The organism is Halorutilus salinus, assembly GCF_026242195.1.
In the GTDB taxonomy this organism is placed as follows: Archaea; Halobacteriota; Halobacteria; order Halobacteriales; family Halorutilaceae; genus Halorutilus; species Halorutilus salinus.
Genome location: NZ_RKLV01000001.1, coordinates 1 through 57,671, shown reverse-complemented (window position 1 = coordinate 57,671; position 57,671 = coordinate 1). Strand labels below are relative to the sequence as shown.

The window sequence follows — 57,671 nt, the reverse complement described above, 5'->3', positions numbered from 1 at the left end:
CCATTCGGAGTGGTAGCCGTCGCCGCCCTCAGCACCTTCGCGATGGACGTTACGGATGTTCTCGACGGCTTCGTCGGGAAGTTCGTCGATACGTTGGGGTTCCTCGACGAGGAACTTGTCCCAGTGGGTACGCGCGGGGTGATCCTGTGGCATGAACAGGTGGTCGTTGATGTAGAACTCGGCGTCGACATGGGGACCCTCCATCTCCTGAAACCCCATGTCGGTCATGACCTCCTTTACGCGGTTCGCCATCTGACGGAGTATATGTTCGCGTCCGCCATGGGTCGTCTCGGCGTCCGCCTCGACGTTGTACTCGGCGAGGTCGGCGTCCTTCCAGTCGCCCGAAGCGAGAAGATCGTGCGTCAACGCGCCGACGGTCCCGCGGTCGTCACCCTCCGCGGATTCGCGTCCTTCGTCGGTTATACGTACGTTTACGGTGCGTTCCTCCTCACGCTCGACGAGTCCGCGATCGACGAGTGTTTCGGGTACACCGTCGACATTCTCACCCGACGCGAGGGCTTCGAGCGCCTCCTCGTCGTCGCCACGCGACGCTTCGTTGGGTTCGACTGTCGCGCCCATCTCAGCCCATCCCTTGCGCCGTAGATGACCGATACCGATCTCGAACCCCTCAACGTCGCGGAGTTCGTCGGTGGTCACGTCGTCGTTTTCCACAAGGTAGTCGTGTAGACGCCGCTCCGGCAGTCCGTCGTCGGCGTACCCGCGCCCCTCGTCTGTGAGCTTATACAGCGTCTCGGCTGTCTCGTCCACATTGACGTACCCCTTCTCGGCGAGGAGTTCGACCGCGCCTTCGACGGGTCCGCGCCCTAAGCCCGTCGTCCGTGCGAGCGCCTCTGCGTCCGTATCTCCATCGCCTTCGGCGAGAGCATCGAGGACGCGGCGCTCGTTGTTCGTGAGAGTCATCGCGTCGAAAAAGCGTCACGCGGGTAATAAACGGAACGGTGCCGTCGCGTGTCGGCGTCAGTCGACGCGTTGTGCAAAGGCGAGATTACCCGATATGTTGTTGATACGCGCCTGTACGACCTCACCTTCCTGCGCTCCGGGGACGAATATGGTGTAGCCGCCTTTCTTTGAGATGCCGTCGCCCTTGTTGCCTATGGCGGTAATCTTTAGCTCGTACGTCTTGCCCTCCTCAACCTCCTTCTTTGTCGTCTCCGCCTTCTTCGTCGAACCCTTTGAAACGGGACGGAACGCCCCGCAAGCGTCGCATCTCAGCATCAGCGTGCGATCCTCCTTCTTGAGACGCGTGTCGGGGCGTCCGCATTCGGAACAGAGGACGTACTCGCCGACGTAGGCGTCGAGGACGCGCGCGAACTCGTCGGGCGAGAACTCGCCCTTGAACTGCGCCCTGCCGCTTTCGTCGACGTGTCCTGCGGTGCCTATCTCGCGCAGGAGGTACTTCATCAGGTGATCCTCGTCGCGGTTGAGCGTGTCGAGTACGTCCTGAAAGTTCATCAGTATAGTCGAACTTCCTTCGACACGTACCTCGGGTTCGGGTACCTCGAAACGGTCGCCGTCGCCCTCGATTTCGGGCATCTCGTCGAAGGCTCTGTCGAGGTCGGATTCGTAGCTCATGTACGTGGTTCGACGGGGGAGCGCAAAAGGGTTGGCTTTCTTTACTCGGCGTCGGCGGGCGTGTCGAAGTCGTGGAAATGCTCGCCCTTCTCCTTGGTGAGTATGTTCAACGCCGCCGCCGCTCCGTCGCCCGCGGAGATGACCGCCTGCCACTCCTCGGCGCGTACCATAGCCCCCGTCGCGTATGCGTCTTCGACCGATGTCTCCATGGTTACGTCGACATCGACAACGTCCTCGTCGGTGAAGCCGCATCCGAGCGACTCGGCGAGGGATCGATCCGCGCCGGTTGCGAGTACGACGTAGTCGGCGTCGCGTTCGTCACCGTCAGTCTCTACGAGAAAGTCGTCGCCGTCGTGCGATACGTCCGTAACCTCAAGATCGAGTACGTCGACACCGAAGCCCTCGACCTGTTCGCGTGACTCCTCCATGAACTCGGTTCCGTCCATAGAGTCGATGCCGAGGTAGTTGAATAGATGCGCCTTGTGCATCCATGTCTCGTCGGTGTCGTAGACCGTCGTGCTCAGACCGTTCTTCTCCGTGAACAGTGCGGCGGAAAGCCCCGCAGGACCTCCGCCGATGACAGCGACTTGCGTCATAGATGTTTTATGAGACGGGAGGGACAAAAGCCTTTGCGCGGATGCGGATCAGGCGTCGCGGACGGAGTCGGCGATCTCGGCGAGTTCTTCGTCGTCGATCGACGGGGGCGATGGCTGTAACGCGTGTATAGGACCGCCGCCGTCGCCGTCGAAACGCGGCACTATATGCATATGCGCGTGCGGAACCTCCTGACCCGCCTCCTCGCCGTTGTTCAAGCCGAGGTTGTACGCGGGTGCGTCGACGGCGTCGGCGGTACGCGGCGCGAGCCGACGCGTCGTTTCGAAGACCGCCTTCCCACCGTCGTCGAGGTCACCGAGCGTCTCCGCGTGCGTCTTGGGTATGACGAGCGTATGTCCACGCGCGAGCGGGTTTGCGTCGAGGAAGGCGTACGTCTCGTCGTCCTCATAGACGCCGTACGACGGTATCTCGTCGTCGAGTATCGAGCAGAACACGCAGTCGGTCATGTTTGTGAAACATCCGCGCGCCACTACTACCTTTCGGTGGTCGTCGCGTGTGGGGTGTACACACGGTAGTTTGAAGGAGCGTAGAGACGTACAAAGACCGATGACAGACCAAGTAAGAGACGTCGTAATCGCGGGTTCGGGTATGGCGGGTCTCACAGCGGCGATATACGCCGCGCGCGCCGATCTCGAACCCCTCGTTCTCGAAGGCGACGAACCGGGCGGACAGCTGACGCTGACGACGGACGTGGAGAACTATCCGGGTTTCTCGGAGGGCGTCGACGCGTTCGAACTCGTCGAGGAGTCGAAGGAGCAGGCTGGACGTTTCGGCGCGGAGTACGATACAGCGTCGGTGGTGGACGCCGACCTCGACGAGCGCCCTTTCACGCTCGAACTCTCGACCGACGAGACGATCCGTACGCGCGCCTTCATCGTCGCAACCGGGGCTTCGGCACGGTGGGTAGGCGCGGAGAACGAGGACGAGATGATGGGTCACGGTCTTTCGACGTGCGCGACCTGCGACGGTGCTTTCCACCGCGGTGACGAGGTTCTCGTCATAGGCGGCGGTGACTCAGCGATGGAGGAGGCGCTGTTCCTAACCAAGTTCGCGGAACGCGTCTACGTCGTCCACCGCAGGGAGGAGCTACGTGCGTCGGAGATCATGAAGGAACGCGCGATGGACGACGACGACATAGAGTTTATGTGGAACACCGAGCTACTCGAAATCTACGGGGATCAGGACGAGGGCGTGACGGGCGCGAGGCTCGTCTCGAACGACGACGGACATCCGAAGGAGGCGCACGAGGAGGGCGGAAACGTCGATCTCTTCGACTTCGACTGCGGCGGCGTCTTCTACGCCATCGGACATACGCCCAACACGGGTTTCCTTGAAGACACGGACGTCCGTATGGACGACGATGGCTACGTACAGACGCTCGAAGGACGTACCTCCGAAACGGACGTCGAAGGCGTCTTCGTCGGCGGCGACGTTGCGGACAGACACTACCAGCAAGCCGTGACCGCCGCGGGAATGGGATGCATGTCGGCGATAGACGCCGAGGAGTGGCTCGACGGTATAGAGGCTGAGGAGAAGAAGGCGCAGAAGGCGGACTGAGCAGGTCGGTACGCGAACCCGAGTTACGCGATGTCGCGGCTGGTGTCGACGACGATCTCCTTGCCTATGTTGAGCTTGATAGTCTTAGGCGGCGGCGTGTGACCACGTAGCTTCGATATAGCGAGACGGTTCTCGACCTTCTCACCCTCGATACCCGTTAGCATCTTCATCACAACGTCGGACGAGTAAGGGACACGGCTCTCCTCGTACGTCATCGTCTCCTCGTCCTCCTTTATCATGTAGAGGTAGGTTGCGGAGCCTGTTTCGTGCGAGACACGGTAGGTCAGATCGAGTATCTCGTCCCCCCTGTCATGCCGGACTATGTCGGAGAACGTGTCGAAGATTATGTTCTCCTCGTTGTCGACGTCTTCGAGCGCCCCCATGGCGGTGTCGAATAGGTCGTCCGCCGAGTAGAGGTCGACGATATCGAAACCGTCGGCGGATCTACCCATCATCTCTATCGTCTTCCCAACAGAGTCGGCGGACCGCGCCGTCGTGAAGTAATGCGTATGCCGAACCTCCGCAAGATCGTACAGGAAAAGCTCCGCCGTAGCGATAGGGTTAGCGACGAGCGTTATGACGCTCCCCTTGGGAAACCCGCCGTCGAGGTACTCGGGGTTGTCGAGTATCTCTATGCCCGTGCTGAGCTTTTCGTCGTCCACCGAGTCGTCGCCTAATCTATCGTCATCGTCTCCGAGTGCACTCATTGTATAGGTTTCGGTCGTGGTAGAATTTAAACGTAGTCTTCTGCTTCACATGAACGTGAACACGGCTACGGCTATCAGTGTCATGACTATCCCGTACTTGAGACCGCTGAGGACATCGTTCTCACCCATCTGACCCGCCACGAGACCCGACGCAAACGCCTGTATGATGCCCGCGTGGAAGAATATCATTCTGTAGGCGTCGAGTGGGACGCTCTCCATGTTGAACGCCGCGCCTCCGGCACCGCCCGCACCTCCTCCACCCGCACCGCTACCCGAACCGCCACCGCCACCAGCCTCAGCCATCTGGCTCAGGAACTGGTTTTCGAGTATTATGATGACGAAGAGGAAGACGAGGAAGGAGACGATGATAATCACGGTGTAGATTATCATGTTCTGGAACCGCTCGCGGTCAAGCTTGTACGCTGTGTCGACATCGCGCGCCGCGACCTGTAGGACGCCCTGTATATTACCCGACGACTCGTTCGCCTTGGTTATGAGCTTAATAGTGCGCGACAGACGCGGTATCTTCATACGGTTGGCGAAGCTGATGAGCGCCTCGTTTAGGCTCGTATCCCACTGTATCTCGTTGTGAACCTTCTTGAGTTCACCGGAGAGAACCCCCGACGATGTCTGTGAGACGAGTAGCATGCTCTCGTTGAGCGTCATACCCGTCTCGTTGGCGCTTTCGAGCTTCTTGAGCGTCTCAGGTAGTTCACGTATGATCGCCGACTCGCGCCGTGACTTCAGTTCGTGGAAGACCGAGAGAGGCACCGTGACGATCATAAGCGGGAGGACGAACAGCGAGAGCGTGTTCCATATAGGGTTGGACTTCATCGCTCCGGGCATCGGACTCGCGGAGCCTGTCAGGACGAAGCCGGCGAATACGAGCACGGCGATAGGGACGGTGAATCCGAGCGACCAGAGCGGGTTTTCACGTACACCGCCGAGAGGGTTACGTACGAACTCCTTGACGCTCTGCATCTTCCTCGCCTGCACGAGGTCGTCCACCCTGCCGTCGTCGGACTCCTCGGCGAACTGTTCGAGCGCCTCTATATCGAACTCGTCGTGGTCAGCGTCAAGCTGTTCGGCACCTCCTTCGCCTCCGGTCGAGATTATGTCTATGACGAAGGCGAATCCGAGCGACGCGATAGGCAGAACGAGGTAGATGATCGCGTACAGCTGTATCATGTTAGCACCGCCCATGACGCTCATGATGGTCGTTATGATTATGATGAACAACGGCGCGGCGACGAACGCCGTGACGTACGACTCCGACATGAGGGCGAGCGTGTCGAGGAAGCCTTTCTGATCCTGCTTACGTATCTCGTGGTACTGCTGGCTCTTGTTGTACAGGAACGGTGTCATCTCACCGCCGGAGTCGATAACACTAAGAAGGTCGTCGAGGAAGTCGGAGAGGTTTTCGCTCGGTGTCATGTCGCTCGCGTTGCGCAGGGCGATACGGAGATCGTTTCCGAAGTAGTCCATGTCGCGTAGTATCATGTCGAACTCCTGCGATACCTCGCCGTAGACATCGTCGGCGTTCGACAGCTTCTCCATGACCTCAAGTATGTTCATGCCGCCGCGCGATAGGGCGTACATGAACGTGACTGCGAACGGGAGCGACGCGTCTATCTTCCTGCGGCGCTCACCCGCGTAGAAGCTGGGTAGGTAGTAGAGTATACCGCCCGCGATACCTCCGAGGACGGCGGCGAGTATGATCGTAAGGAAGAATCCCCCTATGAAGATAGCGTACTGGCTAACGAATTCGGCGACACCGGGCGGGAGACGGAGCGACAGGGAGATAGCGTCGAACAGACCCAGCGCCGACAGGAGAACCGTGATACCGACACCGAGGAAGGCTCCGACGAGACCCGTCACGACGGAGTAGAGGGTTATACGCGAGAGGTACATGTCGTATCCAACCTCCATACGCGCCTGATTTATCTTCTTCCTGTAGCCGGCGTACGTGTCGCCCTTCCCTTTGAAGTAGCCACCGAAGAGGCTGTACGCTATCTTGTCCATCGTGCCTGCCGTACTCTCTTCCTCGGCTATCTCACCGAGTTCGTCCTTGGGACCTTCTTCGTCGTCGCCGCCGAGAAGTCCGCCGAGTACGCCGCCCGTTTTCTGGCTCACTGACAGACACTCCTACGACGTTTTAGACGGCTTACAACGGTCTGTACGTCGTACCGACGCGTTGCAGACGCGCCCACGGTTCTAAGGAGTTCCTTAGGCTTCATATGTTGAGTGTCTTGAGGTCTTCGAGTGCGTCGAGGTTAAGCTCTCCCTCGCGTATCTGGTTGAGGACACGGTCGGGGTCGATTATGAACGACTGGATTATCTTCGACACGTCCTCGTAGTCGGCGATATCGTTGTCGAGCATGTACTGGAGAACCTCGCGGCGTTTGTCGAGTTCGCGTTCGAGCTCCTCGTCCGTCCATCCGCGCGACTTCTTTATATCCTGTAGAGCCGTCGAGTTACCCGTACGGACGAACGTATCCGTCTCTGCGTTCCACTGGAAGATGTCGTCGGTACGTATGTTACGTGTCTTGGGGTCGATACCGATAATCTCTACGAGCTTCATGTTACGACGGACGCGTTCACCACCGACGAAGGTCTGCGACTGTATCGAGACGATGTCGAGCGCCTTGAGCATCGAACGCGGGACACTGATAGGCGGGTTTTCGAGCCTGTGAATCGCCGAGTCGACGGAGTCGGCGTGCATCGTCGAGTACGTCGTGTGCCCCGTCGACATCGCCTGAAACAGCGTGAGAGCTTCCTCACCACGTACCTCACCGACGACAAGGTACTCAGGACGCTGGCGGAGTGCGGCGCGTAGAAGCTCGTACATGTCGACCTCGCCCGAACCGTCGTCGGAGAACGAGTCGCGGGTTACGCTCGGAATCCAGTTCATGTGGGGAAGCGTAACCTCGCGCGTGTCCTCGATGGATATGACCTTCGACTTCGGAGGTATGAACAGCGTAACGGCGTTCATGCTCGTCGTCTTACCCGACGCCGTACCCCCCGCGAAGATGAGGCTCTTGTTGTTCTCGATACACGTCCAGAGGTACGCCATCTGCTCCAACGAGAACGTGTTGTAGTTGATCAGGTCGATGGGCGTAAACGGCTCGTCCTGGAACAGACGTATGGTGAACGTCGAACCGCGGTCGGTGACCTCCTTGCCGAGCGTCATCTGTATACGCGAACCGTCGGGCATCGACGCGTCGACGAGAGGGTCGGCGACGGAGATATGCTTACCCGCCTTCTGTGCGAGCTTGATAACGAACGAGTCGAGTTCTTCCTTCTCGAACTCGACGTTCGACATCAGGTCGCGGTAGTCGCGGTGGTAGACGAAGATAGGCGTGTTGTCACCGTCACACGAAACGTCCTCGATGGCGGGGTCACGCATGATCGGGTCTATCTTGCCGTCGTGGATGTAGTCGCGTTTGAGGTAGTAGAGGATCTTGTGCATCGAGTCGTTGTCGACATCGATGCCGTAGTCGTTGATGATCTTACGTACCTTCGCCTCAAGCACCTCGTCCTCCTCCATCCCGTCGTCGATCTCCTCGTACATGAGAACGTCTCGGAGGCGCTCTTCGAGATCGCGTCGGACGGCTTCCTCGAAGTCGTCGAGACGCGGTTCGACGACGTGGTACATGTAGTCGTTCTGCTGGTCGCTGTAAAGTATAGCGACGTACGCGTACGGCTTGTTGACCCAGTAACGTTCGTGCTCGACATAGCCTTCGAGACCCTCGAACTCGGCGACGCCCTGCTTCGCCTCGCTCAGAAGCGTCTGTAGCTTGCTCTCGGAGAACTCCTGTTCGAGCTGAGAACCCGCGTCGAAGAAGCCCTCGACCTCCTGATCGGCGACCTCTTCGAGAACCTCGCCGGAGCTTTCGGAGCGCGCGTCGAAGAACTCCGAAACCTCGTCGGCGTCCTCGACGGCGTCCTGTAGCCCTTCGAGATCGCCCTCGCCCATGCTGAGCATCGCGGAGCCTTCGTCGCCGGCGTCCACGGGTTGATCGCCCTCATCGAAGCCGTCGGTGTCGTCGTCCTCCGGAAGGTCGGCGACCGAACCGTCGTCATCCGTCTCCTCAAACGGATCGTCGGCTTCGGTGGTTTCGTCCTCACCGTCCCCGAACGCGTCGTCCTCCTCGTTCTCGTCGTCCCCGATACCGTAGCCATCGGTGCCGTCGTCGTCAGTGTCGTCAAGCATACCGCGGACATCACGGCTTTCGAGGGCGTCGTCCATCTCGTCGGTGGCTTCGTCGGTCGGTTCGCCGCCCTCGGATTCGTCGGTGTCTTGATCGGTCTGTCCCCCGTTATCCTCTTCGAAGACCTCGTCGTCGGCTTCTTGGGTATCCTCTGAGTCGCCGAAGTCGTATACTTCGTCCTCAAACCCTTCTTCAAACTCTTCCTCTTCGGCTTCGTCGTCGGAGCCCCCGGAGTTTTGGTTTTCGTCCACGGTTTATCACTCAGTTGTGTAGGTTACGGTCGTTCGGTGTATAAGAGTTGCCCCCGTAGATCTGTCGGTGAACCGAATAAACAGGGGAGTTAATTAAAGCTTGCGGGGAGGTAAGGACTGCTCAACGCGTCTTAAGCGTTTCTTACGGCTACTTCTTCTTGCGTTCGGCTTCCTTCGCTATGGAGTCCTGCTTTATCGAGTTTATGCTCGATTCAAGCCTGTCGAGTTCGTCGTCGGTCATCTCCACCTGCGACCTAAGCTCCTGAACCTCGTCCTGAAGCTGTCTCAGACGTACGTACATCAGGTAGCTCATCCACAGCGTCCCTACGAGCAGTACCGTGAGCAACCCGATTATGATGTTTGTTGTTGCGACCATGTTATCACCCGAAGATTGCTTTCGCCATCTTGTTCACGAATCCGTCGTCTTCGCCCTCCTGTGCCGGAGCCTCCTCGACGAACTCCTCGTCGGTGAGCTTGTGGGCGAGCTTCTTGTACGCCTGCGACGCGGGGGAGTTGGGCGAATGGAGGACGACGGGCTTCTTGTACGATGCGGATCGGCGAACCTCTGCGTCCTCCGGAACGGAGACGAGTACCTCGGCTTCGAGAAGATCCTCAACGCGCGAGACATCTAGATCGTCACCCGCGCTTCCGGCGCGTGTAAGGACGATCCCTCCGACATCGCTACCCACCTTGTCGGTCATGACGCGTGTCTTGAGACCGTCAGCCATACTCGAAAGCTCGGGGTTGACGACCAGAAGAACCTCGTCCGCCACGGCGAGAGGTATGACGCTGTCCTTGCTCAGACCAGCGGGCGCGTCGATCAGGAGGTACTCGGTGTTGTCGATGATGTACGACAGAGCGTCCTGAAGCTTCTCAGGGTCAGCCTTCTGGAAGCCTTCGAGCGTCAGACCCGCGGGTACGACCTGCAGACCCTCAGGACCCTCGTAGACGGCGTTCTTGATACGCTGATCCCCCGAAAGCACCTCGTGGAGCGTAACCGGCTCCTCCTCAAGCCCGAGAAGGAGACCGAGGTTAGCCATACCGAGGTCTGCGTCCAACACCGTCGTCCTGTGACCCATCTGTGCGAGCGACGTACCGAGGTTTATCGTTGTCGTCGTCTTTCCCGTCCCGCCCTTACCGGAGGCGATAGTATATACCTTTGCCATACAGATCCTCTATTTCTTCGTTCTGTCTTAGACCCCTGAGGTTAAAAAACTATGCGTGGGATTCGGTCTGAGGCATTCATCAGGTATATACCGTCGTAAGCCTTATGCAAGTTTGAAAACAAAGGTGAAAAGAAGATGCTCCCTGAGGGCGAATACCTCTACAAGGATCTAAACTCCAGCTTCGTAGACCTTGAGAAGCTACTCAAAGAGGTAAGCGAGGAGAATGTTTCGGGGTACATGAGCTTTGAGAACGACGATGAGAGAGGGTTCGCCGTCCTCAACCAAGGGAAGGTGGGACGCGTAAAGATAACCCGGAACGGTCACGAACGTACCGAGGAGGGAACGGACGCGGTTCGGGACGTTCTGCAGAAGGACGAGTACACCGTACAGGTCGTCGACTGCAACGAGTCGGGGCGCGAAATCGTCGATATCAAGCTCAAGAACGAGGAAATAAAGTCGGGTATCGACACATCAGGTGTCGACGTACCCAGCTTCCTCGGTACCAACATCACGGACCAGGAGAACGACTGTCATATCATACTTATCTCCGAGGAGTACTCAGGCGTGGTTACGATGGTCGACGGAATACCGACGCAGGCTAAGCTGAGCACGCCCGACGAGATATTCGTCGGTAACGACGCTCTCGAAAAGGCGCTCGGCTACATCGGTAAGGGTGAGGTTGCCATCGATATCTACAGGATGTCTGAGGAGAAGGTTGAGGAGCAGGAGTCGGGCAAGCAGGTGATCGGCGAGCAGATGGAGGACGAACTCGAAGGTATCTCCGACGACTTCGAGGACAAGGCTGACGACATACTCGACGACATGGGTCTGGGTATGGACGAGGGTGACGGAGACGACGACGGCGGTCTGACCGACGGCGACGACCTCGACATGGATATGGACGAGGGGGATATCGCCGACGAACTCGGTATGAGTGACAACGGAGGAGACGACGGGGACGATGAGGACGAGGAACTCGAACTCGACGTTGAGGGAGACGGTGAAACGGATGTTTTCGACGAGATAGAGTCGAGCAGGGAAGAGTAAGCCTTACGCGGGAAAGGCTTACGTGTGTTGCAGACGTAAGCCTAACCGTAAATGTTCGAGGAGTTTTCATCCGCGTACTACCTCGGACGTATGTACGTGGAGCCGCACGACGCCGTACGCCCCGTTATGCAGAACGACGACTTCGAAAGGGTGCGCGACGGCGTCTACGGCGGCGACGGCGACGTTGTAATGAAGGTCGACAGACAGCATCTCGTGGTCGACGGCGACGATGCGGTGCCCGAAGGGACTCTGGGCGTACCGCGCGGGTATCTCGGTTCGCTCGACCTACGTAACCCGCCGTCGCTCAAGGAGGTTCTTCTCGCAAAGCCGGAGCACGCCGAACGTATACTCAGCCTGACGCGCGACAGAGGCGGTTAGTCGGCGAGACGTTCGACGAGACGGACGAGTGAGTCGACGGCGTCGTTGTACAGACGTTCGCCCTCGTCGGCGGTCGCCTCCGTGGGATCGCCGACGACGCCGTTCTCCGTAAACTCATCGGAGTCGTACGCGAGCGGTGCGGTCTCTGCGTACCTTCCCCACGACTCAACCCCCTCGACTGCGGATTCCCGATCGACGAGTTCGGGCGCGAGATGGAGAAGGACGGATGTCTCGACGCGTCCCGCGTGTCCCATCTCGGCTTCCCCGAGATCGACGGCGCGCCACCATGTCCAGTAGGTGGCGAACGGTGCTTCTTCGTCGCGAGTGAGACGTGCGCAGAGTTCGTGTAACGCGTCCACGTTTCCGCCGTGTCCGTTGACGACGACGACGCGATCCGCGGGCGCGGAACCGAGTACCTCGGCGACGTACGACCTGAACGTCGACGGCGAGACGTACAGAGTACCGTCGAACCCGCGGTGCTCCTCGGAGACGCCGACGGGAACAGCGGGTAGGACGGCTGTATCCTGTCTGCGGTTACCCGCCTCCTCGGCGACGCGTTCCGCAACGAGTGTGTCGGTCGAAAGAGGCGCGTGCGAACCGTGCTGTTCGGTGCTACCTACAGGCAGGAGGGCGACGCCGGGCGGTGTTTCGCGGACCTCCGTCCACGAGGAGTTACCGAGGTTCACAGCCTACACACCTGTCTTTCGAGGAACATGGTACCCGAAACATATAATATTCTTCCGTCCTAATTAAGCTATATGTTAGGCTCGCTTGAGACGGAGGTCGTATCGGTGCTCGAAGACGTGGAAGAGGCTACTATAGGCGGTGTCGTCGAAGAATTAGACGAAAGGGGTGTCGATGTCGCGTACACGACCGTAAGTACGGTGCTCGACAGGCTGTACGACAAGGAGATGGTCGACAGGGAGAAGGAGCCATACCGTGGGGGTTCGCGTTACGTCTACGAGTACGTCGACATACGTGACGAGTACCTGTCGTCGGTCGTCGACAACCTGACGACCGTCTTCGGTGAGAAGGGAGCGGCAAGCCTCGTGAACGAGGTAGAGGAGATGGAGGACGAGGATCTGGCGGACGTGAAGGACGAACTCGGTATGTAACGGGCGGGGACCAACCGTTTAGCTTTAACCGCGGTGCCGCGCCGTCGAACCCCGTTGCCGCGGGTGAAGCGGCGGGGAAGAACCGTTTAGCTTTAACCGCAGGCTGTTCTATCCGGTGTATGCGCTGGCAAGGACGTTCGACACGTAAGAAGACGGGCGGACGCAGAAAACGCGGCAGGAAGAAGAGAAAGCACGAGCTCGGTGACGAGCCGACGGAGACACAGATAGGCGAGGAGAAGTTCAAGACGGTCGTCGTACGTGGCGGTGAGAGGAAGACACACGTTCTTCAGACCGACAAGGTGAACTACATCGACGGCGGCGAGACAGACCGCGTTGAGATACAGAACGTGGCGGAGAACGGCGCGAACCCCAACTACGCGCGGCGTGACATCATCACCAAGGGGGCTATCATAGAGACGCCTGAGGGTCGCGCGCGTGTCGTCTCGCGCCCCGGACAGGACGGTGTCGTAAACGCCGTCGCCGTCGACGGGTGAGTCTGCGTAAGGTCTCAGCCGCACCGTTTCTGCGACGTGGTACCGACGAGGTAACGCGCGCCGAGTTCATATACAGCCTGACGGGCGACCTCGGCTGGTTCGAACCCGGTGAGGCGGAGGACGTTCTGGGCGCGGGCGTCGAGGAAGGTCTTCTCAACGAAGACGGCGAGGAGCTACGACCGTCGTTCGACGTGGGGGACGTTGAGATAGACGGCTTCGAACCGTCGTCGGATCTCGTGGACGACGGCGGTCGGGATGTCTTCGAACGCGCCGTCGACCGTCTCGTCGATACGGGGTACGGCAGACGTGAGGCTGTGGCGGAGATAAACCGGATCCACGCCGACATGGACGGTGCGCGCGTCGAAGCCGCGGCTCTCGTAACCGCGAGGAAGGAAGGTGTACGTGTCGCGGATCTCGCAGAAGAGGCTCTCGACGAGATTTCGTAGCTACTCTTCTTCTTCGCCGAGGGCGTCCTCGATATCCGTACCGCCTTGCTCGACGACCTTCGTGTTTAGCTGTACGGTAGCGTCGCCTACCTCGCCGCCGCGGACGGAGACGCGTCTGCGCTCGCCGTCGCGCGTCGGGTTGAAACCCGTTCCGCCGTCGATAAGTATCTCGTCTATAGACTGTCCTTCAACGTCGCCGCGCATCGGTCTGCCCGTGTCGTCGCTTCCGCCTGTGATTTCGAGCGTACAGCCGTCGAGACCCACGTAGCCGCCGTCGACCTCGTCGCCTATCGCGGTTCCTGCGAAGTCGTCAGCCTGCGCCTCGACCTGATACGAAGCTCCCGTTTCTGGATTAGATACTACAACCCTTACTGACATACGCGCTGGTTGTCGTCTACGAGTAATAAGTCTGCCGTCTCAGGATAGACGCGTCGCTGTCGGTTTGTTTAGTAAAGAAATGTTCGGCGGGGCGATTCTTAGCTACTTCGTCGTCGCTACTGCTCTACTCTTCCTGACGGCGGATTGCGAGGAGCGCAACCGCTATCAGCGAGATGAGGGCGGCGACAGCCGTGAATCCGGGCTGACCCTGTCCGTCGTCAGTCTCGTTGGTGTCGTCTGCACCACCCGTGTCAGTATCGTTCTGAGCCGCTTCGAGATCAGCCTCTAGCTGGCTGTTCTCATCTTCGAGCGTGGTGACCTGCTCCTCAAGATCGTTACGCTCGGACTCAAGGTTGTCGACCGTGGACTGAAGCTCCTCTATCTCGTTCCGGAGTTCACCGAGCTGGTCGCCGACGCGCTCTCCCGGCTCGAACGTACCTTCCGCGGCTACTGTGACGTTAGCCTCGGAGATACGGTCACCGTCGTCGGACTGGATGGTGTACTGACCGGGTTCAACGGACTCGGGAACGTCTATGGTGACGTTCCATTCGCCGTCGTAGCCCCATTCGTCAGTAACCGCCGTACCGAGTTCGGCGAGCGAGGGACCTTCCGTAGCCTCGACGACTATCGTCGCGTCGTCGGGGTTACGGTTGGTTGTACCGCGCACGACCATCTCTTCGCCAACCTCGATGTCGACGATTCCGGTCGCGTTGTCGGAGATCTGCGACGGAACGACGTCCTCTATCTGTGTCGACGAGTCGTCCCTGAGACGGAACTCCTCGGCGACTATGAGGTCGTCGCTAGCCGCGTCCTCGACGGTCTCGGAGAGCAGAAGCTCGGTAACCTGCGACTGCGTCCTGCCCTGACCCGCAACGTTGGCTACGGCGACGAAGTTGTCGACCGTACCCTCAAGAGGGGCCTCCAGTCCAGCCGGAACTTCGGACTGCGGTATCGAGAGCGTGCCGTCACCGAACGAGGTGTCACGTCCGGGGCTGAGGATGGTGCCTCTGACGTTACCCGTCGAGAGGGAGTTGATGGTGATGTCCTCTTCGTCTATCTCTCCGTTGTCCCTGTCGGCGTTGTACGTGTTGACCACAGTGTTACCACGCGAGTCGGTGAACAGCGTCACGAACTCACGCGGACCGATGAGCGTACCGGTGATGTCAACGTCGTCGGATGCGAAGACCTCACCGTTGTACGTCTCTATGGCGCCTTCGAGCGAAGGCTCGGCGACACGGAGCGACTGCTGGACGCTCGCGCCCGAACTGAAGTCGGACGATGTGAGACCCGCGTTAGCGTCGACGTTGGAGCCGACGAACGGACGGTCAGTCTCAGAGTCGGGGTCGTTCTGCGCCGCAACGACGTCCTGCAGGTCGATGACACCGTAACGGTAGACACCGGGCTGACCGACTATGTCAGCCGCGTCCTGCGTATTGGAATCTTCGCTAAGGTCGAAGTCGGTCTCCTCGTACGTGTCGTCGTCGTCGTCAACCGAGATGTTTGTAACGTGGAAGTAGTTGTCACGGTCACGTATGAAGACCGCAACATCGTCGACACCCTCGGAGACCGTACCGTTGAGGTCGACCTCCTGACCGGGGACGTACGTCTGACCCGGCGAGTCGACGGTTATCTGTGCCTGCGAGACTTCAAGCGAGACATCGTCCTGCTCGAAGTCAGTGTCTCCGACGTAGTCGACATCCTGGTCACCTTCACCGTAGAGGTAGATGTCGATGCTCGTGTCGTCAAGGAACTCGGTGTCTATACGCGTGAGTCCCGAGGTACCGTCCGCCTCAACCTCAGCGTAGTAGTACTCATCGTCGTCGGTAACACCGGTGTTCTCCGTGTCACCGGCGTTGACGAAGACGTCGTTGACGTACCTGTCCACGGGAGAGTTGTCGTCACGTCTGTCGTCAGTCTGTATGGCGACGTAGTACGTGTCACCGTCTTCGACGTTGGTGACCTCTACGTCGACCTCCTCACCCTGGCTTGCCGTATCCTGCTCGAGTTCAAGCTCGGGGTCGTCGTCGGAGGCGACTTCGAGAACCTCGGTCGACGTTGCGGAGTCGATGTCAGCGAGGTCACCGTCTCCGTCGGGACCCGCGACTATCTCGAACTGCCCGGAGTCGCCGAAGTTCGCCGAGATGAGGTAGTCGTAGCCCTCGTTCTCGACCTTTTCCTTCTGAGCTTCTTCGAGGTCACTGTCGTTGCCAAGAAGATCCTCGTAACCATCCGTACCTTCGAGAGCGCCGGCCTGTACGTACTGACCCGTAACGTCGACACCTTCATCGTCGAGTACCTCGGGGTCGAGAGGCTCGGCGTTTCCGTAGTTGAAGTCAACACCGATGGCGATTTCGTTGCCCTGCGTGACGCTACTGACGTCCTCGCCGTTGACGTTGATTATTTCGAGGCTCGTTACCTCAGGCTCCTGAACGACGGCACCGGGGTCGTCAGCCGCGTCGGTACCCTGTATGGTGTACGCACCCGTCTCCTCGCTCGTACCTATGGGCACGTCGAGGACACGGTTCTGATCGTCGGTACTGGTAAGGGTATCGATCGAACTGCCGTCAGGGGCGATGAACTGTATGTCGGACTCGCCCTGGAAGACCGTCGGACGGTTTCCTGCTTCGCCGAGGTAGATCTCACCGGTACCGAACGGACCGTTCTGGTTACGGTCGCCGGGTGTGACGGTTACTTCGTCACCGTCGTCACCATTTCCGCCGTCGTCACCGTCTGTGGTGTTCTGAACCGTCGCGGAAGCAGTGGCGGTATCGTCCGCATCAGACTGGCTGACTGCACCAATCCAGGCAGTCACGTCAACGGAGTCACCGTCAGACTGTCCGGAGAGCGTGCCTTCCACGGTATACGTACCCGTGTAGCCGGTGCTACCGAACGTAACGTTCTCGTTCTGCTGGTTGTCGTTTATACTGACAACCGGAGCCTGACCTTCGTCGGTAGCCGAAAGGTCAACCGTCGTGCCACTGCCGAACTCCACGGCAGTTGCCGCGCCATCATCTGTAACCGATACATCCACCGTCACAGCATCGTCAAGACCGTCACCGTTGCTATCGCTAAGGGTGACGTCAACGTTATCAACACTCTGTGCCGCCACGGGCGCGGCGAGCGCCGTTACCGACACAGCCACTACAAGCGCCAGAAGCGCCGCAGTGATTCTATATTTTCTATTCATGTTTTCACCTGTTTCGGACTATTGTCCGAACCTCAGGTCAGCCTCGGCTGGCTCCACCTCCATGGGAACAGCCATACGCCTACAGCTAACCAGGTTCACGGTAAATAGCATACGTGGATTGCTTAAATACTTTCTGTTAAAACGTCATACGGGCGTCGTTCACGGCTCCAGAGCCAGGAATGAAACAGACATACACTACCCCAAAGGTAACCGGAGCTAGTTACTTGCTTTACCGCTCTATTTCCGTAGATAGTTCCACTCGATTAGATACTGAGCGATCTGGATCCCTACGTGGCGCCGTACATCTATCTGTACATCTTCGTTTCAGCTGACCATCTGTTTTTATTGGAACCGGTTCAGTACCAACATCTCCCGTTCGTAAGCAAACGCCACTCTTTGATTAGAGTCGCATGGTAGCTACCGTAACAACGGCGAGAACTGCCTGAGGTGTGTAGATCTAGGGGTTTTCTCTCCAACATCCTTCGTCGCCCCTATCATTTTGTTCACAATCGCCTTGTAGCTTGTCTCGTCATTAGAGCTGGATCCATTGCTGTCACCTTCTGAAAGGGTGGTTGAGGTTTCTCGTACATCATCCGGCTGTGACCGGTCAACACCACCAACCCACGCGGTCAGCTTGAGAGTGTCACCGTCCGAGAATTGGCTATAGTTCTCTCAACAGAATATGTCCTGTGTAACCGTGCTATCGAACCTTGCTACGTCGCCTGAAACGTTCGTTACAGAGGTTTGGCAACCCCATCTCCCGCCGGCGGTACCTCTAAAGAATCAATAGATCCATTGAGTTCAACGGAAGTAGCTCCGCGATCGTTTGTTACGTTTATTTCCACAGTAACTATCAGTACCATCCGCGTTGATATCGGTGAGGTTCGTATTAGCCTCGTCAATAGTCTGCCGGTCACAGTTCCTAAACCTACCCCTACGGTTTCGTCGAGATTTGGTACGAGGAAGGGTTATGATCTAGCGTTGTTCCACTCAACGAGATACCGGACGAGCTGTATCTCACCGTAGCTCCGTCCATCCATCTCACCGTTTTCACTCCAGCTAACTAGACTTCGTACTGCCTGTATATCCCCAACAGGTTCGTTGTTAGTGTTTCCGAACGGGTTGTCAGATGACACTCCTTCTCCAGCGGCTCCATCTTTATCAACAACGTACGTCTCGGATTCCGACATACCACCGACAAGGTCAACCTCAACTACACCGGTCTCTTCGGCTGTGTGACCTGAAAGTTCAGCTACTACAGTGTAGGTACCGTCAACCGTACCTCCGCCGGGTGCTACACCAACAAACTCCACGGATTCGGGTGTTCCGTCTTTGTCAGGATCCTCTGACGACACGAAGTCTTCTTGATCCCCGTCTTCCATATCTGTCGGTGACACGTCTACGTCAAACTCACTCTCTGTTAGATCTACTCTTGTATGTCCCGTGCTTACGTCCGATACCTTTACGACTACTTTAATTCTATCAGACATACCATCTCCGTCCGTGTCCGACACGCTAGTTTGTATGTCATCTACTGTACCTTCGCCATCCCTGCCACCCTCATCATCGTCGGACTCTATCGGGGTAGTCCGTGTCATCGTGTCGGTTGCTCCATCGTTATCCGTTACGGTCAGTGTGACAGTGTACTTACCTGCGGTACTGTACAAGTGTGTCGGAGTAACACCTGTCGCAGTCGTTCCATCACCGAACTCCCAGTCGTACGACTGTATAACTCCGTCCGGATCTGACGAAGCCGAAGCATCGAAGGTTATGCTGTCAGAGGCGCTCGCACCTTTTGGCATGTAAGTGAAGCCTGCACTCGGTGGTGAGTTAGATGTCGACGAATCTACGGATACCGTTCGTGTAATCTTATGCGTCAGCCCATCGTTATCCGTTACCGTCAGTGTGACAGTATACTCGCCTGCGGTACTGTACAAGTGTGTCGGAGTAACACCTGTCGCCGTCGTTCCGTCACCGAACTCCCAGTCGTACGACTGTATAACTCCGTCCGGATCTGATGAGTCAGAGGCGTCAAAGATTATGTAATCCCCTACGCTCGGCAACGAGGGCGAATAGCTGAAGTCGGCAACAGGTGTCTTGTTGCCGGTGTCGTCAAGATCCAACGCTATTTTAGCTGATTCTGTTTCACCGCTTCCAACCGAGACTATGTCTATACTCACCGAACCCTCGTAGCTAGCTTCGACCGTATACGTGTCCGGTTCTAGCGAGGAGAAGCTGTAGTTTCCGTCCGGGGATGTTATATCTGTATCCACGGGATCATCGTTTGATCCGGTGTACAGACTAACCTCGGCTCCGGTTACCGGATATCCGTCCGTGTCGGTGACCTCTCCTACGATCATCCCGGTTTCTGTCTGGGAACCGACAGGGACCATCCGTGTGGCGGTGTCTGTGCCCCCATTATCATCGGTTACTGTCAAGGTGACTGTGTACTCACCCGTACCGTCGTACGCGTGCGACGGGGACTTGCCCGTCGACGTTTTTCCGTCGCCGAAGTTCCATTCGTAGGACTGTATGTTTCCGTCCGGATCCGACGAACCGGACGCGTCAAAGGTTATCGTTTCGTCCACCTCTGGGCTACCTGGTAAGTACGTGAATGACGCGTCAGGTGGTGTGTTATCACCTCCGCCACCCCCGCCGCCACTGTTATCCTCGGTATCCCGCACAGTCACGGTCGCCGTACCGCTGTTACTTAGGTCGTCGTTGTCGGTAACCGTCAGTTCAACCGTCGCGTCGGCGTCGCTGTCGACGTTATCGGGTGCTACGTACGTTCCATCGAACACGTAACCCGATCCGGTAACCACCTGCCATGACTTATCCCGTATGTTGCCGTCCGGGTCGTTCGATCCGGAAGAGTCCAGGTTCACACTCCCTCCCTCGTCAACGTAGTAAGATCCGCCTGCATCCGCAGTAGGTGGCTGTGAGTCATGGCTGACTGTTACTGTCGTCTCCTGTATCTGTTCTTCGTTCCCGACCGAGTCCTCGCTGTAGTACTCTACGGTCCTTTCGCCGGTGGTAGTTAGGGTAAACGGACCGTTGTACGTCTGCCACGAACCTCCGTCGATGCGGTAGTAGGTTGTCTCAACACCGCTTCCGTCGTCGGTTGCGTCAAGCGACACCTCGGCGGAACCGTCCTGCTGATCGACGTCATGGGTGGTCGTGGGTGGTGTGGTGTCTATCTTTATCGTTCTGTCCCTCATAGCGCCTTCTAACTGTACGCCGTCGTACGCCGTCACGTAGAACGTATGCTCGCCGTCCGAGAGCCCCGAGTAGCTCTTACTGGTTTGGGAGGGATTCGTAATTTCGTTGTCAGGGGTGTCGTCGTCAAGTTCGTAGTAGTAGCCCTGAACACCGCTTCCTTCGTCAGAAGGACGGTCCCAACTGAACGTTACGTCCGTCTGGTCGGTATATCCGGAGGTAGGAACCGACGCTTTGAGGTTCTCTGTCGGTAGCGGACGGTCGTTATCTATGTTCCAGGAGGTATCGACCTCCCATGTGCCTCTCTCGATTTCGTCGTAGGCTCTCGCTCTGACGTGTACTCCCTCCTGTGTGACACCTGTAGCCCAGCGTACTTCCCATCCGTCCGAACCATCTTCATCGGTGCCAATTTCTGTCCAAGAGTTGCCTCCGTCTGTTGAATACTCAAATGTTACGTTCTTAACTACACCGTCATCTGGATCATTCGCAGTCGTTGAGACTTCGATACCACAGCAACTCGGCGAGTATATCCAACCGGACGGGTAGGCGTAGTTCTCTTCGTTCGCAGAAGGTGGCTCAGGGCTACTGACCGAAGGTGGCGTGTTCCTGTCGATGCCGTAGTTGTAGTATATTTTGCGTAGTTCGTGTTTGTCTCCGTGGTCCCACTCGTTGAAGAACTCGTTCATGCTCTCTATGTTGTTGTCCTTCATCGTCTGGAAGACATCGTTAAACGAGTAGTCCATGGATTCTTTGCCGGAGATTCCTTCACGATAGTTATCCTGATTACTGTCAATGATATCCCACCAGATACTCGCCGCGCTCCCTTCGACAGAGTTGCCGTCCATTTCACCTAATTTACCAGGGATACAGTCTACGTCTGAAGAGAAAGCTAGATCGAACTAAGTATTAATTTCAATATTAGTATTGAGGTAACTATGCCTAACCTCAGTCGAATCATCCGCCACCGCTCCCCAGACAAACGCTGACCACCCCTCTACAACGGCAAACCCAGGATCCGTATGACTATGTAAGCAGTGGCGGTTATTATAATCATCAGTATCCGGATAACTATCACCATACATGCTATACATAACTGCATGCCCATATTCCTGGTATACAGTTCCGGAATCCCAATCACTCCCTATTTTAATATATTCATCTAGTTCGCTAATTGGTGACTTCATGAATTCACTCTTATCAGCAGGCCATCTTGTTAGGATACTGTCTCTAGTCCAGCCCGTCTCATCCAGAATATAGTCCCGAGCTGTCCGTGCATCTTCAGCGATTTGCCAAGCTTCCTTGTTTTCACTTACCGTGTTAGAGAATGATATATACGCCCCATCTTGAACGTCGTTCTCAGTTTCGGTTGTGTCAGAGTATGTTGGATTTGGGTAAATACCATCTTCTTTTACCTCCACAACCCCGTTGTCCGCGTAGACTTTCACATAAACATCAACATTACTGAACTCGGTAGCCCCCGAATTCGTCGGGTCAAAGGAGAAACTATAATCACCGTTTGCGTCCGTCCGTCCACTTGCCAGAGTTCCGTCACTTACCGGATCATTATCTTTTACCTCAACCCAGCACCTTTTGCATGGTTGCTTGTTATCGTTACCGTCCAAGTAGTACCAAGTTCCTGTGACAGTAGCGGTTGCCTGAGTAGACACAGAGTCATTGGTGACCTTATCGGTTGGAGTCGACTCGGTTCCGCTCGTAATTGGTGACGGTTCTCCTTCAGGGGTATCTACCCAGTCGGTTTTGTTTCCGTCTTCGGGTTTGATAGAACGTGAGAACAGTTGCTCAACCTGTGTTCCGTTGACGTTGCCCGTAATCCTCAGAGTAAAGAAAAGTTCATCCTCAGTTGTTTGCGTTACGTCAAAGGTAACTGTCTCGGACTTCCCGACAGTAAGATCTCCAACATCAGCTTCGGTTGGGCTAACACTAAGATTCGGATGGTCATGACCTATATTCTCCACCTTGATATCCTCAACTGTTTCTACCTCTGCGAGTCCACCAATCTGTTCGGCGACCTCTATTTCCACTTCAAATGTGGTAGTTTCACCCACCTCAATATCACCACGGTCAAGGGTGACGTTAAATGTCTGCATCCGTGCTGTTTCTGAGAGTTCACCCGTGGACGTAACAGCAGAGTTTTTCGGTTCAACTGTCACGTTCGTCCCAGTATCAACGGTAAAGTTCTCACCGTCGGCAGCACCGACCGTGTCAACCGCCGAACCAGCGAGAACCACGAGCGCGACAGCCGCGATAGCGAGGAGAACCGGTATCCGGTACCCGTCCCAACCGATGCCGTCGCTTACCCGTGCTAAGCCGGACCGAACTCCGTTTCGCGCGCCTATGCTACCACGTGCCTGAGTACTGTACTTGTCTTTGTCAACCGTGCGTTCTATTGTCATAGACACCCCCGAAGTAACTTAACAGTCCTAGTTGAGGCGTTGGACGACTTTCTTACGCCGAACGTCATCCGAACACCGGTGCTCGTACACCCGCTCATATTCGGTTCAGTCCACCCGACCAAATCCGCCCACCCATACCTCGTGCCATGGTTAATTGTTCTCCCCCATTCTGTTCACTCCGGTATACTACCATTCGCTACCGCGCAACACTTATATCTTTGTGATCCCCGACAAACAGATCAATATAGACCAAAGAACGATGAAATATATTCACTCGATGAAACACGTTCAACGGTTGACAGTCACGCGCGAGGGGGTACTGATCTACACACCAACCTCAAACCTGGTTGGTAGCAACGAGGTAGGTTAGGATAGTTTATTATGTGGCGTTGTTCCATCCAATGAGATACCGGACGAGTCGTATCTCTCCGTAGCTCTCTCCGTCTATCTTCCCGTCATCTTTCCAGCGAACCAGACGCTGTACCACCTGTAGCTCACCAAGTGGCTGTCCGCCTGAGTCAATAAACGGGCTGGGGTTGTCCTCAGCCGAAACCCCGACCACCTCCGTATCCTCCGCGTCTGCTTTGCTACGGTCAAGGTCGCCTATCCAGGACGCTACTTCTATACTATCCTCGTCGCCTCCATCTTCTATCTTGACGTCTACGGTGTACGTTCCCGTGTGCCCCATACTTCCGAAAGCTACCATCTCGTTAGGCTGGTCGTCGTTTATACTCACCACGAATGCTTGGCTCTCGTCCGTCTCGGATAGGTCAAGCGAAAACGGCGCATCGAACTGTACCACCGTCGCTCCTCCGTCCGACTCCACGGACGTCTTTACCTCAAAGCTCGAATTTGGCGAAACCGTCGACGGTGCATCTATACTAACGCTACCCGACGGTGGCGACGTGTCCGATTCAACCGTGAACCGTGTCTCGCTTGTTTCACTCGCAGATTCCCTCGATACACCACCTATCCATGCCGTTACATTACCCACGTCTCCTTCGGACTGATCCGACAACGTTCCTTCTACCGTGTACGTTCCTGTGTAACCACCTATACTTCCGAACGTTACGTTTTCCTCCTCTTGGTCGTCGGTTATCTGTACGACAGCCGCCTGACTCTCATCCGTTTCGGATAGGTCAAGCGAGAACGGCGCGTCAAACTCTACCGCCGTCACACCTCCGTCCGACTCCACCGATACGTCGACCGTTATGCTATCGTCCAAACCGTCCCCGTCCGTGTCCGACAAAGTTGTCTGTATGTCTGTTATGTCCCCTTGTGTCCCTCCGCCTCCGTTACCGCTACTACTCACCGATACTGCCTGTGTCTCCGTATCCGTCGCTCCTTCGTCACCCGTCACAGTCAGTGTTGCTGTGTAGTCTCCAGGATTACTGTACGTGTGTGTCGCTGTTTCGCCCGTAGTCGTCGTTCCATCGCCGAAGTCCCAGTCGTAGGACTGTATGACCCCATCAGAGTCCAACGAACCTGATGCGTCGAATGTCACGGTGTCGGACGTTTCCGGTTTACTCGGCGAGTACGTGAACGACGCCGTCGGTGCGGTATTTGACGAACTCACAGACACCGTAGTATTCGTAGACGCTGTCGCACCGTCGTCATCGGTCACTGTGAGTTCGATAGTGTAACTCCCCGGAGTGCTGTAGGAGTGTAACGCCGTTTCTCCTGTTGTTGTCGTTCCATCACCGAAGTTCCAGGTATAGGATGTTACGGTTCCGTCCGGATCTGATGAGTTAGAGGCATCAAAGGAGACAGTCTCACCTGTCTGTGGAGTGTCAGAGGTAATCGAGAACTCTGCTATAGGTGGTGAGTTACTTGGCGAAGAGCTTACCGAAACTGTTTGTGTGGTCGTATCCGTCGCACCGGTATCGTCCGTCACAGTTAGGGTGACTGTGAACGTATCGGCATCTGCATAGGAGTGGGATCTTGTTTCACCGCCCGCCGTCGTCCCATCGCCAAAGTTCCATTCGTAGGACGTTATTGTGCCGTCCGAATCCGACGAGCCTGAGGCATCGAAAGACACGGTGTCGGATGTATCGGGGCTATCCGGTTGGTAGGTGAACGACGCAGTCGGTGGACTGTTAGGCGATCTTATGAATACGGTCTTGCCCGTAGATACGGAATCCCCGTCATCGTCGGTGACGGTTAGCTCGACTGTATATGTTCCTGAACTGGTGTATGAATGTGAGACTGTGGGCATAGAGGAACTGTACTCTATAACCCCGTCACCGTCGACGTCCCATTCGTACTGGACTACCGAACCGTCTGAGTCTGACGAACCGGACGCGTCAAAACTCACCGTATCCGACGTTTCTGGACTGTTCGGCGAGTACGTGAAAGAAGCCATCGGCAGGGTATTGTCGCCTCCGGACGACTGTACCGATACAGTCTCAGTCTCTGTATCCGTCGCACCTTCGTTATCGGTGACCGTTAGTTCAACCGTGTAGTCTCCGGGTGCAGTGTACAAATGTTGCGTTGCATCACTCGTTATAATATCTGTCGTTCCATCGCCAAAGTCCCAGTCGTAGCTCTGTATCCTTCCGTCCGTATCCGACGACCCCGACGCGTCGAAGATTATGCTGTCGGAGGTGTCGGGACTGCTTGGCGAGTACGTGAACGATGCTGTCGGTTCCTGATTCGGCGACTGTACCGATACTGTTTCTGTCCCTGTATCCGTCGCCCCGCTACCGTCGGTTACGGTTAGTTCAACCACGTAATCACCCGAACTACCGTACGAGTGTGACACGGTTTCGCCCGTAGCCGTCGTTCCATCGCCGAAGTCCCAGTCGTAGCCCTGTACCGTTCCGTCCGTGTCCGACGAAGCCGAGGCGTCGAACGTTACCGTTTCCGACGTTTGTGGACTGTTCGGCGAGTAGGTGAACGATGCTTTTGGGGGTGTGTTTCCGTCCGGTGTCTTTTGTAGCTGTATGTCCCTCCGGACGTTTTCGTCTTGTTCAAACGTCACCGTCTCGGTCGTATCCTGGTATCCGGGAGCGGATACTTCAAGATCCCAGCTTCCGGAGGTGAGACCCACATCGTAGCTTCCTCCTGTGGAATCTACACGAAGACCGTCCACGGTGACATTGGCATCGTTAATAGGAGTCCCCGAACCATTGACAACCGTACCCGATACGGAAGCGTCGTCGATGAGATGTTCGGTAACAGCGAGAGCGTCCGCTACCCCGTGTCCGTATCTCGTGCCCGGTTCCTCCGAACCCGACCCGAAAGCCGTGAGTGCAAACGCGTCGGTCACGCGGTCGGGACTCTTGTCGCCCGTAGCCGAGAGTGCGAGTGCGGTAGCGCCTGCGACGTGTGGGGTTGCCATACTTGTCCCGCTCTGTATTTCATATCCGCCGTTAGCCGAGGTGCTGTTTACCGAAAGACCCGCCGCTACTATATCGGGCACGACGTACTGATTAGGCCAGTCTTCCGGGGCAGAGGAACCCCAGGTTGAATCGGTATTAAGAAGTTCGCCGCCGGAGAAACCCGGTACCTCAAGCTTAGTATCAACGGCACCGACCCCTAAAACGTCGTACACGTTTCCAGGGGTAGAGCTTCTACCGTCCCCGCCTTGATTATAGTTTCCGGTAGCGGCTATGACCACCGTACCCATCTGATTCGCGTTCTCTACGGCGTCGATCCAGGTGGATTGGATCTTATCCCCTCCTAGGCTAATAGAAACGACATCCGCATCGTTTTCGACAGCCCACTCCATGCCTGCGATTACCCGTGCGTAGGTTCCACCGGATCCGTCATTCACCACGAGCGCGTGCATCAGGCTCGCGTTAGGAGCTACACCGGTGTGTTCGCCGCCGACTGTGCCGGTTACATGTGTTCCGTGGGTGCCCGTGTCGTGTGGCTCAGATCCGGTGACCCTGTTACCGTTGGAGTCAAACTCAGCCCAGCCTCCCGGATAGGTAGGGTTAGAGGGGTCGGTCGTACGTAGCTCTATGTCAGGGTGGCTGACGTTAACGCCCGTGTCAAGGATAGCCACCCGGACATCTTCGCCTTGGGTGTTGTACTGAGACCAGACGTCCGTGGCGTTTATCTGTTGTATACCGTAGGTCGTGTCGGTTGATTTCGTGGATACTGATTGCGTGGTAGTCGGGGATCGATCAGTGGTAGAACCGGTGGATGAGTTCTGTAGACCCAACGAGGACGAACCGAGAACACCCATCTGAGCGTTCGGGCTTAAGGAGCGTACCCCGTCGATACGGGTTAGCTTCTCATGGTCGTACCTCGGGTCTATCTCAACTAAGACAGAGTTTGTTATCCAGAAATCCTTGAGAACACGGATCCCTTCGGTTGATTCTGCGTAGTCGATAAGGCGCTGTTGGGAGATCGTGGTTTGGTGTTCCCTCGTCCGTTGTGTCATCAACCCATTTAGCTTCTTGAGGTTGACAAATACCTCGACGGGTTCGGTGGAGGTTTCCATCTTCTTTTCTACCTCGTGTGCGACGGTGGTATCCGAAGCCTGCGCGGCTGGGAATAGAGTAAATGCAAGTAGGGCTATACAGAGCACGGCGATTTTTAGTCTCATAGATCAAGTCGGCACTAGGAGGATATAGTCTTTGTGTGGATAGGATATATCTCCGGCGAGACTGCGCTGTGGCTACTGGTGAGCTGTCGAAAGAAAGAAGAAGGTCGTATTGTTACGCGGCTACCTCAGCCGCGTGGCTCGGTCTTTAGTTACCGCTCTGTGCTTCGTTCCAATCGCTGAGGTAGTCGATAAGATCAAGACCCTCAACGGGCTCACCGTTTATCTCACCTGTCTCGGTCCAAGTGGTGAGAGCGTCGGTGACGTCAAGCCCATCCATCGGCTCGCCGCTCTCATCGAAGAGTGGGTTGTCGGACGGGGCGCTACCGTCGCCGTTGCCACCGTTGCCGTCATCAACCGCCTCAACCGTTAGGTTGCCTTCCACGCTACTGTCTTCGGACGCGACAGCGTGCGTGTACTCTCCGGGCGTGAGGTCGCCTGCGGGCACTCCGGTGAACTCCACCGTCGTGGTGTTTCCGCCGTCAACCTCAACGCTCTCCTCTTCGTCGTAGACAACCTCACCGGACGCGTTCGTGACTTCGAGCGTCACGTTCTGCGTTCCGCTAAGATCGCCCGTGTTCTCAACGTCTGCTGTGACGTTGATCGGGTCGTCTCCCTCCGTCACCGTCGCGCCAGACGGAACGAGGTTCGAGACACCGAAGTTCGCCGGATCAGGTGCCTCTTCAACCGTTAGGTTACCTTCCACGCTACTGTCATCGGACGCGACAGCGTGCGTGTAGTCGCCGGGTGCGAGGTCACCTGCTTGGACGCCGGTGAACTCCACCGTCGTGCTGTTTCCAGCATCGAGTTCCGTGCTCACCGTGTCGGAGTAGACAACCTCACCGGACGCGTTCGTGACTTCGAGCGTCACGTTCTGCGTTCCGCTAAGGTCGCCCGTGTTCTCAACGTCTGCTGTGACGTTGATCGGATCGGCTCCTTCCGTCACCGTCGCGTCAGCCGGATCGAGGTTCGAAACCTCGAAGTTCGCTTCGTCGGGCGCTTCCTCAACCGTTAGGTTGCCTTCCACTCTACTGTCTTCGGACGCGACAGCGTGCGTGTAGTTACCCGGCGCTAGATCAACGTTTTCGGCGGTGAAGGTGACCGTTGTCGAGGCGTCAGCAGAGAGTTCGACGGACTGACTCGCAATCTCCGTTACGTCCCCTGCCTCGTTCTCAACCTCGAGCGTGACGCTCTGGTTATCGGCGAAGTCACCGGAGTTGGTGACTTCGGCGGTAACCGTCAGATCGTCACCCTGCTGGATGGTTGCGTCGGTAGGGTTCAGGTTGGAGAGTTGGTACTCCGTCTCGATAGCGTCTATGACGACGCTGGCGGTACTCGTACGGTTGACCTCGACGGCTGTACTGACCGATGTACCCGTCTGACCCTGTGCCGAGACGCCTCTGAGGGCGTAGGTGACATCTTCAGTAGGTCCGAGCTGAGCATCCGGGACAGCCGGTACAGGTGACAGGGTGGTTCTGTCTGCCGCACGGTCTGCGAGGAGCTGGTATGGCTCTTCACCAGCCGCGAGCGACAGGTTGGAACCGAATCCTTGGAACTCGAACTCCTGCATATCCTCTGCGGTGAGATCCACCGTTTCAAGCGTCGGACCGCCTATCTGACTGACCGTCGCCGTGAAGTTGTTGAGATCCTCAACGTCGTCGGGCACGAACGTTATCTCGATGCCTGCACCTTCGTCAACGAACTCGCTGACGAAGATACGAGCGTCAACCGGGTTGTCGTTATCGTCGGTCACGACACCGGTTATACTCGCACTCTCGTACTTCTGCGACAGGACGCCCTCGAACAGCTTGTCGGTGGTGTCCGTGTCGAGACCAGAGAGGTCAGCCTCAACGGTTAGGTTAGCGTCGTCATCGAGACCAGCCGAGTCAGACCGGAGGAAGATGACGGCTTCGCCGGCTTCGTAGCTTCCTTCCTCTGGGCTGGTATCGACGGTTATCTGGTCGTCGCTGTTAACCGAGACATCCCCACCGACACCGTCGGCGAGGAAGCTACCAGCGAACGTCTCGGGGACATCGGTTTCCGAGAACGATACGGTAGCGTCAGCGCCTACCGAGACATCGCCTTCCTCCGCAAACGTGCGGAGTTCGATGACGTCCACGGTGCTACCGTCACGCGGTATGGCCTGGCGCGTGTTGTCAGATGTGTCGGCAAATGCGCTGAGATCTTGGCTGAAGTTAGCGTCAGCGTCGGCAGGGCTTGAAACCGTGCCTATGTTGGTGACGTTGACACTGTCCGGCTGGACAGGAACCTCAAAGACGGAAAGGTCCGTCTCAAGCTGTCCTGTGTCGTCGTCGGCTCCACCGGCGTCGCTGTTCTGCTGAACATCAACCGTATCGTATCCACGGAAGTTGGCGAAGCCGAGTGCGGTAGTGTCGTCAGCCGCTATTGTGACGTACGTCTGACCTGCGTCAGAGTTGGTGTCTGCGTCAGCGTTGGTGAACAGGTTGTACAGCTCGTACGTTCCGTCGTCACGGGTCACGTCCGTGTGGACAGCCGCGGAGCCGTTGTACCTCTGTTCGGTGAACTCGTACGTCAGGTTCGCGGTCGCTGTGAAGTTCGACAGGTCGGGGCTGTCGAAGGAGCCGTCGGTGGAGTACTGGATCTGGTAGTCACCAGGCTCCAGCGGTGCGACACCGACATCAGATGTGGAATCGGACGTGAATCCGGTTCCGGGCATCGAGAGGTTCTGCGAGTACGCGTTAGTGCTCGGACTAACGAGGTAGTCCGTCCGAACGTCAAGAATCTCCGCTACGGTACCGTCGGTATTGAGTTCCGCAACACGGAAGTACTCGCCGTAGTCGTTCCCTTCGCCGGGAACGCTTTCAGGAGTTGTACGCTCTTCGTCAGCAGTAACCCAGGTTTCCACGGTGGCAGGACCTCCGGAAGTATTGAACCCGTGGGTGTTGGAGTCAACACGGTCTGTGTTTACAGCGTGCACACTGACCCCGTCTGCAGACTCTGTGTTGCTGGCACCGTCGGTGACTATCTCCTCAACGTCGCCTGCTATCGTGCCATCTCCCGTAGGCGGTTCACCGACGAAGGTGATGTTCTGCTGTTGTGTCACAGCAGGTCCGTCACCCGACGCAGTCGCTTCGAACTCAAGCGTGAAGTCAACTCCGCCGTCTATCGCTTCCGCGTTGATACCCGATTGGTTGAGCGATATCTGGAACTCGACGGTACCGTTCGAACCCGTGTTTGCGGGCGGCACCGGAGTTATGACGAGGTCTCCCTCGGATATCGCTCCAGGGAACTCACCGGTGGTACTGTCGACCACCGTGACGTTGACCGGCGTGTCGGACAGCGGTTCAAGCTCGTCCGCCGGTTCGGTGTCGTTGGTAAGGACAGTTACGTTGTCGGTTATTGTGCCGCCGAGATCGACCCTACCGTCTGCGGGGGTCTTGTCGATATCAATCTCGTCGGCGTTGATCAGGCGCTCAAGACGTATGTCCCTCACCGCCTGCCCACCGGGACCAACCGGCGGCGTGGTGGGTCCGTCGAAGGCACCGAAGCCTTCGAGATCGGCTTCAACGTTGAACTGAGTCCCGTCTCCGAAGTTGGGGAGGTTGATGAAGTACTCGTCCCTCTGATCGGGAGCGGTCGGGTTGTAGCCAGCGTCACCGACGGAGTCGTCGACGCGGTTGTCCAGCGGATCGTCGATGATGTCTTGTATGTCGTCGAGTTCGCTTATCTGGACCTGGCTGATGAGCGTGAAGTCGGTGGCTCTCGTACCACTGCCACCGATGTACGTTACGTTTATTTCGACATCTCCGGCGTTATCGATGGGGTTCAGCTGGTCGTCACCGATGTTACCGTCGATGAAGTTCCTCGCGTCAGGATCCGAAACCGTCAGGTCGCCGGTGACTTCGTCATCGTTGCTGTCGTTGGTGCGGACGGAGACATTGTACGTGTCCGCATCTAGACCCGACGTGTCTAGCTCAAGCGTGACGTTGTCAGTCTCACCAGCATTCAGTACCAGATCTTCGGTAGCTGTTAGGTTTGTACCGCCGGGAACGTCTACCTCAACGGAGACGTTCTTAGCGTCCTGATCGGCTCCGGAGTTAGTAACCGTCACATTGTACGTCTCGTTCGTCCCTACATTTATGGTCGAGTCAGCGCCCGCAGGGTCTACCGAATCTATGTCGAACTGGGAGTTGAGACCAGCCACCGAGATGGAGCTCCTGTCACCGAGACCGTCGGAATTAGTTATGGTGTTACCGCTCACCTGTAAGCCGTCCGCATTCGCTGGCGGACTGTTGAAGTCAGTGACAGGACCGCCGAGGGTGTCGAAGTTATTGTTCGTCACAGTGACGTTATCGTGACCATCCTCTGCGTTGGCGTTCACGCCGATACCCTCTGACGAATCGACGCCGTTAAAGTCGTTATTATCAACAGTAACCGGGTCGGTCGTTCTTACCTGGATGGCGTCACCGAATTCCCCGTTGAACTCGGAGTTCGTAACGCTACCGTTGCCGGACTGGAAGTTAACCAGCTGGGTATAGTTGTTCTGAGGGAATCCGAAGCTGGCGTCCGACGAGTCAAACACAACGTTGTCCACGTTGAGCTCTCCAGACGAGCTGTCGATACCTCGGATGATCTTACTATCGGCGTCGAGGTTGACCTCTATCCTCACGTCCTCAACGTTGAGCGTTCCACCGTTCTGATTGATAACACCATCTCTGTCGGGTACATCTCCCGTTTGAGCCACGATTTCAGCGTTAGCCGTGCCATTGATGGTGAGATCATTGGATACCGTTATGGGGAAGGTATCCGCCGACGAGTCGTAGCTATCATTGACCTGTATCGTGCTACCTGCCGCCTCGCCATCAATCGCGTTCTGTAGCGAGTCGTAGTCATCTCCTTGTGTTGTGTTACCTACCGTAGCGTCCTGTGCGGCTACGACACCTGCACCAGCCGCACCTATCAGCGCAAATACCGACAGGATCAACGTCACTCTATACAGTCTATCGTTCATGTTGACGTGTCACCTCCTTGTCTTACTGTAGTCGTTTCTACGTCTGTGCTTCCGATAGTGGTACCATACATGCTTATTGATCTACCTCCATGGGTGTCTTACAGTCACGGGATTGAACCCAACGGGTTAAAGTCTTTGCCGTTGGGGTTGGTTCCGTAACTGCAGGGGCATCATCCCTACGTCATAGGGAAAAGAGGTAATTATATATACTTTCTGGTGGATACCGGCGAATTATGACGCGCGTCAGACAGGCTTTTGCGCGTCGGCACGCGAACATGGACATGGAAGACGGAGACTGGAGCGTCACCGAATCACGGACGGAGTACGAGACGGGATGGTACGACGGAGGATACGACGAGGTAAAACAGCCTGACGGGACGACGAAGAAGTACTACTGGGCGGAGATGCCCGACGCCGTCGTGGTGGTAGCCCGCGACGGCGACGACGTTGTCTTCGTCGAACAGTACCGTCCGGCGGTGCGTGAAAAACACCTCGAACTCGTCGCGGGTATCGTCGAGGACGGTGAAGGCTACGAGGAGGCTGGGTTGCGCGAACTACGTGAGGAGACGGGTTTCGTGGGTGACGAGGCGCACGTCCTGCAGGAGTACCGCGTCGCTACGGGGGTTCTGCGTCACACGCGCGCTGTTGTCTACGTCGACGTTGAGGAGCGCGGCGAAACGTCGCTCGGCGATAACGAGTTCCCGAGCGTCCGGCGCGTGCCCGCGGACGAAGCACTAAACGTCGCGCGCGGCGCGCCGGCGAACGACGCAACGCTAGAAGGTATGCCCGCCAACGACGCAACGCTCGAAGGTATACTTCTCGCGCGCGAGGACGGATACCTTTAGCTAACGGATACCTGTAGCTAAGCGCCGCCGTCACGTATCTCGTCGACGCGTTCCTCCACCTTCTTGTCGACGAACTCCTCGACGCGTTCCTCAACGCGCTCCTCAACCTTCTCCTGTACGTGTTCTTCAACGCCGCCCTCGACGCGTTTCCTGACATCACCGACCTGTTCGTCTACCTCGGTCGAGACCTGACGTTCCGCCTCGGCGGAGACGGTCTCCTCAACCTTGGCTTCGTACGTCTCCATCTTCCCCCAGACGTGTAGGAAGTAGCCCGCGACGAGACCGCCCGTGAACCCGGCGACGACGGTGTTCATGTCGTAGACGAGGGAGACGAAGGCTGAGAAGAACAGTACGCCATAGAGAACGTCGATGTAGAAACGCGTCGTGTGTCCGCCCGAATCGAACATACGGAACCGTCCTCACCGCACGGTTTTCTGCTTTTCGCTTAGGAAGCCCTCGCGGTGGCTACGAAGGCGAGCGCAATGAGTGCGACGAGTGCGCCGAAGCCGGGCATTCCTTCGCCGCCGCCGTCGTCGGTACCGTTCGTACCGCCGTCGCCCTCGGTTCGGTTGAGACGATCCGAAAGGTTGTTGCGCGTCTCACGTAGCTGGTTCCTGCGGTCTTCGAGGCTCTCGACATCGTCCTCAAGATCACCGACGCGGTTCTGAAGATCTTCGACGGTCTCCTCCGCACCCGCCGCCGTCTCTACGGATCTCCTTAACGTTACCTCGTAGGTCGTCGTCCCGTCGCCGTCGGTCGCCTCGACGGTGAAGACTGTCTCGCCCGAAACCGTCAGCGCCCGCGACGTCGTAAACGTCGACCTGTTGAGACCCGCGAAGCTCGACGACGAACCCGTCTCTGTGCTGACCGACGAAAGCGTACCGTCGGACTCCACGGAGACGTTCACGACCGCCGTCGATGAGTCGAGTTCGACCGTCTCGCCGTCGTCGACCTCGTCGCCGTCGACGGTTACTGTAACGTCTGCGGTCGCGGCTACGGGGGACGCGAACAGGAGCGCCACCGCGGCACAGACGGAGACGAGTACGAGCCTTCTCGTGTTCATACTCCTCACGTATGTGAGGGGCTGTAATATATCTGACGTAGGCTCAAACGCGTCTTTCACCTACCGTGCCGCAACCGTTAACCGCCGTCCGGTACGAGTACGGTGTATGAAGACGGTTGAAGACGTTATGACGACCGACGTGGTGACGTGCGAACCCGACGAGGAGGTTAGCGTCGTAGCCCGGCGTCTGCGCGAGGAGGACGTTAGCGGTGCGCCGGTTGTCGATGAAAGCGAGGTCGTTGGCGTAGTGAGCGAGGCGGATCTCCTCGACCTTCTCGACGCCAAACAGGAGGACACAAACATCTGGCTTCCGTCGCCTTTCGAGGCTTTCGAGCTTCCGTTACGCGCGTTTCCGTGGCGCGAATGGGCGGAGAAACACGGCTTGCTCAAGGAGACGTTACACGACGTAGGCGAGACGCGTGTACGTGACGTGATGTCGAAGGATCCGCGTACGGTCGCGCCGACGACTGCGCTCGACGAAGGGGCGGGGGTTATGGTACGTACGGGGTACAACAGGCTTCCGGTCGTCGAGGACGGTACGCTCGTGGGTATCGTAACGCGCGGGGACGTTCTCGGCGGTATGTCGGGGGGTGGCGAAGATGGGGACGCGGTTCAAAGCTCCCAGTAGTCGCCGAGCTTCTCCTTTACCTTACTGACCGCGCCGTCGACCGTCGGTCCGTCGGCGGGGGGTTCGTACGTCGCGGGTTCGCGTACGTTCGACGTATCGAGACGCGCGAGCGACGCGATTACGGCGAGGTTTGTGTAGGGTAGACCGCCCTCGACGCCGTAACCGCCCGCGAGGGAGGCGACGACGCGTCCGTCACATACGTCCTCCGCCGTCTCAACGGCTGAGTTCATCAGCGACGCGTACCCCTGCGCCGTCACGCCGAGGTCGGTGATAGGATCCGTGAAGTGGTTGTCCTGCCCCGCCTCGACGAAAAGAAGATCCGGGTCGTACTGACGCGCGATAGGCTCGAAAACCTCGTCGACGACGCGTTCGTAGCCCTCGTCGCCCGTCTTGGGTAGCAGGGGTACGTTGACGTTGTAGCCCTCGCCTTCGTCCTCGCCGACCTCGTCGGTGTAGCCCGTGCCGGGGAACAGCGTCCTTCCGGTCTGGTGTGTCGACATCGTGAGAACCGAAGGGTCGTCGTAGAAGACCGACTGCGTACCGTCGAAATGGTGCGCATCCCAGTCCCATAGGAGTATACGGTCGAGGTCGTAAACCTCCTGTGCGTGCTTGAGAGCGACGGCTGTGTTGTTTGTGAAGCAGAAGCCGTGTGCGTGGTCGGCGAATGCGTGGTGACCGCCCGGACGTGACATCACGAAGGAGGTTTGGTTGTCGCCTTTGAGGACACGGTCGACGGCGTCCGTGACGCCGCCAGCGGCGAGACGCGCAGAGTCCCACGTATGTTCGGAGACGTGCGTGTCGACCGTAAGCGCGCCACCGCCCTCCTCCGACATCTTCTTGAGACGACCGACGTAGTCGGGCGTATGGACGCGGAGGATCTCGTCCTCGGTCACGGCTTCGGGTTCGACAAGTTCGACATCCGTATGATCGAGCACACCCTCCTCACGTAGCTGATCCATCGTGTACGTCAGACGTTCGCGGCGCTCCGGATGCGTCGGCGTGTTCTCGTGGAGAAGGTAGTCGTCGTGGTAGACGAGTGCGAGCGTCACCGTTTCCTCCTCCCGGGTTCCGCACGGGCGGTTGCGTCGGTTATCTGCCCGACGACGCGTCCGTCCTCGACGACGTTGAACGAACGGAAAGCGGTTATCTCGATCTCGTCCAACGTAGCGTCGCCGCCTGCGCGGCGTGTCGCCTCCGCGGTCTCACGCGCAACGAGTTCGCGCGCCTCGTCCTCTTCGTACTCGACGCCCGTCTCAACCTCCTCGACCTTTTCGGGACCCGCCGACGCAACCGTCATCTCGCCGCGTGCGGTGTCGACGTGTACATGCGTACGTACGCTGACCGAGGCGACGGCACAGCCGACAGCGCCGCAGACAGCGGCGTTCTGAGGAACGATAACGTCGGAGATACAGTCGAGCCTGTCTGCGAGACGGCTTGCGAGAGCGTCGGCGAGCGCACCGCCGACGACGACCGTACCGGGTACGTCTTCGTGTCCTTCAAGCGACCGTACCGACTCGGCGATCGCGGAGACGAAGCCTTCGACAACCTCCTCCGCAACCTGTTCGGGATCGCCGAGCGCCGACAGTGCTTCACGCGCCGCCGTCGCGTCGCCCTCCGAAACCGCGCCGAGAACATGTAATGCGTCCGTAGGCGTCGGCGAGGGACCACCGAAAGCCACCGCGGGTCCGTCACGGACGCCAGTAAGACCGTCCTCGTCGAGACGTGTATCGCCGCCTGCGGTCGTGTTGACGGCGACGACGCCGTCGTAGAACGTCGATATACAGCCCGCCTCAACCTCGTCGACAAGGGCGGGGAAGCCGTCCTTGACAAGCGTCACGTCTGTGGTCGTACCGCCGATGTCGACACAGACGGCGTTGGTCAACGAAGGCGTCTCTGCGTAACGTTCGGTGAGTGCGACGAGACCGAGGCTACTCGAAGCGGGACCGCTACGGAGCGTATGCGCAGGTGTGGTGCGCGCCGATTCGCGCGACAGCATAGCGGCGTCGCCCTTGAGGTAGTAGACAGGGGCGTCTATACCCGTCTCGTCGAGCGCGTCGTGTAACGAAGACTCGAAGCTCTCGAAGACGGGCTTCGACTTTGCGTTTGCGACCGTCGTCTCCGCGCGCGACGGAAAGCCGAGAGCACCTCCTGACTCGTGTCCAAGAGCGACCGTGGGTGCGTCGAGAGACTCCGAAGCCTCTGTTTCGAGCGACGGGTTACGCGTCGAGAACTTCGCCGTGACAGCGACGACGCCGTGCGACGGCTCACCGTCGATTTCGAGGGGTTCGGTGACACGCCCACGGTGATCGACGCATCCGTCCGCGACGAGGTTTTCGTCGCCTGAGTAGGCGAGCTCGGGCGAAAGACCGACACCCGGAACCACGACGTTTGTGCAGTCGGGGAGACGGTTCTGTACGGCTGAGTTTAGGACGCGTGTTGTCGAGACAACCACGCGGTCGACCTCGGCATTACCGCTCCCGTCAACCTTTTCGACGACCTCCGCGAGCAGGGTCTCGAAGCCATCGTCGGTGTCAGCCGACCTCTTGGCGGCAGAGACGACTGAGCCGTCTTCGAAAGCGACGGCGTCGTAGTTCGTACCGCCGGCGTCTATTCCGAGAATCACTCTTGTTCCTCCTTTTCTACGCGGACACGTAGTATTCTTGTGTTTTCTGTCTCCTCGACGGTAAGCGTAACGCCTTGGTCGACGACCGTCTCGCCCTCCTCGACGAGCCTTCCCATACGGTTGTAGATGAAGCCCGCGACGGTCTCGAACTCGCCCTCCTCAGGGAGATCGATACCGAGTTCCTCGTTCACCTCGTCGAGGTTGACCTCGCCCTTGACGGTTATCGTACCGTCGTCGATACGTTCGATAGGCTCCTCCTCCTCCGTCTCGAAGATCTCGCCTACGATCTCCTCGACGATATCCTCGACGGTAACGAGACCCTTTGTGGAGCCGAACTCGTCTATAACGATCGCGAGATGTATACGTTCGTCCTGTAGCTCACGGAGTAGGTCGTCTATCTCCTTCGTCTCGGGTACGTGGAGCGTAGGCTCGACGATATCCGCGGGGGTCGCATCGGTTTCGAGAGCGGGTATTATATCGCGTATATCGACTATACCGACGATGTTGTCGAGGTTGTCGCGGTAGACGGGTACGCGTGTTACGTCGTTCTCTACACACGTCTGGAGCACCTCGTCGAGCGATGCGTCGGCGGTGACGGAAACGACGTCGAGACGTGGGGTCATCACCTCCTTGGCTATCGTGTTGGTGAAACGGAAGACGCTCTGTATCATCTCGCGCTCGTCCTCCTCTATGACGCCCTCCTCCTCGCCGGTACGGAGGAGACCCTCGATCTCGTCACGTGTCACGTACGATGTCTCTATGTCCGAACGTCCGCCCGTGAAACGGTTTACGCCGCGCGTGAGATGGTCGAAGAAGACGACCGCAGGGTACATGACGTACTGCGAAGCCTGTAAAGGGCGTGCGATACGTAGCGCCCACTCCTCGGTGTTCTCAACGGCGTACGACTTGGGTGCGGACTCGCCGAAGACGAGTACGAGTACGCTGATGATGACGGTTGTGAGAAGAACCGCCAGACCACCGGGGACATAGATGGCGAAAAGGGCGGTCGCTATAGATGTCATCGCTATGTTGACGACGTTGTTACCGACGAGAATTGTTACGAGGAGACGGTGAGGGTTCTCCCTCAGGCTCTCCAACGTAGCCGCGCTCGCCTCCTCACCCTCTGCGAGGGAGTCTATACGGTGACGTTCGAGCGAGAACATAGCGATCTCGCTACTCGAAAAGAACGCACTCAGTATCATGAGTAGGACGACAGCCGCGACGCCAGCCAACACTATCGGTTCGACCATACCTTAGTTTCTACGAGGGGGACAGTTATCTTTACGGTCGTCCTCGGATGCCGACAGCCACTTGTCGATCCGGGGTGTAGGTGGCACCGATGAAGAGCCTCTGCGTCCGTGTTCGGCGCCAAGACGGCGAGGAGACGCGTAAACGTCTCGCCGGCGACGGCGTTCTTGACCACGACCTGCGTATAGAAGAGGAGGACGGTTACCTCTACATTCCCGTGACAGAGGCGTACGACGACCTACCGACGACACGGCGCGCGTTCGACGAACGCGACGACGCGACGGACGCCGCGGATATACTCGGACACGAGCCGCGTTTCGAGACCGTGGGGGACGTCGCGCTTCTCGAACCCGAAGAGAACGACGAGGCGGGCGAGGCGCTCGTAGAGGCGGACAACGGTATCGAAACCGCTCTGCGCGTCGAATCCGCGGTCGAGGGACGCGAGAGGACGCGGCGTATGTCGTACGTGGCAGGCGAACGGAAGACACGGACGGTTCACCGCGAGTACGGGCGCGGCTTCGTCGTCGACCTGACCGAGGTCTACTTCACGCCGCGTCTTGCGGAGGAACGTCAGAGGGTCGCGTCGGATGTATCGCCCGACGAGATGGTTTTCGATATGTTCGCGGGCGTTGGTCCCTTCTCGGTCGCTGTCGCGGAGGCGGGCGCGGATGTCGTCGCGTCGGACATAAACGGGCGCGCCGTCGAACTCCTACGCGAGAACGCCGAGCGCAACGGGGTTGGCGATAGTGTCACGGCGTACAACGACGACGCACGCGACGTTGGGCGACGTGTCGCAGACGCCGGCGGTGCGGATCGCGTCTACATGAACCTTCCCCATACCGCCGACGAGTTCCTCGAAACGGCGTGTGAAACGGCACGGAGCGGGGGTGTACTGCATTACTACGACATACGCCACGAGGACGACCTGTTCGAAGGTGCCGTGGAGGAGATACGTGAGACAGCTGTCCGGTGCGGGTACGAGGTAGAGGTTCTTGAAGAGGTCGTCGTGCGGTCGTACGCGCCGTACGACTACAACGTCTGTATCGACGCGCGTCTCGTTTAACGACAGGCTTACGACGGAGGCGCGCCTGCCGACCGTATGCGCATAGGCGTCGATGTTGGCGGCACGTTTACCGATATTACGCTTTCTACTGAAAACGGTCTCGTAACCGCGAAGACGCCGACGACGGAAGACCAGACGGTCGGCGTCGTACGTGGTATAGAGAAGGTATGTGACGCTGAGGGTGTCGAAGCCTCGGAGGTCGAGGGTACGGTGCACGCCACCACCGTGGGCGTCAACGCTCTGTTGGAGGGCGAGGGCGCGCGAACCGCGGTTGTCACGACGGAGGGCTTCGGCGACGTTCCGGAGATCAGGAGACAGACGCGCGACGAACTGTACGACCTGTGCGCCGAACGTGCCCCTCCTGTCGTTCCTTCGGAACGCCGTTTCGAGGTCGACGAGCGCGCGACGGTTGACGGTACCGAACGGCGCGTGGACGAGGAGGAGATACGTGACCTACCTCTCGACGGGATCGAAAGCGTCGCCGTCTGCTACCTACACTCGTACGCACATCCGGAGAACGAGGAAGAGACGGCGCGTGTTCTACGCGACGAGTTCGACGGGCACGTCTCCGTATCCTCCGACGTACTCGCCGAGTTCCGCGAGTACGAGCGCGCATCGACCACAGCGATCGACGCGTACGTGACGCCCGTTGTGTCGGGGTACCTGAGACGGCTCAACGAACGGCTCGGTGAGATAGGCGTCCCTGAGCCACGCGTTATGTCCTCGAACGGCGGCGTCAAAAGCCCTGAGCGCGTCGCCGAGACCGCCGTCGATACGGTCATGTCGGGACCCGCCGGTGGCGTTGTGGGGGCGTCGACGTACGGCGACCGCGTCGTTAGCTTCGACATGGGCGGTACGTCGACGGACGTGGGTCTCGTGCGCGACGGCGTGGAGAGGACGACGGGGACGGTCGTCGAGGGCGCGCATATAGGCGTACCTTCGGTCGACGTAACGACCGTCGGTGCGGGAGGGGGGAGCATCGCGCGTACCGATGACGGCGGCGCTTTACGCGTAGGTCCCGACTCAGCTGGCTCCGAACCGGGACCCGCGTGCTACGGACGCGGCGGCGAGAGACCGACGGTTACGGACGCGGACGTTTTACTCGGCTACGTGCGCGACGGCAAGGGTCTGGGTGACGAGATCACGGTGGACGCCGATGCGGCGCGCGAAGCACTGTCGGCGCTCGACGGCTTCGACGACGTAACCGAAGCGGCTCTCGGTGTGCGCCGCGTGGCGGACGAGAAGACGGCGCGCGCCGTGCGTTCGGTGACCGTCGAACGCGGCTACGACCCGTCTGAGTTCGTCCTTGTAGGCTTCGGCGGCGCGGGTCCGGGGCACGCCGCGTCCGTCGCCGGTTCTCTCGGTATCGAACGCGTCGTCGTACCCCGACCCGCGGGTGTTCTGTCGGCGTACGGGATTCTCTGCGCCGACGAAAAAGCCGAGGCGTCGCGCACGCTGACCGAGGGCGAAGGGGTCGAGGAGGTTCTACGGAAGCTTGAGGACGAGGCGCGCGACGGCGTCGGCGAGGGCTGTCTCGTGCGCCGTTACGCGGATATACGTTACACCGGTCAGGGAACCGAACTGACCGTACGCGTCGGTCGTCCGTTCGACACCGACGAGGCGCGCGAGGCTTTCGAGGAAGAACACGCGACACGGTACGGGTACACGATGGAGGAAGAGGTACGTGTCGTCTCGGTACGCGCCGAGGCTGTGGTCGAAAGGACGCCGCCAGCCACAGGCGGAAACAACGGAGGGGCGGAGGTGGATGTACGCGATGCCGTCTTTTCGGAAGGTGTCTACGAGACGGCGTTCTACGACGGCGTCCCTGAAGGTACGGTCGAGACGCCCGCCGTGGTTGAGTACGGCGAGGCAACGGCGGTCGTCCCTCCGGGATGGAATGCGCGTGTCGAAGGCGGCGACCTGTACATGGAGGCTGAGGGGTGACGGAGACCGACCCCGCCGAACTCGAACTCGCGCGCAACAGGCTCGAAGGGATCGCCGAGGAGATGGGCGACGTCCTCGTCTCGACGGCTTACTCGCCCAACATCAAGGAGCGCCGCGACTGCTCCGCCGCCGTCTTCGACGCCGACGGACGGTGTGTTGCGCAGGCGGCGGACGTACCCGTCCATCTCGGCGCTATGCCGGCTTCCGTCTCGCACGCCGCACGCCTCGAACCCGGAGAGGGCGAGGTCGTAGCCGTCAACGATCCTTTCGCGGGCGGTACGCATCTCCCCGACCTGACGCTCGTCTCACCCGTCTTCGTCGACGGGCGCGCAGGCTACGTTGCGACGCGCGCCCATCACGCCGACGTAGGCGGAACGGCACCGGGGAGCATGCCCGCGGACTCGACGAGTATACACGACGAAGGGGTTCGTATACCACCCGTACGTCTCGTCGAGAACGGTGAGACGAACGACGCGCTTCTTGAGACGTTCCTCGCGAACGTACGCGACCCGGACGAACGCCGCGCCGACCTCCGTGCCCAGATTTCTGCGAACGAACGCGGTGTGAGCCGTCTCTCCGGATACGTCGACGAAAACGGGACGGGGTCATTCGACGCGCTCATACGGTACGCCGAACGTAGAACGCGCGCAGAGATAACGTCTCTCGCGGACGGCGTCGGGGAGGCGACTGAACGTATGGACGGTGGGAACGGCGACGATCCGCGTATCTCAGTATCCGTCGAGGTCGACGGTGACGAACTCATCGTCGACTTCTCAGGAACGTCGGAGGAGGGCGACGGCAACCTCAACGCGCCGCGTGCTGTCGCGGAGAGCGCAGTCGGCTTCGTCGTACGTTGTGTGACGAGCAACGACGTGCCCGCGAACGCGGGTTCGGTCGCACCCGTCGGTATACGCGTTCCCGAAGGCTGTCTTCTCGATCCCGAACCGCCTTCAGCTGTCGCGGGAGGGAACGTCGAGACGAGCCAACGCGTCGTCGACGGTGTCGTGGAGGCGTTGCGCGAGGCGACCGACGTGTCGCTACCCGCGCAGGGACAGGGTACGATGAACAGCGTCACCGTCGGTAACGACGGCTTCTCGTACTACGAGACTGTGGGCGGCGGTGGAGGCGCTACGCGCGAACGCGACGGTACCGACGGCGTACACGTCGGTATGACCAACACGTTAAACACCCCCGTCGAGGCGCTCGAACGTGAGTACCCTTTACGCGTCGAGGAGTACGCGTTACGTGACGGAAGCGGCGGGGAAGGGGCGCACGACGGCGGCGACGGTATCATACGTGCGCTCGTCGTACTCGAAGGCTGTTCGGTTTCTTTCCTGACCGACAGACGCGAGAACCCGCCGCGCGGTGCCGAGGGTGGCGACGACGGCGAGACGGGCGTCAACCTCGTGGACGGCGAACGTGTCGGTGGGCGGGCGGTCGTCGGTGTCGAACCCGGAACGCGCGTGGAGATACGGACGCCCGGAGGCGGCGGTTACGGCGAGAAAGAAAACGATTAACGGGATCCGCGCGAACACAGTCCGTGAACGTAGCCGAGAAGATACGTGCGATCGCCGAGTTTACGCGCGTAGAGCATACGCTGTTCGCGCTTCCTTTCGCATTCATGGGTGCGGTTCTCGCCGTCGGCGGCGTGCCCGACCTGATGCTCATGCTCTGGGTCTTCGTGGGTCTAATCGGCGGAAGAAGCGCGTCGCTCATGATAAACGACATCGTCGACGAACCCATAGACTCGGCGAACCCGCGCACCGACGACCGTCCTCTGCCCTCCGGACGTCTGTCGCGCGCGGAGGCTTACGTCCTCGTCGGTGTCGCCGTTGGGGTGCTTTTCTACAGCGCCTACCGTATCAACACGACGGCGTTGGTTCTGTCGCCTATAATACCCGTACACGCCTACGTCTACCCTTACACCAAACGTTACACGAGCGCGTCGCACTTCGTACTCGGTCTGAACGGCTCGTACGCGCCTATCGGGGGATGGATCGCGGTACGCGGCGTCGATAGCTTAGGCGGGGTCACGGCGTACCTCGGAAGCTTCGAGTACTACCCGTCGCTTCTCCTCGGCGGTGCGCTCGTCTTCTGGTACGCCGGCTTCGACATCATCTATGGCTTTCAAGACGTTGAGTTCGACCGCGACCAAGGTCTGCACTCGATCCCGGCGATCTACGGGCGCGAGACGGCGCGCCGTGTGAGCGCGGTGTGCCACGGGATTATGATCGTCTCCCTCGTAGTTCTCGTCGGATGGACGGCGACGGCAGGGTTCAACACGGCGGTCTTCGGTGCGGGTGTGGGCGTCGCCGCCGTTCTCCTCATCTACGAGCATCTCATAGCCGAACACGACATAGGAAAGGCGTTCTTCACGGTCAACGCCGTCGTGAGCGCGGCGCTGTTCTTTTCGCTCGTCGCTTCTGTTCTTCTGTAAGTATACGGAACCGGGCAGAGCAACGGAAGGGCGTTCGTAAACCCCTTCCGGAGAATGCCTTAGACACGGTTCTCGGATGGACGATGACCGGTTACGGTCGTCGTAGCCGGGAAGTAGGCGCGGGGAGTGATCAGACACTCGTTTCCGGTAACGTATAGAATTAGTTATACGACGCGCTTGGCGGAGACACCGAGAGGTTTGAGGTAGACCACGATGAACACGATCTCCTACCCGAAGGTTACAGTAGCTCCTCAAAGTAGCGGTACCACACTTCGTACAGGTGATATTCGGCGCGTCGACGTGTGAGAACGACAACGGAGAACCCGATAGAGAAACCGGTTTGTGCTCGTCGAAATCAAGGAGATGACCAACCGGTACGCGGTTAAGCACATCGACCCCGGACAGACGGAGACGAACCAGGAGCCGAAGAAACCCGGGTGCTACGTCAAGCCGAACGACGACGGCGTGACCGCCCCTCGCCAGCGCTGGGAGTGACGACGCAGGAGTTATACCTGACCGCCGCGTATCATCGGATAAGATGAGCACTGAAAAGTCAAAACATCCAGAGAGAAGCAAGGAATCGCGGGAATGGGTGGAGAAAGCACGTGCCCTCAGTGAGGTCAATCCTGAGCTATACGACGATCTCGGCGGCGACGATGAAGAGGGATGCGTTAACCCTGAAGAGTTCGGCTACTGAGATAGTACATCCTCAAGGTATCTGTTCCAAACCTGGAAAAGGCGATCTTTCTCGAAAATATCCTCCACGGACATCCCCCCACGTTACGAACATGCTTTGACTTCTCTCTCGCGGCTCGCGTCCTACCCCTGTATTCTTTTCCCATGAACGCAGGAGAGTTCAATCCCGAATCCATCATAGCTACTTCAAGCGTATTCATGCCGGTTCGGTGGTTCGCGTCCTGAAAGAAATGAAAACCGGCAAAGAACCGAAGCCAGTAAGCTGACTGTTCTATCAGTGGTCGGTCAAGAGGGAAGTCATCAAAGAACTGTCCTATCAGGCTCTCCACTTCGTCTATCTCGTATCTTGGGTGGATGACACGCGACCTCGTGATACGCATCGACATTCGGCTAACCTGTACGCCTTCGTAAATCTGTGATGCATCCTCGGCTATACTTACGTTCACGTCCACCGGAGTCATCGCGTCATCGGGTATCCCCTCCTCACGTATCCGTGGCTCGTCATCATCGTCTCCGAACTCGTCGGTAGGGTCGTACGGGTCGAACATGCTTAGTCGAACCTCTCGAACCGCCCTTTTTTCGATGGCGGACGTCCCTCGTCGCGCAGACGGTGGTTACCGACGTTCGTCACCACGTCCTTCGCTCCGTCGAAGCGTATCTTCAGCTTTTCGGCTCTCTCAGGGAAGCCGATGACTTCGCATTCTACCGTCAGCAACGGACGGTCGACGACAGCCCGGTCGCCGGGAGAGGTTCACGCCCGCTTCATCCTGCGGTTTTGTTTCACCTATTTGCTCACGTTCCGGTATCTTCCGCCGTATCCTCACGATCCCTTCGGGTCTTCTCCGCAAAGGGATCTTGCGGCGTGACGTTCGGTTGGTGATCCGTGATGTTCGTTCGGTAGGCGGTACCTTCGGTGACGTCGTTCGGTGAGCCGAAGACATCGGAGAGTCCGACAGTCCGGAGGCTGTTTTTGAGCGCGTCAGTCCAGCCGAAACGGGCGTCGAAAACACGAAACGCAGACGCCGTACCGTCGGTAGAACCCGTGTACTCAACAACGACCGACGAGCTGGTTTCGTAGACCTCCGTCGAGTCGAGAATGTCGTTGAGGCGCGCGTCGTTGGGTAGCCGCGCCGCGGTTACGTACACACCGACGGTTCGGCGTACGTCGCCGACGCCCGCACCGACCGACGGACGGAGTTCGAGTCTGATAGAGGTACCGTTGAGGCGAGGATCGGGTCGGTAACTTCCCGATACTGTCGATGTATCCGCGAGAGGTGCGTCGGTGGCAACGAACGTCACGGGGGCGGAGGTTAGCTCGTCACGTAACGGTGAGTTGAGGGCTTCGGCGCTCCGCCACGCCACGTCGGAGGCGTCACGTACGGCACGTTCGGTTCCGACGACGTAGACGCCGCGTCCGACCGTCGTGGCGTAGAACGGACGCGCGTCCTCCGTGGCGTTGGAACGTACTGTGTAGAAAGGTACGAGGTTGTACGACGAGCGTTCGACGTCGAATGTCTCCAAGCCGCGCACGTCTACCACACCGGGTTCGGTGCGGAAGACGACGCCGGCGTAGCTTCCTTCGTCGGTGCTGTCTGTGCGAGACGTTCCGACGAAGAACGTCGCCTCAAGCAGGCTGTCCGTCCCGATCCCTGTACGGTCTTCGACGGAACCGAGGAGTCCGTCGTAACCCGTTCCGAGCGCCGTTTCGAGGAGTCTGTCAACGTTCGGATCGTCGCCGAGGGCGGTCGTGTTGACACGGACTGCGGTACCGGCGTCCGCGGGGACGAAACGCGTCGTGTCCTGTGGGGCGACGACAAGACCGAGGTAGTTGGCGGAGACGACGGCACCGAGAACGACGGCGCATACGGTAACCGCCGCGACCACCCCGGTCTTCCGTCTCATACGTCTACGTCCCGTGTTGCCACGAGGAGATGTAGTCGCGCTGTTCGTCGGTGAGTTCGTCTATCTCGACGCCGAGTGCGTCTAACTTTATCTCGGCGACACGACGGTCTATACCGTCAGGCACCTCGTGGACGCCTTCGGCGAGGTCGGCGTCAAGGACGCGTTCGACGCAGAGTGCCTGAACGCCGAAGGACTGATCCATAACCTCGGCGGGATGTCCGAGCGAGACGGGCGTGGCGAGGTTGACGAGACGTCCCTCTGCGAGAACGTTCACACGGCGTCCGTCGGGTGTCTCGTACTCACGTATACCGTCGCGCACATCGCGCTCGGCGACGGCGTACTCCGAAAGCTGTTCGAGGTTTATCTCGACATCGAAATGCCCTGCGTTTGCGAGAACGACGCCGTCATTCATACTCTCGAACGCCTCGCGCGTCACGACGTCGCGGTTTCCCGTCGTCGTAATTATGAAGTCGGCGTCCTCGACAGCTTCGTTCATAGGTGCGACGTCGTAGCCCTCCATATGGGCTTCGAGGGCGCGCCGCGGGTCTACCTCCGCGACGGTCACGTCAGCGCCGAGACCGTCCGCCTTCTTCGCAACACCCCGTCCACAGTGCCCGTATCCGCCGACGACGACCGTCTTCCCCGCGAACAGAAGGTTGGTCGTCATAGCTATGCTCGAAAGCGACGACTCGCCCGTGCCATGAACGTTGTCGAACTGGCGTTTCATGGGCGTGTCGTTGACCGCGAAGACGGGGTAACGCAGTGCGTCGTCGTCGTCCATGGCGCGCAGACGGTGGACGCCCGTCGTCGTCTCCTCGCATCCGCCCGCGATACCGTCGAGAAGTTCGGGGTACTCCTCGTGTATACGGAAGATGAGGTCACCGCCGTCGTCAACCGTCACGTCAGGTTCGTGTTCGATAACGGCGTCAAGAGCCTCGTAGTACCCGTCCCTGTCGACACCGTGACGCGCGTAGCTGTGTACGCCGTCGACCGCATCAAGCGCCGCGGATACGTCGTCGTGTGTCGAAAGCGGGTTGCATCCCGTGATACCAACCTCCGCGCCGCCTTCGGCGAGTAGCTCCGCGAGGACGGCGGTCTTCGCCTCGACGTGCATCGCCATTCCGATCACGACGCCGTCGAGCGGCTTCTCTTCGGTGTAACGTTCGCGTATACGTGCGAGTATAGGCGTGTGCTCGCGCGCCCAGTCTATCTTACGTCTTCCTTCGTCGGCGTCGCCGTCGATCTCCATGGACAAGGTAGAGATGAGCGCGTGTTAAGAATTCCGTTGGCTTCCGGTGCGTCGGCTACACGAGAACGGTGTCGGGTGTGAAGACGGGTTCGGCATCGTGTCCGTGGAAGGTTCCGACAGCAACCGCCTCGCCGTCCGCAACGACGAAGCAGTCTTCGTCGGGTGTCGCGTCGTCGTCGACGGAGACGGTACCGGGAGCGTACAGCGGCGCGCCGTTTTCGACCGACCCAACGGTGTTCGGCGCGGCGTCGATGCGCGGTAGACGGGTTTCGAGTACCTCTACGAGAGGGAAGACGGCGTCGGCGAGACGTTCGGGCTGTTCACCACGGACGGCGACGGCGTCAGCGAGGCTCTGTAGATACCACGCGTCCTCTATACCGAAACAGCCGCTCCGTGTACGTCTTAGCTCCGCCATATGACCGCCGACGCCGAGGGCGAGACCGATGTCGTGACAGAGCTTACGTACGTACGTTCCCGACCCGCAGACGACGCGTCCGAGGTACCGGTTCGCGTCGTCGCCCTCGCCGCGTTCGAGCGGTTCGAGTCTTTCGACGTTACGTACGCGTAGCTCGCGTCTCGCAGAACCCTGTACGGGCGGGCGCTGGTAGATTTCGCCCTCGAACTCGTCGAAGACCTCTTCGACGGAACGGGTCGGTTCGGCGTGGAGTTCGAGAACGAAGACGTACGCCTTCGACGCTTCGGCGAACAGACCCGATACGCGCGCCGCGGTTCCGAAAAGTACGGGGAGGCATCCCGTTACACGCGGGTCGAGAGTCCCCGTATGCGCCGCCTTGTCGACGCCCATGATCTCCGCGACCCACGACGCGACCTCGTGGCTCGTGGGACCCGAAGGCTTGTCGACCACGACGACGCCCTTGTCGCGCATCAGAGGTTACCGACCGCCGTCGTCGCTATCTTGGCGACACCGTCCTCGTCCCACCGCGACGTATCGATTACGAGGTCGTAGACAGACAGGTCGTCTATATCGATACCGTGTATCTCGCGGTATCTCTTCGCCTCGCTGTTCTCCCTGTCCTCGATCTCGGCGCGCGCGCCCTCGACCGTCTGTTCCTCACGTTCGGCGACGCGTTCGGCGCGTACGTCGACGGGCGCGGTGAGCCAGACGCGTAGGGTGGCTTCGTCGACCATCCATCCTGAGAGACGACCTTCCATGACGACGCCGTCGCGGTCGCGTGCTATCTCGCGCTGGCGCTCGTCTATCTCGCGGTCTATCTCCGGATCCTCCTCGGCGATACGTCCGAACTCGGCGAGCGAAACACCGCGTTCGCGCGCCATAGCGCGGAAGACATCGCCGCTTGAGACGTGTTCAAGGTCGAAACGCGACGAAAGAGCCTCGGCAAGCGTCGTCGTGCCGCTACCGGGTGGTCCGCTTACGGTTACTCTCATGTAGGAAGTTCGGCAACCGGCTAATCAAGCTTTACGTTTCTAAACTGCTCGTCGACCGCCTCGCGTTCACGTATCACGTCTACACCGTCGTCGACGATGACCTCGGCGGGGAGGGGACGTGAGTTGTAACGCGACGCCATGGCGAAGCCGTAAGCGCCTGCGGTGTGGACGACGAGTAGATCACCCTCGCGCGGTTCGGCGATCCGGCGTCCGTGTCCGAGGTAGTCGCCCGACTCACAGATAGGTCCCGCGATGTCGTACCGTCCCGTCGGCGCGGCGTCGCGCGAAAGGTTCGTGACGGCGTGGTACGCGTCGTACATCGCGGGACGTAGAAGGGTGTTAAAGCCGGCGTCGACGCCTATCACGCCGTCGCCGACCGTGTTGACGCGTGTAACGAGAACGGTCGACTCGGCGACGAGGTAACGTCCGGGTTCGACGACAAGTGTCGCGTCAACGTCGAAGGCGTCGCGCACCATCTTACCGAGCGCCTCAACGTCGAGCGGTTCCTCGGCGTCGCTGTACGGAATACCGAGACCGCCGCCTATATCGACGTACTCAGGCGTGACGGGCAGGTCGTCGACGATCTCGCAGATACGTTCGGTCGCGCGTACGAGGGGTTCGGGTTCGAGGAATCCGCTCCCTATGTGGGCGTGAAGACAGACGGGTTCGACACCCGCACCGAGGGCGCGTTCGAAGAGCGCCGCCGCCTCGTCGGGCGTGACACCGAAACGCGCACCCTTTCCGCCCGTCACCACCTCGTCGCTGTGACCCGCGCCGACGCCCGGATTGACACGTACGCCGACGCGTTCCGCCCCCGCGTCGATAACCGTCTCCATCTGTCCCGGTGAGTCGACGTTTACGAGAACGCCGCGGTCGACGACCTCACGGAGTTCTTCGGGCGAGGGTGCGTACGACGTGTACATCATCCCGTCGCCTCCGAATCCGGCGCTCTCCCCCGCGATTACCTCCCCGACAGAGACGGTGTCAAGCGCCGCGCCCCTTTCGCGCAGGAGCGCCAGTATACGCGGGTTCGTGTTCGCCTTCGCGGCGTACTGTATACGTGCACCGGGGAAGGCATCGCGCAAGCTGTCGAACCTGTCGCGTACGGTCGTCGCTGAGGTGACGTACGTCGGCGTTCCGTGTTCGTCGGCGACCGACGCGACCGTGTCGCGGTCGATCCCTTGGGGTAGCTCCATCGGTCGTGGGTACGTCCGTCACGTCTTAATGGGTTGCGGTCGCAGGTTCGACGGATGTCGTACAAAGGCTTATTAACCGAACGGGTTAACGAACGTCCAACGTATGTCAGAGTCCGTAAACGCGCCTGCCTCGGCGCAACGCGTCAAGCCCCGGAGCAGGGAAGCCGTGTTGGGTAAGTTCGAGGAGTTCATGGAGGAGATTATCGACGACGCACTATCCGAGTTCGAGCCTCTGCGCGTCGTCAACATCAACCGTCTTCCCGGAAACTCGACGGCTAAGTCCGTTCTGAGACCCGTGATAGAGGACGAGCTAAGACGGTTCCGCGCCAACATAGAGAACCAGTTCGGTATCGTCATGGACTACGCGAAGACGGGCGACACGGAAAAGCACAGACGCGAGTTCCTGCGATCCGACATCTTCTACCAGAACTTCGAGGGGAGCGACCGCCGGCGTCTCGAACGCGACCTGACCGAACGTATGAAGAACATGGGCGACGACATGGCTCCGCTCCTCAAGACGGGCGAGGACAACTTCTGGAACGCCGCTGTCGCATCGTACGACGAGGACGAGGCGCGCAGGATGCTTCCCAAGCATTTCGCGTACACGGATACGGTCAAGGGGTATCAGGAGGATCTGAACCTTACGGTCGAGATAGGAAGCGGTCTCCTCAGCACCGAGATAGAGTACACCGACGAGGCGATGCGTGTCCTCGGTATCGCTGAGACGAACCTGCGTAACGACCTCGGACGGCGTGTGGACGAGTTCTACTGAGGTTTTTCACCCGTATCACGGAAAGAACTATACCGTAGGAGTTATATAGTGACACGAAACCATGGGGAAAGAAGCAGTACGCGACCAGCTACATGTCTTCTTGGGGGGCGTCACGGAGTACGCTCTTGAGGAGTTCAGACCTCTCGGTGTCATCGGACTCGGCTTCCTTCCGGGGAACGGCGTGGCGAAGATACTGTTGGGTCCTATAATCGATCAGGAGATAAGTAGCATAAAGATCAGCCTGCAGAACGAGTTCAACCTCATAATGGACTACTCGGAAGAGATAGCCGAGGGGAACGACCCCGACGCGGGCGAGTACGAGGATCGTTTCCTACGTTCCGACTTCTTCTACCAGCATTACGAGGGCGACCGTGGTGACGAGTTTGAGGAGGTTATGATGCAGAGACTCGAAGAGGTCGCACACGACATGGCTCCGCTCGTCGAGGTTGAAACCGACGACTTCTGGGAAGCGCTTGAGGAGTCGTACGACCGCAGGGAGGCGGAGGAGGTTCTCAAGTACCACTTCAGCTTCACCGACAAGATAGTCGAAGAGTTCGGCGACGGTCTCAACATACGTTTCGATCTCGGACCTATCAGCATCGGATACACGAAGGAGGCTCTACGTGTCATGCCCAAGGCTGAGGGGCATCTCAGGCGTGAGATAGTCGACAGGCTCGACGAGGTCTACGGCGAGAGGGAAGGTGAAGAGGAAGAGAAGCTGGAGGAGTTAGAGAAGAAGAACGAGGAGCTTCGTAAGGAGCTTGAGAGGCTACGTGAGGAGGAGGGCGACGGGGGCGACGTGGAGGGGGACGGGGAGGAGAGCGGTGCGGAGGGGGAAGAGGTCGAAGAAAAGACACGTGCGGAGGAGGACGCGGATACGAAGAACGAAGCCGGGGTAGAGGTCGACGAGCCTGAGGCTGAGGACTGACGCGTCGGTGCTAAAGAAGACCGTTCTGTTTCGCCACCGTGTTTAGCTGTATCTCGTCCGTACCCTCGACGATACGTAGGATACGCGCGAGATGGAGATGCTCCATGAACGGGTTGTCCTCCGAAAGACCCGACGCGCCGTGTACCTGTACGGCGTCGTCGGCGACGTTCCAGAACGTATCCGTCGCGTACCATTTGAATATGGACGACTCCTCGGTCGTTCCTCCGCCGTCGTCCATCTGCCACGCGAGATGCAGACCCGCGGAGTCGGCGGCGTAGTTCCGCGCGCGACCCTCGGCTACCATGTTGGATATGCTCTGGTACCTGCCTATGGGACGCCCGAAAGCCTCGCGCTCGCCCGCGTACTCCTTGCAGAGTTCAAGGAGATGACGCGTCATGCCGACCGCCGTCGCGCCGAGTTCGAGGCGTCCGAGCGAGAGGAACGACATCGCGTTGTAGAACGCGGCGTCGGCGGTTCCGAGGACGCGCGAGTCGGGTACGTGTACGTCATCAAGGACGATCTCCGCCTGTAACCCTTCGAGACCCACGGCGTTGTTGCGCGAACCGAGTTCGAACTCGTCGGACTCGACGAGGAAGCACGTGATACCGCCGTACCTCCCGGCGTCGTCCTCCGGCGTCGTGCGCGCGAAGACCTGCGCGAAGTCACAGTGGGGCGCGTTCGTAATCCACTGTTTCTGTCCGTTTATCACCCATCCGTCGCCGTCGCGGTCGGCGGTCGTCTTCATACCCGGCGCGTCCGAACCCACCGACGGCTCCGTGAGCGCGAACGCCGTCGTCTTCTCGCCGCGTATACACGGTTCGAGGTAACGTTCGACCTGTTCTCCCTCGGCTTGGAGGAGGAGGGGTTTGGGACCTTCGGGACCCGCAAGCATGAACTCCGACAGACCGCGCCCCTTCTCGGCGACGTGTCTCTTGGCGCGGTACCACGTCACGTTCGAGACGTCCTGACCGCCGTGCTCCTCAGGCATGTTCATGGCGTAGAAGCCCGCCTCGGCGCTCGCGCGGCGGATCTCGTCGACGGCGTCGATGACCTCTGGCGCTACCTCGCCGTCCGGGTCGTTACGCAGACGCGGGTTGTCGAACGTCTCGCCGAGTTCCGACTCGCGGGGTTCGACCTCTTGCTCAACGAACTCGTCTATGCTGTCAAGGATTAGGCGCGTCTCCTCGTCGACACCGAAGGAGACGCCACCGTGTTGCTCGGTCACATAACACAAACAACCCGTGGTAATATATAGATTAGCCCGCTACGTGCGGTATGCTCGACGGTATACGCGTCGTGGACATGACGCGCCTGCTCCCCGGACCGTACGCAACACAGCATCTCGCCGACCTCGGCGCGGATGTCGTAAAGATAGAGCCGCCTGAGGGCGACTACGCGCGGTACTCGACGCCGCGTGTCGACGGCGAGGGCGGCGTCTTCTCGATGGTCAACCGCGGGAAGAGGAGCGTATCGCTCGACCTGAAGGACGAAGACGGTCTCGAAGCCTTCTACGCGCTCGTCGACGACGACGGTTGGGACGCAGACGCCGTCGTCGAGGGTTTCCGTCCGGGTGTCGCCGACCGTCTCGGCGTGGGATACGACGACGTACGCGAACGCAACGAAGGTACCGTCTACTGCTCCTTATCGGGGTACGGACAGGATACCGACGCCGCCGACGAGGCGGGGCACGACCTCAACTACGCCGCGTACGCGGGTCTGCTCGACATGACGCGCGCGGAGGAGGACGGACGACCTGCGGTACCCGGGTTCCCCGTCGGCGACATGGCGGGCGGCGTCTTCTGCGCCCTCTCTGTCGTCTCTGCGCTGTTAGGACGCGAGCGCGGTGACGGCGAGGAGACGGGCGGGTACGTCGACACGTCGATGGCGGAGTCGGTCCTGTCCTTCTCACAGGCGGTGGTTCCTGATGTTCTCGCGGACGGGGACGCAGAAGCGCGCGAGACTGCGCTCACGGGCGGATACGCGTGCTACGACGTCTACGAGACGGCGGACGGCGGGTACGCGACGCTCGCGGCGCTCGAACCCAAGTTCTGGTCGGAGTTCTGTGAGGTCGTCGGGCGCGAGGAACTCGTCGGGGAGCATCCGGGCGACGCCGAGACGCGCGACGAGGTCGCCGATATACTCGCGTCAAAGACCGTCGATGAGTGGAACGAGACGTTCGACGGAACCGACGTGCCGTTTCGGCGCGTACGTTCGGTCGACGAGGCGCTGGAGGACGAAGACGTGCAGGAACGTCTCGTGCGCGGGGGCGACGAGGCACCGCCGCGTGTAGGCTTCCCCGCGAAGACGGCGTCGGAGGTCGAACGCGAGACGGACGAGTCTCTTCCGTCGCACGGTGAGCATACGGAGGAGGTTCTACGTGAGGCGGGATGGGATGACGAGGGGATAGAGGGGCTGTAGTCAGAACGCGAAAAGGTCGATACCGCCCGTGATACCGACGACCTGCCCTGTAATGTAGTTCGCCTGTTCGCTCGAAAGGTACGCGATGGTGTTCGCAACGTCCTCCTCCGTGCCGAGCTTACGCATCGGCGTGTTGCGTGCTATATCCGCCCATTTCTCGTTGACGTTTTCAAGCTGTTCGATGGGGAGATCCGACAGACTTCCGACGACGATGCTCGGCGCGAGTACGTTCGACGTAACGCCCGACTGCGCGCCTTCGAGCGCGAGCGTCTTACCGAAGCCTATGAGACCCGCCTTGGTCGTCGAGTACGAAACCTGACCGAAGCCGCCTTCCCATCCCGCCATGCTACTCATCGTGAGGACACGCCCCCATCCGCGGTCGCACATCGCGGGGAAGATCTCCTTGGTGATGTTGTACGTCCCCGTGAGGTTGACAGCCATGTCGCGATCCCAGAGGTCGTCGTCGTATCCTTCGACGCGTCCGACGGCGTCGACGACGCCTGCGTTGTTTACGAGAACGTCGACACCGCCCGTGTCGTCACGTACCTCCTCTACGGTCTCACGTACGTCGTCGCGGTCGGTCAGGTCGCAGTCGACGGCGAATGCGTCACCCCCGTCGTCACGTATTCCCTCCGCCACGTTCTCCGCACCGTCGAGGTCGACGTCGAGGATCACGACCTCAGCGCCTTCGTCGGCGAGTATCTCGGCGTCTACACTGCCTATACGTCCCGCACCGCCCGTGACGAGCGCCGTCTTGTCGTCGAGTCCTAACTCCATGGTCTGTCACGGTGGTCGGAGCGCATAAGTCTTGTGCGGGTCATACGCGGGAGGCGTCGCCGTCTTGTGAAACACTACCATAGTCAGCTTTAATAGAAGGGCGCGCCTGCGTAGCGACACGGAGGTACAAGAATGGCAGTAGATTTTCCAAGCGACGGATGGATCGACGAATGGAAGGCACAGCTAAACGACAACGACGAGTACGCCGAGAAGGCGTCGGACTGGGGTGTAGGATGGAACGGTGACTTCATATTCACCATAGAGGTCGACGATGAGGCTAAGGAGAAGTTCCCTGAACTCGTGGGTGACAACGACAAGGTACAGTACTTCATCGGTCTCGAAGGCGGAGAATGCACGGGTGCGTATCAGGTCGACGACCTCGAAGACGTCGACTACGGCTTCGAGATTATAGGTCCGTACGAGAACTGGAAGAAGCTCGCAAACGGCGAGATAGGGGCGATAGACAGCCTCATGAGTGGTCAGTTCGAGCTTAACGGCGACATGCAACGCGTTATGCAGTACAGCGACGGGGCTGTCGAGATGGTCGAGACCGCCACCGACATCGAGACAAACTTCGTATACTGATGTCGTACGGAAAGGTCGTAACGCTCGCTGGGGAGCGTGAGACGGAGATCAAGGAGGTGGACTACAAGCCCGACGTAGAGGACGAGGCGGTCTTCACCGAGGTCGTACAGACCAACGTCTGTGGTAGCGAGATACATTTCTGGAAGGGCGAGTTCCCCGTTCCCAACGGCGCTGTGCTCGGACACGAAGCCGTCCTACGTGTCGAGGAGCTTGGCGACGAAGTGACGACCGACTCCGCGGGTGAGAGTGTCGAGGAGGGCGACCTGATTACGCCCGTCTACTTCCAGCCGTGCGGCGAATGTAGCGGCTGTTCGCACGGTCAGTTCTACGCTTGCGAGGTCGTCAAGAGCATGGGCGAATGGATGCAACCGCATTCGATACCGCCGCATTTCCGCGGGACGTTCGCGACGCATTACTACGTCAACCCGGGACAGCGCTTCTACAAGGTGCCTGAGGACGTACCCAACCACGTCGCCGCGGGTGCGAACTGTGCGCTCTCGCAGGTCATCTTCGGTCTCGACCGCGCCAACCTGACACAGGGTGAGACGGTTCTCGTTCAGGGTGCGGGCGGTCTGGGTCTCAACGCCACCGCGGTTGCGAAGGAGACGGGCGCGGAGGTCATCGTCGTCGAGGGAGCGCCCGGACGTATCGAACGCGCCAAGGAGTTCGGGGCTGACCACGTCGTCGACATGAACGAGTACGAGGAGTCGGGCGAACGTATACGCCGCGTACAGGAACTCACCGACGGCGACGGCGCGGATGTCGGGATCGAGGTCGCGGGTATACCGCCGGCGTTCAAGGAGGGCGTCAGTATGCTACGTAACGGCGCGCGGTACGTCGAGATGGGGAACATAGCGACGAAGCTAACGACCGAGTTCAGCCCCGCCGAACTCACCGTGAAACGTATCAACGTCGAGGCTCTCCTCCTGTACCAGCCGTGGTACCTCGAACAGGCTCTCGACTTCCTCGAAAGGAACGCCGAAAAGTATCCGTACGACGACCTTCTCGACGCCGAGTTCCCTCTCGAAGAGGCGCAGGAAGCTCTCGAAAGAAGCGCAGAGCAGGAGTTCACGCGCGCGAGTCTGGTGCCTGAGAGGTAGGTACCTGAGAGGTAGGTCAAGCCCGAATCCGGAGAAAGGCTTTTTCGTCCTCTTCCCGTCGTGTAGAGCATGGTATCCGACTGGCGGCAGGCGGAGAAGGAGTACGACGACGAGGTAATAGGCTGGAACACGGTTCCGGAGGCGGTAGAAGCGGCGGTAAAGAGACGTCCGGAAGAGACGGCGAGCATGTACAAAGGAGGCGTATACAACCGAACGCTCACACCGGAGGTAATCGACGAAGCACCGGAGGGCGAGTTTGCGTCGGTGACGTACGGGGATTTCCGACGAATCTACCGGAGGCTTGCGGCAGGATTCGACGAACTCGGTGTAACGAAGGGCGACCGTGTAGGTATCTTCGCCAACACACGTCTCGAATGGGCGCTCTCCGACTTCGCGTTACTTTCACGCGGCGGTGTGGTAACGAGCGTCTACTCGTCTTCGTCGCCGCGACAGACGGAGTACCTTCTCGA

50 protein-coding genes (1 of these 50 running past the window's edge) are annotated in these 57,671 nt (G+C 59.0%); 20 read left to right on the top strand and 30 right to left on the bottom strand.

Translation table 11 applies throughout. From position 1 onward, the window contains the following. The 4 genes in view from pheS to EGH25_RS00235 are tightly spaced (at most 57 nt apart) and all read right to left on the bottom strand, a layout consistent with a single transcriptional unit that may run on beyond the window. A protein-coding gene (gene pheS / locus EGH25_RS00250) for a phenylalanine--tRNA ligase subunit alpha (RefSeq protein ID WP_266085279.1) crosses the window boundary here: on the bottom strand, nt 1–921 show its 5' portion. The gene continues 534 nt to the left of window position 1, outside the view; the window shows 921 of its 1,455 coding nt (coding positions 1–921); the start codon lies at nt 919–921; the stop codon falls past the left edge of the window. Nucleotides 922–978: 57 nt separating this feature from the next. Next, nucleotides 979–1,593, bottom strand: a complete 615-nt coding sequence (locus EGH25_RS00245; RefSeq protein ID WP_266085278.1) for a translation initiation factor IF-2 subunit beta — start codon at nt 1,591–1,593, stop codon at nt 979–981. A 41-nt stretch (nt 1,594–1,634) separates the two neighbouring features. Beyond that, the gene (locus tag EGH25_RS00240; RefSeq protein ID WP_266085277.1) at nt 1,635–2,189 is read right to left on the bottom strand and encodes an NAD(P)/FAD-dependent oxidoreductase; all 555 of its coding nucleotides are present in this window, start codon (nt 2,187–2,189) and stop codon (nt 1,635–1,637) included. Nucleotides 2,190–2,237: 48 nt separating this feature from the next. After that, nucleotides 2,238–2,654: an HIT family protein gene (locus EGH25_RS00235; protein ID WP_266085275.1), complete on the bottom strand. Its 417-nt coding sequence runs from the start codon at nt 2,652–2,654 to the stop codon at nt 2,238–2,240. 100 nt (nt 2,655–2,754) lie between these two features. On the opposite strand from EGH25_RS00235, the gene EGH25_RS00230 reads away from it, so the two are divergent. Further along, nucleotides 2,755–3,765 (top strand): NAD(P)/FAD-dependent oxidoreductase, encoded by a 1,011-nt coding sequence (locus EGH25_RS00230; protein ID WP_266085274.1) that lies wholly within the window; start codon nt 2,755–2,757, stop codon nt 3,763–3,765. A 23-nt stretch (nt 3,766–3,788) separates the two neighbouring features. On the opposite strand, the gene EGH25_RS00225 is transcribed toward EGH25_RS00230, so the two are convergent. The 5 genes from EGH25_RS00225 to minD all read right to left on the bottom strand — a co-directional run bounded on the left by EGH25_RS00225 (nt 3,789) and on the right by minD (nt 10,100). Beyond that, nucleotides 3,789–4,472, bottom strand: a complete 684-nt coding sequence (locus EGH25_RS00225; RefSeq protein WP_266085273.1) for an RAD55 family ATPase — start codon at nt 4,470–4,472, stop codon at nt 3,789–3,791. Between the two features lie 45 nt (nt 4,473–4,517). Next, on the bottom strand, nt 4,518–6,605 hold the full coding sequence (locus EGH25_RS00220; protein WP_266085272.1) for a type II secretion system F family protein: 2,088 nt from the start codon (nt 6,603–6,605) through the stop codon (nt 4,518–4,520). A gap of 100 nt (nt 6,606–6,705) precedes the next feature. Further along, nucleotides 6,706–8,934, bottom strand: coding sequence for an ATPase, T2SS/T4P/T4SS family (locus tag EGH25_RS00215; RefSeq protein ID WP_266085270.1), 2,229 nt, complete (start codon nt 8,932–8,934; stop codon nt 6,706–6,708). A 148-nt stretch (nt 8,935–9,082) separates the two neighbouring features. After that, nucleotides 9,083–9,310 (bottom strand): hypothetical protein, encoded by a 228-nt coding sequence (locus EGH25_RS00210; protein ID WP_266085268.1) that lies wholly within the window; start codon nt 9,308–9,310, stop codon nt 9,083–9,085. A gap of 4 nt (nt 9,311–9,314) precedes the next feature. Further along, a complete protein-coding gene (minD, locus tag EGH25_RS00205; protein ID WP_266085266.1) occupies nt 9,315–10,100 on the bottom strand; it encodes a cell division ATPase MinD in 786 nt (261 codons plus the stop codon). Between the two features lie 135 nt (nt 10,101–10,235). Between minD and EGH25_RS00200 the strand changes: the two genes are divergently transcribed. Beyond that, complete coding sequence (locus EGH25_RS00200) at nt 10,236–11,147, top strand: hypothetical protein (protein ID WP_266085264.1); 912 nt, start codon at nt 10,236–10,238, stop codon at nt 11,145–11,147. A 51-nt stretch (nt 11,148–11,198) separates the two neighbouring features. Continuing rightward, on the top strand, nt 11,199–11,525 hold the full coding sequence (locus EGH25_RS00195) for a DUF5802 family protein (RefSeq protein WP_266085262.1): 327 nt from the start codon (nt 11,199–11,201) through the stop codon (nt 11,523–11,525). Here EGH25_RS00195 and EGH25_RS00190 read toward each other — a convergent pair. Continuing rightward, nucleotides 11,522–12,211 (bottom strand): creatininase family protein, encoded by a 690-nt coding sequence (locus tag EGH25_RS00190; RefSeq protein WP_266085260.1) that lies wholly within the window; start codon nt 12,209–12,211, stop codon nt 11,522–11,524. The two genes, EGH25_RS00195 and EGH25_RS00190, sit on opposite strands and share 4 nt — an antisense overlap. Nucleotides 12,212–12,283: 72 nt before the next feature. On the opposite strand from EGH25_RS00190, the gene EGH25_RS00185 reads away from it, so the two are divergent. The 3 genes from EGH25_RS00185 (at nt 12,284) to EGH25_RS00175 (ending at nt 13,580) form a co-directional block, all read left to right on the top strand. Continuing rightward, nucleotides 12,284–12,640 carry a BlaI/MecI/CopY family transcriptional regulator gene (locus EGH25_RS00185; RefSeq protein ID WP_266085259.1) on the top strand — a complete coding sequence of 119 codons (357 nt, stop codon included), beginning with the start codon at nt 12,284–12,286 and terminating at the stop codon, nt 12,638–12,640. A gap of 119 nt (nt 12,641–12,759) precedes the next feature. Beyond that, nucleotides 12,760–13,134, top strand: a complete 375-nt coding sequence (locus EGH25_RS00180) for a 30S ribosomal protein S8e (protein WP_266085257.1) — start codon at nt 12,760–12,762, stop codon at nt 13,132–13,134. Then, complete coding sequence (locus tag EGH25_RS00175) at nt 13,131–13,580, top strand: DUF2240 family protein (RefSeq protein WP_266085255.1); 450 nt, start codon at nt 13,131–13,133, stop codon at nt 13,578–13,580. Before EGH25_RS00180 ends, EGH25_RS00175 begins: the two co-directional genes overlap by 4 nt. Here the strand turns inward: EGH25_RS00175 and EGH25_RS00170 are convergent, their stop codons facing one another. The 6 genes from EGH25_RS00170 to EGH25_RS00145 all read right to left on the bottom strand — a co-directional run bounded on the left by EGH25_RS00170 (nt 13,581) and on the right by EGH25_RS00145 (nt 32,320). Then, complete coding sequence (locus EGH25_RS00170; RefSeq protein WP_266085253.1) at nt 13,581–13,958, bottom strand: 30S ribosomal protein S6e; 378 nt, start codon at nt 13,956–13,958, stop codon at nt 13,581–13,583. Between the two features lie 124 nt (nt 13,959–14,082). Then, nucleotides 14,083–17,145 (bottom strand): PGF-CTERM sorting domain-containing protein, encoded by a 3,063-nt coding sequence (locus EGH25_RS00165; RefSeq protein WP_266085252.1) that lies wholly within the window; start codon nt 17,143–17,145, stop codon nt 14,083–14,085. Between the two features lie 968 nt (nt 17,146–18,113). After that, complete coding sequence (locus tag EGH25_RS00160) at nt 18,114–21,206, bottom strand: PKD domain-containing protein (protein WP_266085251.1); 3,093 nt, start codon at nt 21,204–21,206, stop codon at nt 18,114–18,116. Nucleotides 21,207–21,260: 54 nt separating this feature from the next. Further along, complete coding sequence (locus EGH25_RS00155) at nt 21,261–22,775, bottom strand: COG1361 family protein (protein ID WP_266085249.1); 1,515 nt, start codon at nt 22,773–22,775, stop codon at nt 21,261–21,263. A gap of 379 nt (nt 22,776–23,154) precedes the next feature. Further along, on the bottom strand, nt 23,155–27,330 hold the full coding sequence (locus EGH25_RS00150) for a PKD domain-containing protein (RefSeq protein ID WP_266085247.1): 4,176 nt from the start codon (nt 27,328–27,330) through the stop codon (nt 23,155–23,157). A 145-nt stretch (nt 27,331–27,475) separates the two neighbouring features. After that, entirely contained in the window at nt 27,476–32,320 is a 4,845-nt protein-coding gene (locus EGH25_RS00145; protein ID WP_266085245.1) for a hypothetical protein, read from the bottom strand. 275 nt (nt 32,321–32,595) lie between these two features. Here EGH25_RS00145 and EGH25_RS00140 point away from each other — a divergent pair, with 275 nt between their 5' ends. Then, entirely contained in the window at nt 32,596–33,165 is a 570-nt protein-coding gene (locus tag EGH25_RS00140; protein WP_266085685.1) for an NUDIX hydrolase, read from the top strand. Nucleotides 33,166–33,182: 17 nt separating this feature from the next. Here the strand turns inward: EGH25_RS00140 and EGH25_RS00135 are convergent, their stop codons facing one another. Continuing rightward, entirely contained in the window at nt 33,183–33,572 is a 390-nt protein-coding gene (locus EGH25_RS00135) for a hypothetical protein (protein ID WP_266085244.1), read from the bottom strand. Nucleotides 33,573–33,610: 38 nt separating this feature from the next. After that, complete coding sequence (locus EGH25_RS00130; RefSeq protein WP_266085243.1) at nt 33,611–34,228, bottom strand: hypothetical protein; 618 nt, start codon at nt 34,226–34,228, stop codon at nt 33,611–33,613. Nucleotides 34,229–34,334: 106 nt separating this feature from the next. Here EGH25_RS00130 and EGH25_RS00125 point away from each other — a divergent pair, with 106 nt between their 5' ends. Continuing rightward, nucleotides 34,335–34,856: a CBS domain-containing protein gene (locus EGH25_RS00125; protein ID WP_266085242.1), complete on the top strand. Its 522-nt coding sequence runs from the start codon at nt 34,335–34,337 to the stop codon at nt 34,854–34,856. Here the strand turns inward: EGH25_RS00125 and EGH25_RS00120 are convergent. From EGH25_RS00120 to EGH25_RS00110, 3 genes are read right to left on the bottom strand one after another with little or no spacing between them, the layout of a single operon-like run. Beyond that, nucleotides 34,841–35,905, bottom strand: a complete 1,065-nt coding sequence (locus EGH25_RS00120) for a histone deacetylase (protein ID WP_266085241.1) — start codon at nt 35,903–35,905, stop codon at nt 34,841–34,843. The genes EGH25_RS00125 and EGH25_RS00120 overlap by 16 nt on opposite strands. Further along, entirely contained in the window at nt 35,902–37,479 is a 1,578-nt protein-coding gene (locus EGH25_RS00115; protein WP_266085239.1) for a hydantoinase/oxoprolinase family protein, read from the bottom strand. Before EGH25_RS00115 ends, EGH25_RS00120 begins: the two co-directional genes overlap by 4 nt. Next, the gene (locus tag EGH25_RS00110) at nt 37,476–38,729 is read right to left on the bottom strand and encodes a hemolysin family protein (RefSeq protein ID WP_266085238.1); all 1,254 of its coding nucleotides are present in this window, start codon (nt 38,727–38,729) and stop codon (nt 37,476–37,478) included. The genes EGH25_RS00115 and EGH25_RS00110 overlap by 4 nt, the downstream gene beginning before the upstream one ends. Nucleotides 38,730–38,818: 89 nt before the next feature. Between EGH25_RS00110 and EGH25_RS00105 the strand changes: the two genes are divergently transcribed. The 6 genes from EGH25_RS00105 to EGH25_RS00080 all read left to right on the top strand — a co-directional run bounded on the left by EGH25_RS00105 (nt 38,819) and on the right by EGH25_RS00080 (nt 44,868). Continuing rightward, nucleotides 38,819–39,790, top strand: coding sequence for a class I SAM-dependent methyltransferase (locus EGH25_RS00105; protein ID WP_266085237.1), 972 nt, complete (start codon nt 38,819–38,821; stop codon nt 39,788–39,790). A 36-nt stretch (nt 39,791–39,826) separates the two neighbouring features. Then, a complete protein-coding gene (locus tag EGH25_RS00100; protein ID WP_266085236.1) occupies nt 39,827–41,734 on the top strand; it encodes a hydantoinase/oxoprolinase family protein in 1,908 nt (635 codons plus the stop codon). After that, on the top strand, nt 41,731–43,251 hold the full coding sequence (locus EGH25_RS00095; RefSeq protein ID WP_266085234.1) for a hydantoinase B/oxoprolinase family protein: 1,521 nt from the start codon (nt 41,731–41,733) through the stop codon (nt 43,249–43,251). The genes EGH25_RS00100 and EGH25_RS00095 overlap by 4 nt, the downstream gene beginning before the upstream one ends. A gap of 23 nt (nt 43,252–43,274) precedes the next feature. Further along, nucleotides 43,275–44,171 (top strand): UbiA-like polyprenyltransferase, encoded by an 897-nt coding sequence (locus EGH25_RS00090; protein WP_266085233.1) that lies wholly within the window; start codon nt 43,275–43,277, stop codon nt 44,169–44,171. 342 nt (nt 44,172–44,513) lie between these two features. Next, a complete protein-coding gene (locus EGH25_RS00085) occupies nt 44,514–44,666 on the top strand; it encodes a hypothetical protein (protein WP_266085232.1) in 153 nt (50 codons plus the stop codon). 43 nt (nt 44,667–44,709) lie between these two features. Beyond that, nucleotides 44,710–44,868, top strand: coding sequence for a hypothetical protein (locus EGH25_RS00080; RefSeq protein ID WP_266085230.1), 159 nt, complete (start codon nt 44,710–44,712; stop codon nt 44,866–44,868). On the opposite strand, the gene EGH25_RS00075 is transcribed toward EGH25_RS00080, so the two are convergent. From EGH25_RS00075 to lysA, 7 genes are all read right to left on the bottom strand, one after another. Beyond that, complete coding sequence (locus EGH25_RS00075) at nt 44,843–45,415, bottom strand: hypothetical protein (RefSeq protein ID WP_266085228.1); 573 nt, start codon at nt 45,413–45,415, stop codon at nt 44,843–44,845. The two genes, EGH25_RS00080 and EGH25_RS00075, sit on opposite strands and share 26 nt — an antisense overlap. Nucleotides 45,416–45,417: 2 nt before the next feature. After that, nucleotides 45,418–45,582 carry a hypothetical protein gene (locus EGH25_RS00070; protein ID WP_266085227.1) on the bottom strand — a complete coding sequence of 55 codons (165 nt, stop codon included), beginning with the start codon at nt 45,580–45,582 and terminating at the stop codon, nt 45,418–45,420. A 77-nt stretch (nt 45,583–45,659) separates the two neighbouring features. Then, on the bottom strand, nt 45,660–46,769 hold the full coding sequence (locus EGH25_RS00065) for a hypothetical protein (RefSeq protein WP_266085225.1): 1,110 nt from the start codon (nt 46,767–46,769) through the stop codon (nt 45,660–45,662). A 4-nt stretch (nt 46,770–46,773) separates the two neighbouring features. Continuing rightward, nucleotides 46,774–48,018: an adenosylhomocysteinase gene (locus tag EGH25_RS00060; protein ID WP_266085224.1), complete on the bottom strand. Its 1,245-nt coding sequence runs from the start codon at nt 48,016–48,018 to the stop codon at nt 46,774–46,776. A gap of 55 nt (nt 48,019–48,073) precedes the next feature. Beyond that, nucleotides 48,074–48,904, bottom strand: coding sequence for an RNA-guided pseudouridylation complex pseudouridine synthase subunit Cbf5 (locus EGH25_RS00055; RefSeq protein WP_266085223.1), 831 nt, complete (start codon nt 48,902–48,904; stop codon nt 48,074–48,076). After that, nucleotides 48,904–49,425, bottom strand: a complete 522-nt coding sequence (gene cmk / locus EGH25_RS00050) for a (d)CMP kinase (protein ID WP_266085222.1) — start codon at nt 49,423–49,425, stop codon at nt 48,904–48,906. The genes EGH25_RS00055 and cmk overlap by 1 nt, the downstream gene beginning before the upstream one ends. Nucleotides 49,426–49,445: 20 nt before the next feature. Beyond that, complete coding sequence (gene lysA, locus EGH25_RS00045; protein WP_266085221.1) at nt 49,446–50,621, bottom strand: diaminopimelate decarboxylase; 1,176 nt, start codon at nt 50,619–50,621, stop codon at nt 49,446–49,448. A gap of 103 nt (nt 50,622–50,724) precedes the next feature. Between lysA and EGH25_RS00040 the strand changes: the two genes are divergently transcribed. Then, a complete protein-coding gene (locus tag EGH25_RS00040) occupies nt 50,725–51,393 on the top strand; it encodes a hypothetical protein (protein WP_266085220.1) in 669 nt (222 codons plus the stop codon). A 61-nt stretch (nt 51,394–51,454) separates the two neighbouring features. After that, entirely contained in the window at nt 51,455–52,321 is an 867-nt protein-coding gene (locus EGH25_RS00035; protein ID WP_266085218.1) for a hypothetical protein, read from the top strand. A gap of 10 nt (nt 52,322–52,331) precedes the next feature. Here EGH25_RS00035 and EGH25_RS00030 read toward each other — a convergent pair whose 3' ends face one another. Then, a complete protein-coding gene (locus EGH25_RS00030; protein ID WP_266085216.1) occupies nt 52,332–53,546 on the bottom strand; it encodes an acyl-CoA dehydrogenase family protein in 1,215 nt (404 codons plus the stop codon). Nucleotides 53,547–53,596: 50 nt separating this feature from the next. Between EGH25_RS00030 and EGH25_RS00025 the strand changes: the two genes are divergently transcribed. Beyond that, on the top strand, nt 53,597–54,739 hold the full coding sequence (locus EGH25_RS00025) for a CaiB/BaiF CoA transferase family protein (RefSeq protein ID WP_266085215.1): 1,143 nt from the start codon (nt 53,597–53,599) through the stop codon (nt 54,737–54,739). On the opposite strand, the gene EGH25_RS00020 is transcribed toward EGH25_RS00025, so the two are convergent. Continuing rightward, the gene (locus EGH25_RS00020) at nt 54,740–55,516 is read right to left on the bottom strand and encodes an SDR family NAD(P)-dependent oxidoreductase (protein WP_266085214.1); all 777 of its coding nucleotides are present in this window, start codon (nt 55,514–55,516) and stop codon (nt 54,740–54,742) included. Nucleotides 55,517–55,648: 132 nt separating this feature from the next. Between EGH25_RS00020 and EGH25_RS00015 the strand changes: the two genes are divergently transcribed. The 3 genes from EGH25_RS00015 to EGH25_RS00005 form a co-directional block, all read left to right on the top strand. Then, the gene (locus EGH25_RS00015; protein WP_266085212.1) at nt 55,649–56,101 is read left to right on the top strand and encodes an SCP2 sterol-binding domain-containing protein; all 453 of its coding nucleotides are present in this window, start codon (nt 55,649–55,651) and stop codon (nt 56,099–56,101) included. Beyond that, a complete protein-coding gene (locus EGH25_RS00010; protein WP_266085210.1) occupies nt 56,101–57,201 on the top strand; it encodes a zinc-binding dehydrogenase in 1,101 nt (366 codons plus the stop codon). The genes EGH25_RS00015 and EGH25_RS00010 overlap by 1 nt, the downstream gene beginning before the upstream one ends. Nucleotides 57,202–57,270: 69 nt before the next feature. Beyond that, nucleotides 57,271–57,671 (top strand): AMP-binding protein (locus EGH25_RS00005; protein ID WP_266085209.1); only part of this gene is annotated, 401 nt, incomplete at its 3' end.

Bases quoted from the DNA above. Each gene is read 5' to 3' on its own strand.
- EGH25_RS00150 (WP_266085247.1), bottom strand. From the start codon at position 27,330: ATGAGACTAAAAATCGCCGTGCTCTGTATAGCCCTACTTGCATTTACT.
- EGH25_RS00160 (WP_266085251.1), bottom strand. From the start codon at position 21,206: ATGGACGGCAACTCTGTCGAAGGGAGCGCGGCGAGTATCTGGTGGGAT.
- EGH25_RS00110 (WP_266085238.1), bottom strand. From the start codon at position 38,729: ATGGTCGAACCGATAGTGTTGGCTGGCGTCGCGGCTGTCGTCCTACTC.
- EGH25_RS00240 (WP_266085277.1), bottom strand. From the start codon at position 2,189: ATGACGCAAGTCGCTGTCATCGGCGGAGGTCCTGCGGGGCTTTCCGCC.
- EGH25_RS00145 (WP_266085245.1), bottom strand. From the start codon at position 32,320: ATGAACGATAGACTGTATAGAGTGACGTTGATCCTGTCGGTATTTGCG.
- EGH25_RS00080 (WP_266085230.1), top strand. From the start codon at position 44,710: ATGAGCACTGAAAAGTCAAAACATCCAGAGAGAAGCAAGGAATCGCGG.
- EGH25_RS00195 (WP_266085262.1), top strand. From the start codon at position 11,199: ATGTTCGAGGAGTTTTCATCCGCGTACTACCTCGGACGTATGTACGTG.
- EGH25_RS00025 (WP_266085215.1), top strand. From the start codon at position 53,597: ATGCTCGACGGTATACGCGTCGTGGACATGACGCGCCTGCTCCCCGGA.
- EGH25_RS00165 (WP_266085252.1), bottom strand. From the start codon at position 17,145: ATGAATAGAAAATATAGAATCACTGCGGCGCTTCTGGCGCTTGTAGTG.
- EGH25_RS00105 (WP_266085237.1), top strand. From the start codon at position 38,819: ATGAAGAGCCTCTGCGTCCGTGTTCGGCGCCAAGACGGCGAGGAGACG.
- EGH25_RS00230 (WP_266085274.1), top strand. From the start codon at position 2,755: ATGACAGACCAAGTAAGAGACGTCGTAATCGCGGGTTCGGGTATGGCG.
- EGH25_RS00010 (WP_266085210.1), top strand. From the start codon at position 56,101: ATGTCGTACGGAAAGGTCGTAACGCTCGCTGGGGAGCGTGAGACGGAG.
- minD (WP_266085266.1), bottom strand. From the start codon at position 10,100: ATGGCAAAGGTATATACTATCGCCTCCGGTAAGGGCGGGACGGGAAAG.
- EGH25_RS00135 (WP_266085244.1), bottom strand. From the start codon at position 33,572: ATGTTCGATTCGGGCGGACACACGACGCGTTTCTACATCGACGTTCTC.
- EGH25_RS00225 (WP_266085273.1), bottom strand. From the start codon at position 4,472: ATGAGTGCACTCGGAGACGATGACGATAGATTAGGCGACGACTCGGTG.
- EGH25_RS00040 (WP_266085220.1), top strand. From the start codon at position 50,725: ATGTCAGAGTCCGTAAACGCGCCTGCCTCGGCGCAACGCGTCAAGCCC.
- EGH25_RS00100 (WP_266085236.1), top strand. From the start codon at position 39,827: ATGCGCATAGGCGTCGATGTTGGCGGCACGTTTACCGATATTACGCTT.
- EGH25_RS00020 (WP_266085214.1), bottom strand. From the start codon at position 55,516: ATGGAGTTAGGACTCGACGACAAGACGGCGCTCGTCACGGGCGGTGCG.
- lysA (WP_266085221.1), bottom strand. From the start codon at position 50,621: ATGGAGCTACCCCAAGGGATCGACCGCGACACGGTCGCGTCGGTCGCC.
- EGH25_RS00210 (WP_266085268.1), bottom strand. From the start codon at position 9,310: ATGGTCGCAACAACAAACATCATAATCGGGTTGCTCACGGTACTGCTC.
- EGH25_RS00235 (WP_266085275.1), bottom strand. From the start codon at position 2,654: ATGACCGACTGCGTGTTCTGCTCGATACTCGACGACGAGATACCGTCG.
- EGH25_RS00075 (WP_266085228.1), bottom strand. From the start codon at position 45,415: ATGTTCGACCCGTACGACCCTACCGACGAGTTCGGAGACGATGATGAC.
- EGH25_RS00245 (WP_266085278.1), bottom strand. From the start codon at position 1,593: ATGAGCTACGAATCCGACCTCGACAGAGCCTTCGACGAGATGCCCGAA.
- EGH25_RS00035 (WP_266085218.1), top strand. From the start codon at position 51,455: ATGGGGAAAGAAGCAGTACGCGACCAGCTACATGTCTTCTTGGGGGGC.
- EGH25_RS00055 (WP_266085223.1), bottom strand. From the start codon at position 48,904: ATGCGCGACAAGGGCGTCGTCGTGGTCGACAAGCCTTCGGGTCCCACG.
- EGH25_RS00015 (WP_266085212.1), top strand. From the start codon at position 55,649: ATGGCAGTAGATTTTCCAAGCGACGGATGGATCGACGAATGGAAGGCA.
- EGH25_RS00130 (WP_266085243.1), bottom strand. From the start codon at position 34,228: ATGAACACGAGAAGGCTCGTACTCGTCTCCGTCTGTGCCGCGGTGGCG.
- EGH25_RS00065 (WP_266085225.1), bottom strand. From the start codon at position 46,769: ATGAGACGGAAGACCGGGGTGGTCGCGGCGGTTACCGTATGCGCCGTC.
- cmk (WP_266085222.1), bottom strand. From the start codon at position 49,425: ATGAGAGTAACCGTAAGCGGACCACCCGGTAGCGGCACGACGACGCTT.
- EGH25_RS00125 (WP_266085242.1), top strand. From the start codon at position 34,335: ATGAAGACGGTTGAAGACGTTATGACGACCGACGTGGTGACGTGCGAA.
- EGH25_RS00180 (WP_266085257.1), top strand. From the start codon at position 12,760: ATGCGCTGGCAAGGACGTTCGACACGTAAGAAGACGGGCGGACGCAGA.
- EGH25_RS00155 (WP_266085249.1), bottom strand. From the start codon at position 22,775: ATGACAATAGAACGCACGGTTGACAAAGACAAGTACAGTACTCAGGCA.
- EGH25_RS00140 (WP_266085685.1), top strand. From the start codon at position 32,596: ATGGACATGGAAGACGGAGACTGGAGCGTCACCGAATCACGGACGGAG.
- EGH25_RS00185 (WP_266085259.1), top strand. From the start codon at position 12,284: ATGTTAGGCTCGCTTGAGACGGAGGTCGTATCGGTGCTCGAAGACGTG.
- EGH25_RS00200 (WP_266085264.1), top strand. From the start codon at position 10,236: ATGCTCCCTGAGGGCGAATACCTCTACAAGGATCTAAACTCCAGCTTC.
- EGH25_RS00060 (WP_266085224.1), bottom strand. From the start codon at position 48,018: ATGGAGATCGACGGCGACGCCGACGAAGGAAGACGTAAGATAGACTGG.
- EGH25_RS00170 (WP_266085253.1), bottom strand. From the start codon at position 13,958: ATGTCAGTAAGGGTTGTAGTATCTAATCCAGAAACGGGAGCTTCGTAT.